We start from the raw sequence: 57,671 nt of genomic DNA on the forward strand, positions 1-57,671 counted from the left end.
ATTTGCACCCGTAATGAGTCGCCAGCGTAGCTCAGTTGGCTAGAGCAGCTGATTTGTAATCAGCAGGTCGTGGGTTCGAGTCCCTCCGCCGGCTCAGCGTAAAACCATCACTTTTTAGTGGTGGTTTTTTTATTTAAAGTAAAGCGTGAATTTATTTTGGAAAATACAAAAAACCACTTTATATTTGCACCCGTAATGAGTCGCCAGCGTAGCTCAGTTGGCTAGAGCAGCTGATTTGTAATCAGCAGGTCGTGGGTTCGAGTCCCTCCGCCGGCTCAACATAAATTAACCATCACTTTTGTGATGGTTTTTTTTTTTTGATCCAAACTTAAATTAAATTCCAAATTCCAATTGAAGTTGCGGTTGGAATTTGGAATTTGAAAATTGAAATTTTACATTGAAATTTCGGATTGGATCAAAAAAACGCCCTGAATTTTCAGGACGTCCTTGTAATTTTATAATGTTCAGAAAGCTATTTCTGTTCTTCTTTTTTAATATCACTAACATACTTTGTTAGTTTTTTACCGTAAAGGGATTGTGCTACTTTTGGTGTCATTGATTTTTGAATGGTATCCAGAAATTTAATATTGATGTCATAAATCTCAGCCAAAGCGATATAAGGCGCTATTTCGTGATCTTTATGGTTGATAGCAAAGTTGGTAGCGAATAAGTACTTTCTTTTGATATTAGACTGTTGTTTGGCATCAATACTGTCAACCGCTTTTTGATCCTGTCTTTTGATCGCATTAAATTTGGATTCAACCATATTAAGGTTTTCATCATTAAAACGGGAATTTATTTTTTTATATTCTTCGAATAATTCCTGATTCTTAGATCCGGTAATTTTAGCACCATATATAAAATTGTCCAGGTTTGTTTCGATGTTAACATTTCCCGGCTCAGCAAAAAATAGAATATTATTGTCCAGTGAATTTGTTACGCCACGATCCAGGAATAAATAAAGCATTTCCGGTGAGTCTAATTTTATATCTCTTTCAAAACTTGAATTTCCGTCGATTTTAACCGAGTCAATAGCAACAAGAGAAGTGTCAACCACTCTTTGAATGTATAAAGTTCCTTTTTTTAATCCTTTTATGTTTCCAGTAAGATGTAAACCGTCAGTAGTTTCTTTTTTGCTGCAGGATGCCAGTAGAGCAATTGCAGCAAAGGCAATAATTGATTTTTTCATTGGTTTTTTAGATTTTGCTGCAAAATAAAGAAAATAGTTTGAATGTAAGGAAGTAGCGTTTAAATTTTACTTAAAATAAATCCCAATCTATTTCTAAATTGGGATTTTTCATTTTTAGCAAACTTGTTTAGTTACATAAGTAAGTTAAATACAGCGCCGTTTTCATTTGTATAAGTGTATTTGCTATCGCAATCATTGTTTCCGTAATCGACAATTCCATTAAGTAAACCGCCCTGAATTTTTAGTTTTCCTTTAGAAATAAACTCACAAGAATATTTTTTTATTAAGGCTTCCTGAACAGTTAGTGTTAAGGTTGCTCCGTTTGATGAAGTTACAGTATGTGTTCCTTCAGTCATTTCGTAGACATTATCCTCTAAGACAAAAGGAGTGTCAACACCAGCGGTTTGTTTTAGCGTAAAGATTCCGGTATTAAGGAAAACTTTACCGGCTAAATCTGTAAATTTTCCATTGGTTACTTTTCTGCTAAATTGTGGTACAGTTGCAATAGTTGTAGTATTCGTATATTCAATTGTTCCTTCTAATTTTATTCCGTTAATAGAATAATCAATTCTTTCAATGGTCATTTTGCTTCCCGTTGTAGTTATCGGACCGGAAAGAGTGACTTTTAGTTTTCCTTTTCTCATCAATTGATTGTCTGAACAGCCGGCTGTTCCGTAATCTACTGTAAATATTTTTGGGTAAGATTCGGCACTTTGCTGCGTAATTGTAACTGTTCCGCAAATTCCGGGAGAAGTTTCTGCCGCTTTTCCTGTTGCAGCCGTTTTTGACGAAATAAATAATCCGGTTTTTAGGTCCATTTCGTTTGTGGCATCAATTGCAATTGATGCTCCAACCGAAGATACATCTGTCTGATTAGTGGTAGTGGTCTCTTTATCGCTGGAACAAGAAATATTGATTAGCCCTGTGGCACAAAAGGTTAGTAGTAAAATAAGGTTTTTTTTCATAGTAGTTTTGTTTTTTAATTAGGTTAAAAAGGCACTCAAATGTAATAAAAAAATGAACGACAATAAAAAAACCTGTACGCTCAGTTACAGGATTTTAAAACGTTTTCTTGTGGAATAATGTTGTATAAATTTCTAATTAATTTTTTAAACCTTTCAATCGGAATGAACTGGTATAAGTTAAGTGAATAAAAAAAGCCTGCAAATATAAACTTGCAGGCTTTTAAGTAAAATATCAGAGATACTCTTATTTGATCATTTCAAAACTTCTTTTCACAAAAGCGGTTAGAGCTTCTCCTTTTAAAAGGTTTTGTGATAGTTTAGCCAGGTCTAAAGCTTGTTTTACCAAATGCTCCTGATGTGTTTTGTCTTCTGTATTTAAAATACTGGCAGCCAAATCAGAATTAGTATTGACAACCAGATTGTACATTTCCGGCATATTTCCCATTCCGAACATTCCACCGCCACCAGACTGGCTCATTTCTTTCATTCTGCGCATAAATTCCGGCTGCGTGATAATAAACGGAGCCGCCTGACTGTCCATAGCTTCCAATTGTACAGAATACGCTTTTGGAATGTAAGACTCCAATGAAGTTTTTAGAGTCTCTTTTTCTTCATCAGATAATTTAGAAATCGTGTTTTCGTCTTTTTTGATCAGATTATCAATATGATCAGAATCGACACGAACGAAAGTTAAACCGCTGTTATCACCTTCAATTTTCTGAATTAAATGCGAAATAATAGGAGAGTCCAAAAGTAATACTTCATATCCTTTTTCTTTCGCAGTTTCAATATAAGAGTGCTGAGCATCTTTATTTCCGGCATATAAAACAATCAGTTTTCCGTCTTTATCGGTTTGGTTGTCTTTCAGTTTTTCTTTTAATTCTTCAAGAGTAAAGTACGTATCGTCAACCGTAGGGTATAGGACGAAGGCACCTGCTTTTTCGTAGAATTTGTCTTCAGAAAGCATTCCGTATTCCAAAACGATTTTAATATCGTTCCATTTTTGTTCAAAATCAGCACGGTTTTCAGTAAATAATGCTTTCAGTTTATCTGCTACTTTACGAGTGATATAGTTGGAGATTTTCTTAACTGCACCATCAGCCTGTAATCCTGAACGGGAAACGTTCAAAGGAATATCCGGAGAATCGATAACCCCTTTTAACATCGTTAAAAATTCAGGTACAATCCCTTCTACGTTATCGGTAACGTAAACCTGGTTTTGGTACAATTGAATTTTATCTTTTTGAATCTGCATATCCGAACCTAATTTCGGGAAATACAAAATTCCGGTTAAGTTAAACGGATAATCAACATTTAAATGAATATTGAATAAAGGCTCTTCGAATTGCATTGGATACAACTCTCTGTAGAAATTTTTATAATCTTCATCCGATAATTCAGTTGGCTGTTTGGTCCACGCCGGGTTTGGGTTATTGATGATATTGTCTGTTTCAACAGTTTCATTTACGTAATCTTCAGGAGCATCTTCCGGTTTTGGAAGTGTTTCTGTTCTTGTTCCGAATTTAATCGGAATAGGCATAAACTTATTGTATTTATTCAATAAACCGCTGATTTTTGAATCTTCTAAAAATTCAAGGGAATCTTCTGCAACATGAAGGATGATTTCCGTTCCGCGTGAAGTTTTGTCAGCTGGCTCTAAAGTAAATTCAGGGCTTCCGTCACAGGTCCAGTGCGCTGCAGGTTCGTCTTTGTAAGATTTAGTAATAATTTCTACTTTCTCTGCAACCATAAAGGCAGAATAGAAACCAAGACCGAAATGACCAATAATTCCGGAATCTTTAGCAGAATCTTTGTATTTGTCCAGGAATTCTTCAGCTCCTGAAAAAGCAACCTGATTGATGTATTTTTCTACTTCATCGGCTGTCATTCCTAAACCCTGATCGATAATGTGGATTTTTTTACCTTCTTTATCAATCTTAATTTCAATCACCGGATTCCCGTATTCTACTTTTGCCTCACCAATACTTATTAGGTGTTTTAATTTTAAAGTAGCATCGGTTCCGTTTGAAACCAGCTCACGTAAAAAGATTTCGTGGTCGCTGTACAAGAATTTTTTGATTAAGGGAAAGATGTTTTCTACTGAAACATTAATTTTACCTGTTGTCATATTTTTTAATTTTTAGTTTAATGTGATGACTTTCATTTAGTCAAATAGAATACCAATTGTTTTTCGAATGACAAAATGTCGTAAGTGTTAATTTTGAAAGAAAATAATCAGATTCTAAAACGAAAGATGTTCAATGAATTGTATATTTGTGCTATAATAATTGTTAAACGTGTAAGTATTAACTTAAATAAATGTACAAAATGAAGAAAATTATTTTCATTTGCTTGATTGCCACGATGTTATTTGCGTGTAAATCAGCTTCGTCAACAGCTTCAACTGAAGCAACGCCGCTTTCGACTAAACTTGACAAATCTACTCAGGTAGCTATTAAAGGAAATTGGGTTCTTACCAATGTTTCCTATCCCGGTTCTGAGTACATAAAAGTGAACTCATTTGATCTTGCCGATTCAAAATGCTTTATTGGCAGTACCTGGAATTTTATTTCAAACAACAATAAAGGAACAATGACTCTTACAGCACCAAGCTGTACAGCATTTACTTCTCCAATTGTCTGGAGTATCAATAATCAGGGACTTTTTGTTCTTAAAATTGTTGAGCCCGGTACAAAATCAAAAAATGTAAAATCAGGTTATTTGCTTAAAGTAGCAGGCTTAACGGATACTTCATTCCAGTTAATCGACAACATCAATGTTGGAGGTCAGGCAAAAGAGGTAACGTACCAATTTCAAAGAGCTAATTAATATTAAAAAGGATAAAAATGAGAAAGATAACAGTTTTAGGTTTGAGCAGTTTACTTATATTAACTAGTTTTTTTATAAGTTGTGATTCAGTAAAAAATGCAAATAATACACAAAAAGGAGCCGGAATCGGAGTTGTTGCAGGTGGTATTATTGGCGGTATATTAGGAAATAATTTAGGTAAAGGTGGAAACGCCGCTTTAGGAGCTGCTATTGGAGCTGCTGTAGGTGGTGGAACAGGAGCACTTATCGGAAATAAAATGGATAAGCAGGCTCGTGAAATCGATCAGGCTTTACCAGGAGCTGATGTTGAAAGAGTAGGTGAAGGAATTCACTTAACGTTGAATGAAAATGCAGTTCGTTTTGATACTAATAAATCAACTCTTACCGCTCAGGCAAAAGCAAATTTAGATAAATTAGTTCCTGTATTTAATGAATACGGAGATACTAATATTGAAATTTTTGGTTATACCGATAATACCGGAAAACCAGAATACAATATGACACTTTCAGGACAAAGAGCTGCGGCTGTGCAGTCTTATTTAGTGGCTAAAGGATTAAAATCAAGCCGTTTTAAAACTTCAGGTTTAGGAATTGCTGATCCTATTGCCACCAATGATACTCCGGAAGGAAGAACTCAAAACCGTCGTGTTGAATTTGCGATTACTGCAAATGACAAAATGGTTAATGATGCAAAGACAGAAGCTGGAAAATAGTTTCTATACAATATAATTTGAAAAAAGCTGTTCGTAATGAACAGCTTTTTTTTTGTAATTACTCTTTTCGTTTATTTAAATACATAAATATTGCTGGCTTCACAGTCATGTTCATTTCCATAGATATAAAATGGTCTATGAATGTTAATTCCTTCAAATATTTTTGATTCGAGTTGTTGAAACGTTTTGTTTAATAGTAAAAAGACTTTGTATATATAGACTTGAGTTAGAGATTCATAAAATGTACTATCCAGTAGATAATTATCTAATTCTAATTCTTCTAAAATTGAATTGAATTTTAAATATTCTTTCCAAACAGGCGAGTAATCTATTTTACAATCTTCGCTAAGCAATTCGTTATTATAATCAAAATTAAGGTAAGAGGGTTTTTTGTTTATTGAGAATTGTCCTTTTCCGTAAATTCTAATATAACCTAACGGGAAAAAATCATGTTCGATAAACATGGATTGGTAAATAGTACTCTTTTCATCTTTTTTTATGATTTTTGTTAATTTTCGGATAGCATTAATAATGTCGTTTTTGAAACTTTCAATAATTTCAGCTTCATTAATGTTTAATTTCTTTACTTCTAAAAATGAGTTGATTAATTTTTGATTGTCTTTTATTTTCGTTAATTCTTTTACTTCCTCATCTTCCATATAATTGTTAATGCCTAATGAAAGATAATAATTATTGTTTTCTGTAATGTATTCGTTTATGACAGCATTCAAGGAAAAACTATTTATAATTTCAAAATGATGATTAAAATATTTTTCAAGATTTTGTTTTATTTGTTCCATTTTTTTCTATTCTACGATATTAGGAATTCAATAGGCTGAACTATATTGATTTGTTAGGTTTTAGTAATCATTCCTTGATAATCAAAAAAGGCTTTAAAACTTTTTGAAAACCAAAAGTGATACACTGCTATGGAGTAAACAAGAATCATCACAATAAGTGGAGTTTTATTAACTGGGGCTGTTTTGATGGTAATTAAACCAATAATTGCACCCAGAATTCCAAGAGAAAATAATATTACGGAAAGGATTCTGGCCCAATTTTTCCCTCTATACACCAGTATCAATAATCCAATTGTTAAAAGGAATCGTATTGTCTGTTGAATAATTTTTTTTAATTCAATTTCCGGCATAGTAGAATTGTAAAAATATATCGTATGGAGTGATACCATTAATATGCTAATTGAAATAAAAATTGTTTTTATCTTTCCTGTTTTCTCTAAATGATTCATTTCCATTTTTATGATGTGATTTGTAATTTTTGTTTATTAAGCTTTACCATATACTTTTTCTCTTTCTTCGTGAAGCCATTCATTTAAGGATAATTCTACTGGCTTAAATTCAATACCAGTGCAGTCAGATTCTTCAATTTCAATTTTTAGTTTTTCAGAAACAATATATTTTGATCCACCTTCTATATTTTGAATTAAGAAAAAATCTTGTTTTAAATCATCTAAAAAGTTGAATTTTGTGATATGGATTCCGAATGGATATCCTTTTTTATCTATTCCAGATTTTTCTGTAATAAATTCTGCATAGGATTTAATTTTTAATTTTTCAATAAGATTAAATGTATTTTCAGTCAGATAAACTTCCGATTTTTTAAAATCAATAAAACTCATGTCAACTTCATACATGTTTAAAACATAATAAGTATCAATGATTTTATCTTGATGTATAACGGGAGACTTAAAAAATTGCAATCCCGTTTTCCTATTTTTTTCTAATATGGTTTTTAGTTTTTCACTTATTAAAGGTTTCAATGTAAAACCCATTCCTGTTACGCTTATAAGATCAGTAATATTCGATTTGGCATATAAAACTGCGTTGGCAGTAATAGGTTCAAAATTAATTTTAGTAAAATGTGTATGTTCAATAAATTTAGGTTCATCCCAAACATGACAATTGAATTTAATATTCTTTACCTGCGGATAATTCCCTAATACTTTTGCATTTAAAGCCGGTTCTATAGAATAATATTTCATAGGTTAAAAATTTAACTGGTTTATTGGTATATTTGGATTATTTTGAATAGCGGTCTTAATTTTAGTTATTAAGATTGATAGCTCATTGTAAGCTTGTTCTGGAGTTAAGTTTGATGGAATTCTGTCCAAATAGTTTTGAACTAAATTATCATAATGTGCATGACTACCATTATGAATAGCTGTACTTAAAGGAATACCATTTAAAGCTTCATTCATATGGAATTTCCCTGATTTAGCAGCTTTTTGAATTGCAGGATGTATACTTTTTGCCCAGGGGATAATATGATGTGCCTGAATTCCTGATGCTGTTATGTTTAATACTTTTCTTAATTGTGAACGAGAACCAAAGGTAAATACTCCATTGGTAATTTTCAAAAATAATGTTGTTTTTCCAGTTGCTGTTGTAATTACTTTTAATCCAATTTTAGTTCCTGCTGTCGCCCAACCAACTATTGGTATGGCACTTGCGTAGCTTAAAGTTGCATTTACTCCGTCACCTTCAATTGTATATAAACCTCCATTAATTAAATCAGCAGCCTCTCCGAACAGAGGAACTAAGCCAAATACATCAAGTGTTATGTGTACAAATCCTTTTGAAGCTTCCCAATGTATTTTAGTATCACTCCAATCTGGATGATTTGCTCGTAAAACGGCACATTCAATCGTAAATTGTATCCATAAAAGCCCTCCCGGGTCGGCTGTTAAATAGCTTGCAACGTCCAAATCCATATATTGGTCTACAGACAATAAAAAATTATTATCTAAATCTGTCTGGATTTTAGTATCAGCTTGCGCGCTTAAAACGAAACTAAAGGCTTTTGAATCTACTGCTGCATCATTTTTTACAACATCTATAATTTGTTTTACAAAACTCTTATCAGCAGCAGTATTATTCTGGCCTAAAAAACTTTTAAGGGAAGCGGCAACATCATCATGATGCGACAGAAACTCCAACTGTGAATAATCAAGTGTGCTTCCTAATAAATCATTTATTTCATTAGCAAGTATTGGTACACCACAATCTGCAGATTGACAGGGAGGAGGTAGTGATATTCCGGTATCTACAGCAGGCCCACCGCCACCGCCACTTCCTGAACCGCCACCTCCGCCTGGACCACTTGGTCCTCCATCAGTACTTCCCCCGGTGGTACCCTCTCCACAAGAGTTTGTTAAGTAAGCCACAACCTGATAAGTTGAATAAGGTGGAGCACCATTTCCATCACACTGACCTGCCTGCGACTCTCCTGAATGAGCACCACTATAACATTTATGTGCGGTTTCTATTATATTGAACTCATAAGTGTTCTCGCAGTTTTTTTTAGAGGTTATATTCTGAATCGAAAAAGTTTCGCTATTGATTTCTTTAAATTCGGTTATCTTAAAGTTATTATGCTGGCTCGCTATTCCATCAGGAAAATAATAGGTAATGATGTAAGCTTTGAACTTTTCATCACCTAAATTTCTGGCTAAAATCAGATTGTCTATTGTTTTATTTGAAGCATAGTTTAGCTTTTCTATATAAAACGTGTAAGATTCACGTAATTTATCAGGCCTTTTAGTATAGGTAATATTATCTGTGAAAATTTTAAAATCCTCTGTTTGGATATTTTTACTTGTGACATTAGATTTTAGATTGTCTAAATTTTTAAGCCTGTTGAAAAGGGAAGTATTTGATTTAAAGTAATCATAATTTTTATGCAGGATTATAAAGTTTTCTTTTTCCTGGTTTGGTATTTCAGATTTGTCAATTTCCGCACTGCATCCGTATAAAATTAGAAAAATGGCTAAAGCCAGAAGTTTTACAATAAATATTTTTTTTGTTTTACCCATTATTTGATTACTTAAAATATACAATTAATATTATGCGAGTCCAAATACATACAAAAAGTACTACAAAATAAAAATATTTTTTTTATGAATTATCTAATTGCTTTTTTTTGACTTTCGGTTTTAAAGGTTGTAAATTTGAATCCTCAATTAGAATTCAATGCTTGATATAAAAAATATCTCCTTTTCGTATACGGATGCGCCGGTTATTAAAAATGTGACTTTTTCAATAGAAAAAGGGCAGAATATTGCTATTATAGGGGAAAGTGGCTGCGGAAAAAGTACGCTCCTTAAGCTTATGTATGGATTGTATGATTTAGATGAAGGTCAGATTTTTTATAATGAAAAACCTGTTTTGGGTCCAAAACACAATTTGATTCCCGGAATGCCCTTTATGAAATATCTGGCACAGGATTTTGACCTGTCTCCCTATGAAACTGTAGCAGAGAATGTCGGGAAGTTTCTTTCGAATGGTTTTGCCAATATGAAAAAACTGCGCGTTCAGGAATTACTGGAAATGGTAGAAATGGATCAGTTTGCACATGTGAAAGCTAAATTTTTGAGTGGAGGACAACAGCAAAGAGTTGCTTTGGTCAGAGTTTTGGCTTTAGAACCAGAAGTTATTTTACTTGATGAACCCTTCAGCCAGATAGATGCCTTTCGTAAAAATGCGTTGCGACGAAATTTATTTCGCTATTTAAAACAAAAAGGAATTACCTGTATCATTGCCACCCACGATAGTACAGACGCTTTGTCATTTGCTGATGAAGCTATTGTAATGAGAAGCGGTGAAATCATTGTAAAAGACAATCCGACAAAAATCTATGAAGATCCTGAAACGAAATATGTAGCGTCACTTTTCGGAGAAGTAAATGAAATCGCAACACATTTATTACTCGACTATGAAGATCAAGCACATAAAACATTAGTGTACCCGCATCAGTTTAAAATGGTTTCGGAATCTAATTTGCCGGTTAAAATCAGAAGAACTTATTTTAGAGGAAATCATTATCTGATAGAATCGGTATATAAACGACAATTGGTTTTCTTTGAGAGTGAAATTGATTTACCGGTTGAAGAAAGTGTTTTTCTGGCCTTAAATTATTTATAAGAAAAAATTATTTGATACTTAATACAAAACCCGACAGGTTTTTAAAACCTGTCGGGTTTATTATTTAAAAAAAACTTAGCATCTCAGTAATTCAGAAACTTAGCGACTAAGAAAGAAAACCTTTGCCACTTTGCGACTATGAACCTTTGTACCCTAAAAAAAGACTAGTTTTTCAAATACTTTTCTAAAAACTGATCCTGTTCCCAAAGCAAATGCAATATGTTCTCTTTTGCAACATATCCATGAGCTTCTTTAGGTAAAATCACCATTCTTGCCGGAGCTCCCAATCCTTTTAAAGCCTGGAAATAACGTTCTGTCTGTAAGGTAAAAGTTCCCGGATTATTATCTGCTTCACCATGCACCAGCAAAAGCGGAGTTTTCATTTTATCAGCATTCATAAAAGGAGACATTGTATTGTAAACTTCTGGGGCTTCCCAGTAATTGCGCTGCTCGCTTTGAAATCCGAATGGTGTCAAAGTTCTGTTATAAGCACCACTTCTGGCAATTCCACAGGCAAAAAGATTAGAATGCGTCAATAAGTTAGCCGTCATAAAAGCACCATACGAATGCCCGCCAATAGCTACTTTCTTTCTGTTTATATAGCCTAAGGCATCTACTGCATTGATGGCTGCTTCGGCATTATCGACTAATTGTGAAATGAAATTGTCATTCGGTTCTGTTGTACCTTCACCAATGATCGGGAAAGCCGCATCGTCTAAAACGACATATCCTTTAGTAACCCAGTAGACAAATGATCCGTAATACGGAAAAGTAAATTCATTTGGATTTTGTGTCGATTGCCCCGCGCTGTTTTTGTCTTTATATTCAGCCGGATACGCCCAGATTAACAAGGGCAGTTTTTCCTTTTTCGCCTTGTCGTAACCAGCAGGCAGGTATAATGTGCCTGAAAGTTCAACACCGTCCTTACGTTTGTATTTGATTACTTCCTTGCTGACATTTTTAATGCTTTCGAAAGGGTTCTTGAAAGCTGTAATAGGGGTCAGGCTATTTTGTTTTTTGATGTTTCTGAAATAATAATTCGGATAGTCATTTTTGGACTGGATTTGTACCAAAACTTTTCCGGTTTTAAAATCTTCAATCTCTATCAAATCTTCTTTTTTGTCTTTATAGGAAGAAGTATAAAGGCGTTTGTTTTTTAAGGTTTTAAAATTGAATTCATCTATAAACGGAAACTGGCCTTCTTTTGTATAACCTTCCCCAATACGGTAAGCATTGTCTTTTTCAAGGGCTAAGACATATTTGTTATACTCGTTTTTTCTGGTTTCAAAAGTACCCGGATCAGAATAGACATCTTGTGAGTTCCTGTCTGTAATTAGTTTTGGCTCTTGTCCCGGAGTGGATGGATTAATTAAATAGGTCTTTACATTACGGGTATCATACCATTCATCAGAAACAATGGCAATATTATCGTTCCCCCAGGTTATACCCGAAAAACGCTGCGGTAATTTTACCAGGGTAATCGGATCGTTTGTAAAAGGAGCATCCCAAAGAAAAACTTCATCTCTGAAGTCTGCCTTATTTGCAGGATTTCCTTCGTCTAAAGCAGTCACATAGGCCAAAGTAGCAGGTTTGTCATTTCTCCAGCTCATTTCTCTTTTCCCTTTTCGTACCGCCATAAATCCTTTAGGAATAATTTCGTTTAAAGGAACTTCATTAACGGTTTTAATTTCTTTTCCTCTAATGTCATAAACAATGGTTTTAGAAGGGAATCTGTTTAAGGGAACTACATAAGAAAATGGCTTCTGAATCGTGGTCAGCATGATATAATTGCCATCAGGCGAAATTCTTTCTCCGGCAAACATAGAAGCTTCTTTAAATAAGGTAGCGGTTCCGTTAAGGTTTACTTTGTATAATTCTGAAGTCACGCTATTTTCAAAATTAATTTCATCATTTTTGTTTTTCAACATATCCGGATACGTCCTGTTTTGGGATTTCTCTCCTGAAGTATTCGAAACAATTGGTCCCGTTGGCAGGTCTTTTTTGGAATCCAGTAAAGGCTGTCTGTTTTTAGGAAGCATTTTTACCAATATAGTTTCATTATCTAAAAACCAGCTAAACGGATTACCAAGATTGGCATTGACAGTTGCCTCGGTAAGCCTGGTCGCTTTTGCAGTAGCAACATCTAAAACCCAAAGTTCAACCCCTGACTTGGTCGTGTGTGAAAACAGAATTTTTTTATCGTTTGGCGACCAGAGCACATTGCTTATTTTAGGATTATCCGGCAAACCTGTAACCTGTATTTCATCTGTGCTGCTTATTTTTCGGACTTTCAGGTTGTTAATATAAGTTACTGTACTTGAAATGTTAGTGACAGGATTGATTCGTAAACCCGCAAGGCGAAGCTCTTCCTGATTTAAATCATCTAATGTCTTATAGGTGTTTCTGTAAGACAGCAGCATATATTCTTTTTTAGTATCCATAGATACAGAAGGAGCCCTTTCGTAATCCGCTAAATCTAAAATTGATTTGGAAGGTTTCTGATAGGTTAGATTTTCTTGTGCAAAGCCAAAAAAACCAAAATTTAGAAGTAGTAATAGTGTAACCTTTAATTTCATAATTTGAATTTTAGGGGTTTAAAAAATGATACCGATAAATGTTTGTCTAAAGTACTTTAGTCTTGTTACATTTTAAGTTCTAAATTTAACTTTTTTTAGGTTTTATAGGAATTAATTGATTTATCGGAATTTAAAACGAATCAATATAAACTATTATTGAAGTATATTAAATTGTCAATTACGAAAAAAATAGTAATTTGTACGCTTATGTTTTAAAGTATACTTAGATTTGCAATCCAATTTTTTAACAAATAATAAAAAGAATATGTATCATTCAAAAATAGCGGGCTTAGGATATTATGTTCCTTCAAATGTTGTAACCAACGATGATTTGTCCAAGATTATTGATACCAATGACGAATGGATTCAGGAAAGAACAGGAATTCAGGAGCGCAGACATATCATTCGTGGAGAGGATACCACAACTTCTATGGGAGTAAAAGCAGCTAAAATTGCGATCGAACGTTCCGGCATTGCCAAAGAAGATATAGACTTTGTAGTTTTTGCTACATTAAGTCCGGATTACTATTTTCCAGGACCGGGAGTTTTGGTACAACGTGATTTAGGATTAGGAACTGTTGGGGCTTTAGATGTTAGAAATCAATGTTCCGGTTTTATTTACGCAATCTCAGTTGCAGACCAATATATCAAAACAGGAATGTATAAAAACATTCTGGTAATTGGTTCCGAAGTGCATTCAACAGGATTGGACATGACAACCCGCGGACGTGGCGTTTCGGTGATTTTTGGAGATGGAGCGGGAGCGGCAGTTTTAAGTCGTGAAGAAGATTTGACAAAAGGAATTTTATCCACGCATTTACACTCAGAAGGGCAACACGCTGAAGAACTGGCGTTACAGGCACCGGGAATGGGAGCGCGCTGGGTAACCGATATTCTGGCCGATAATGATCCTAATGACGAAAGTTATTATCCGTATATGAACGGACAATTTGTGTTTAAAAATGCAGTAGTTCGTTTTGCTGAGGTCATCAATGAAGGTCTGGAAGCAAATGGTTTACAGGTTTCTGATATTAATATGCTGATTCCACATCAGGCGAATTTGAGAATTTCACAATTCATTCAAAACAAATTCAAGCTGTCGGATGATCAGGTACATAACAACATCCAGAAATACGGAAATACAACGGCTGCCTCTATTCCGATTGCTTTGACAGAAGCCTGGGAACAAGGAAAAATAAAAACAGGAGATACAGTTGTCCTAGCTGCTTTCGGAAGTGGATTCACTTGGGGAAGTGCTATTATTAAATGGTAAAATTTCTGTCTTAATATTATATTAAAACCTGTTCACTTTCTGAACAGGTTTTTTATTTTTGAACTGTTTATTTTTTGATTTCAGAAAACGAGAAATCTTCTTGAAAAAAATTGTTGTAATACAGTAAAAATGAAAAAAAATCAACTCGAAATAGCCTGTTTTAATTTTGAATCTGCTTTGATTGCCCAGGAAAATGGAGCAGACCGAATTGAATTATGTGAGAATATGCAACTCGGAGGAACAACGCCAAATTATATTTTGGGAGTAAGAGTCCGGGAACAATTGTCGATTCCAATGCATGTCATTATCAGGCCCCGCGGTGGAGATTTCGTTTATTCTGATGAAGAGCTGATCGAAATGAAACAAGAAATCAAACAATTTAAAAAATTAGGCGTCAATGGGTTTGTTTTTGGAGTTTTAAACGAAGATGGCGGTGTAAATAAGGTAAGGAATAAAGAATTGGTGAATTTAGCCAGTCCGCTTTCCTGTACTTTTCACCGCGCTTTTGATGTTGTTGAAAACGTAGAACAAGCTTTGGAAGATGTAATAGACTGCGGTTTTAAAACGATTCTGACTTCCGGACAGGGCGTAAATGTTCTGGAGGGAATTTCAGTTTTAGAGAAAATTCAAAAATTGGCAGGCAAACGAATTATGATTATGCCCGGAGGAGGTTTGAGATCTTCAAATATTCAAATCTTACAAGATAAACTGGAACCGACTTTTTATCATTCTTCTGCCATTACGGATCATTCGGAAACAGCGGATCCTGAGGAAATAAAAAAAATAAGAGCTAATTTTCGATAGACGTCGCTCTTGATTGGAAATAAAAAAGGCCTGAAGTTGGCAAACTCCAGGCCTTTTCTCTACAAAAAATTATTAAAAATATAAAAATCTGCTAATACGAACGGGACTAAAACATTCCGCCACCGTCTTTATTAGTGTTGTCTTCTCTTTGTTTACGCTGCAGTTTTTTGATTTTTCCTCCTCCAAAGTTATAGGTTAAACCTAAATATACAGTCTGGCTCTCCCATGTAAACTGTCCTGCCTGAGGATAAGGATACATTGTATCGAAAGCATATTTCATCGTATTGAATACGTCATTGAAACGTACACTGATATTCATCTTGTTGTCTAACAGTGTATAACGTGAACCTATGTCCATTTTGTACATTTCATGACTATTATTTTGAAGTCCGTCGCTTGGCCCTTTGTAAAACCCGAATAACAGGAAGCTTAAACGTTTGTTCACTTTAAAATTGGAGTTCATACGAGCGTTGAAAGCCGATACAGTAATTTTTCTTTCGATCGGATTACTCATTTTGCTCGGTCTGTCATATAAAAACAAAATCCCTTGCTGATTAATACTCGAGAAATCAATAGATGGAGAGATGTCCCACCATTTTGTAATTTTATAATTAAAAGAAGCTTCAAATCCATAAGCGGTGTTGCTGTCGTAGTTGGTAAAAGACATAATCTGTTTTTTACCAGTCAGGTCGGCCACATCAGGATATAAAATTCTGCTGATCTGATCATTGATTTGTCTTACAAATACTCCGGCAGTAAAACTTCCTTTTTCTAATGTTTTGGTATAATTTACTTCAACTGAATTCGTAAACTGAGGTCTCAGTTCAGGATTTCCAAGTGAAGTTACCAAAGGAGTAGAGAATTCACGAATAGGCTTTGTCTGCTCTAAACTTGGTCGATCTACACGACGGCTGTAACTAAGCTGTAAAGTATTTTTCTCATTTAGGTTGTACGTCAAATAAGCAGAAGGATACAGCGTAATGTAATCATCATCAAATTTTTTCTGGCCGTAATTCAGATTGGCAGCCACTTTATAACTTTCAAAACGGGCTCCTACCTGATAACTGAATTTTTTATACTTCTGTCCGAAAGTTACATAAGCAGAGTAAATATCGGTATCATAGGTATAGTTTGATATTTGATCTTTTGCCGCAACAACGGGATTTCCAGTTGCATAATCATTGCCTGTTCTGGTAATTCTGGCTTCGGCACCAGCTTCAAGGGTTGATTTTTCGCTTAATGGATTCACATAATCAATATTCATGGTGCTTAACTGACGATCGCTTTTAATCAAATCGTTGTAAATTATGTTTTTCACTGTATTATCGGGAGCTGTCGTTTTAGTATCAAAATTGGCATTTTGAGTTTCTTTGCTATCGCTGTAGTTTCCTTCAAAATCTAAAGTATGACCCTCTTTTTTGAAAATATGTTTATAAGCTAAATTATACGTTCCTGTTTCTTCAGGTCCTGAATATTTAGATTTTTGAAAGATATTTTTAATGTCCGGATCCCCATTGTTATAATCAATGTCAGTATCTACAAATCCTTTTCCGGTCGATTTATTCTGATTCGTGTAAAAAGACAAAGTATTGTGATCGTTGATCAGGAAATCCATACCAATCTTGTAGAGGTAAGAATCATTCTCATTTTTAATGTCCAGATCCTGTACAATATTCTCATCAAATCTTCGGATCAGACCATCATTAAAATAAGTTCCGAAGTTTTGTCCCAAATTCCCAAAAAAGTTCACTTTTCCGGTTTTATAATTCAAATCCAATGACTGATTGTATTTGGCCGTTTCACCAAAAGTAATACCACCACTATAACTTCCGTTGAAGCCTGTATTAGCATTTTTATGCAAAATGATGTTGATAATTCCGGACATTCCTTCCGGATTGTACTTGGCACTTGGATTGGTAATCAGCTCAATTTTTTTGATAGAAGTTGACGGAATCTGTTTTAATAACTGGGCCGGATCAATATTACTGGGTCTTCCGTCAATTAAGACACGTACATTATCATTTCCGCGAAGCGAAAGTTTTCCGTCCTGGTCAACGTTTACAGAAGGAATATTGTTCATAATGTCAGATGCCGAAGCTCCCGCTGTAGTCAGGTCTTTTCCTACGGTAACCACTTTACGATCAATTTTTTGTTCTATTGTAGAACGTTCATTTACAATGTTTACGCCTTTTAGCTGTGTAGCTTCTTCTTCAAGAGCTACTTTGACAATTGCTTCTTTTTTGTTGTCGCTTAAAATAATCGAACCCACATATTTTCTAAATCCAATGTACTGAATTTCGATGGTATAGTTTTTTAAAGCTAAATTTTTAAAGCTAAAATCACCATTATCATCTGTGTTTAGTCCGGAAACTACCTTTCCGTTGTCTTTGATCGAAACCGTAGCATATGAAATTGGAGCATTGTTCGATTTTTCGGTAATTTTTCCGGAGACTTTCCCCGAATTCTGAGCCTGCGCTGTTGCCATTACACCCAGTAATGCGAACAGAAAGAATTTTAATTTCATAACGTGGTACTTGATTGATTTGATTTGATTGATGATGATTTGTTTTTAGTTTTTTTAGTTTTTTTTTCTTTTGAAATGAATTCAAAGTCCCTATTAAGACTCTTTTGTTATCGATATGTTACAAAAAATAAAAAGAAAATTTGCATTTTTTTAAAGACCCGCTGTTTTATAAGAGATTAAGGTTTTGATTTTTTGATAATTTTAACAATTGAAATAAAGTGTTTTTTGTGAAATTCTGACTCTTTTCAATAATTTTATATGTTTTTGATTTTCTCTAATTGGTGAATAAGCAGTATCTTTGCTCACTTTAAAAATAAGTTTACATGTCATTATCACAAATTCTTACACCTTCTATACAAAAAGCAATACAAGCATTATTTGATGTCAGTGTTGATAAAATTGAGTTTCAGACTACCAGAAAAGAGTTTGAAGGCGATATCACCATGGTACTGTTTCCTTTACTAAAAGTGATTAAAAGTAATCCTGTTGAGTTAGGAAATAAAATCGGAAATTATCTGGTTGAAAATGTTTCCGAAGTGGCGCGTTTCAACGTCGTATCCGGTTTTTTAAACATTGTGATTGCTGATCGTTATTATTTGAATTTCTTTAATGAAATAAAGGACAATGCAAAATTTGGTTATGCAACTCAAAATCCGGAGGAGAAAGCCATTATGGTCGAATATTCTTCGCCAAATACCAATAAACCTCTACACTTAGGTCACGTTCGTAACAATTTGTTAGGATATTCTGTTGCCGAGATTATTAAGGCTTCGGGTAAAAAAGTATATAAAACACAAATCATCAACGATCGTGGAATTCATATCTGTAAATCGATGCTGGCCTGGGAGAAATTAGGAAACGGAGAAACTCCCGAAAGTTCCAATTTAAAAGGAGATAAATTAGTTGGTAAATATTATGTAGAGTTCGATAAAGCGTATAAAGCTGAAATCTTCCAATTGATGGAATCCGGAAAAACAGAGGAAGAAGCAAAAAAACAGGCTCCGATTATCATTGAAGCCCAGGATATGCTTAAGAAATGGGAAGCCGGGGATGAAAAAGTGATTACGCTTTGGAAAATGATGAACCAGTGGGTTTATGATGGTTTTGCTACCACTTACTCTAATCTTGGCGTTGATTTTGACAAATATTATTATGAAAGTAATACCTATTTATTAGGAAAAGATGTAGTTCAGGTGGGACTTGATAAAGGTGTTTTCGAAAAAGATCCGGACGGTTCAGTCTGGATTGATCTGACAGATGAAGGTCTGGATCGTAAAATTGTACTTCGTTCAGACGGAACAGCCGTTTATATGACCCAGGATATCGGAACGGCCATTCAGCGTGTAAAAGATATGCCGGATGTTGGCGGAATGGTTTATACCGTTGGTAACGAGCAGGATTATCACTTTAAAGTTTTATTCTTAATCCTGAAAAAATTAGGTTTTGACTGGGCTTCAAGTTTGTATCATTTATCATACGGAATGGTTGATTTACCTTCCGGAAAAATGAAAAGCCGCGAAGGAACCGTTGTAGATGCCGATGATTTAATGCAGGATATGACAGCTACGGCAAAACAAATTTCTGAGGATTTAGGAAAACTGGACAGTTATTCTGCTGACGAAAAAACCAAATTATACAAAACAATTGGTCTGGGAGCCCTTAAATATTATATTTTAAAGGTAGATCCGAAGAAACGTATTTTGTTTAATCCGGAAGAATCAGTGGACTTTGCCGGAAATACGGGTCCGTTTATTCAATATACTTATGCAAGAATCCAGTCGATTATTCGTAAAGCCGATTTCGATTTTTCAAGTAAAACGGATACTACAGCCTTACACGACAAAGAAAAAGAACTAGTCAAACAAATCGAACTTTTCCCGGAAGTAATTCAAAATGCTGCTCAGAATCACAGCCCGGCGTTAATTGCTAATTACACTTATGATCTGGTAAAAGAATACAATTCGTTTTATCAGTCCGTACATATTTTAGGCGAAGTAGATCTTACAAAAAAAATATTCAGAGTTCAGCTTTCTCAAAAAGTGGCTGAAGTTATAAAAGCTGCTTTTACGTTATTAGGAATTGAAGTTCCGGAGAGAATGTAAATTTCAGTAAACAGATTTAGAAAAGCCGATAGTGTTCACTATCGGCTTTTTTATTGCTTAAACCTTTGAAAAAGTAGGGTTTACGTTTCCTAAAATAGGCATCCGTAGTATGACTTAATTATTGTTTTTAAAATAAAGTAAGATTATATTTGCATATATAAATATATTATATTAATTTTCCTACGTTGTTTAAATGCAAAAGTCAAGAGGTCAGTTTAGGCCAAATTTGTAGCTCAGATACCACAGAAGAGTCATTCTTAAACAATCCATACAAATATCCCACAAATGCTGATTTTTAGAGATTAGAGATATTCTCCTTATTATTCATTTTTAATTATTTTGAATTAGTACGCTTGTAGTTATTAATAGATATAAGGATAAACCGTCTGAATAAATTTTGGACGGTTTTTTATTTTTCTGCAAACCATTTAATGAAATTTCAAATGTGACTTATAGCACTTTTTATTCTGAATTTTTCATTTGCTGTTTTTACTATCCATCAGTCTTGTTAAAACATTGAAATAAATTTAATTATGTAAGATTTTACTCTAAATAATATTTTATAATTGTTTATAAAGTAGTATAAGGTTTACATTTTATAATGTTAAATATGTAATTATTCTTGTTAAAAATATTTTAATTTAAAAAGTTCGGCCCATAATTTTAAAATTAAAAATCATGAAACAAAAATTAAAAGGATTAATGTCCCTGTTTTTCGCGCTTGTTTTGCAATTTACTTTTGCACAGGAAAAAACAGTGACAGGAAAAGTTTCTGACAATGCAGGAATGCCTTTGCTCGGCGTTAGTGTTTTGGTCAAAGGAACGAAAGCAGGAACTCAAACTGATTTTGATGGGAAATATGCTATTCGGGTAGCATTAAATCAGGTGTTGGTATTCAGTTACATCGGAATGAAAACTCAGGAAGTACCAGCAAGTACATCAATAATTAATGTTAAATTAATTGACAATGCACAAGAACTGGAAGGTGTTGTGGTAACGACTGCATTAGGAATTAAAAGAGATCGAAAATCTCTTGGCTATGCGACTCAGGAGGTTAATGGGGAAGATTTGACAAAGGTGAATACAGGAAACGTTTCAAATTCAATTGCAGGAAAAGTCGCCGGTATTGAAATTAAAAGAAGTGGTAACATCGGAGGATCAACAAACGTGGTCATACGCGGTTCTAAATCAATTACCGGAAACAATCAGGCTCTTTGGGTAGTTGATGGTATCCCGTTAAATAATGATAATTCAAATTCAGCTGATCAAAAAATGGGACGTTCCGGTTTTGATTATGGAAATGCTGCATCAGATATTAACCCGGATGACATTGAAACAATAAACGTACTTAAAGGCGCTGCGGCATCTGCTTTGTACGGTTCAAGAGCTGGAAATGGTGTTATAATTGTTACCACTAAAAAAGGGAAAAAAGGAAAAGGGCTTGGGATTTCTTTTAGTTCGGGTATCTCAACGGGTACTGCCGACAAAAAAACGCTTCCTCAGTATCAAAAACAATATGGAGGCGGGGACAGTTCTGTATTCAGTTCAAAAGTAGATTTGGGACAAGGGGAATTTCCAACAATAGTAGCAGAAGATGCATCGTGGGGGCCGGCATTCAATTCCTCTCAGAGAGTCTATAACTGGAATTCCTATTATCCGGAATTAGCTACTTATGGGAAAACATCATCTTGGGTAGCTGCTAAAAATGATCCGATCTCATTTTTTAACCATTCTACTACTTATACAAACAATATTGCGATAAGTAATGGGAATGAAAATGGCACTTTTAGATTTGGTTACACTAATTTCGATCAAACCGGAATCTTGCCTAATAGCTCTATAAAGAAAAACAATTTTAATTTTTCCGGCAGCTATAAAGTAAGCAGCAAAACAGAAATCGCTGCCACTGCAAATTATATTGCTTCCGGTGGAACCGGATTAAACGATACCGGATATTCAGATAATATCATGGGTAGCTTTAGACAATGGTGGCATACTGATGTAGATCTTAAAGAGCAGGAACACGCCTATAAATCAACGGGTAAAAATATTACCTGGAACCCAAGATCTACAACAAATACAACTCCTCTGTATTGGGACAACCCTTACTTTGGCCGTTATGAGAATTACAACAATTTTAGCAGGGATCGTTTCTTTGGTAATTTTACCATTAACACTGAAATTACAAACTGGTTTTCTGTAACAGGAAGAGGAGCAGTAGATACCTATGCAGAAACTCAGGAAGAAAGAGTAGCGGTAGGATCGGGTGTAGACAGCAATATTTCAGGGTATTCCAGATATGATAAGAGATTCAGAGAAATTAATCTTGACTTATTATTAAACTTTAAGGCCAAAATTGCAGAAGACTTTAACTTTAGAGGTTTACTTGGGGCGTCAAGCAGAAGAAGCCGCCTCAGTTCTATACGTGCATCAACAAATGGAGGTTTGTTAATTCCAAAAATGTATGCGCTTTCTAATTCCGTTAGCGGCATAGAAAATCCAAGGGAATTTTTAGATGAACGTGGCGTCAATAGTGCCTATGCAAGTGCCTCTTTCGATTACAAGGAAACTTTTTTCATTGAAGGAACTTTTAGAATTGATGAATCATCTACGTTGCCTGCAAAAGAGTCGAAATACAATTATCCGTCTGTTACAGGAACTTATATTTTCAGTAAACATTTGAATTTACCGTGGTTAGAATTTGGTAAGTTACGGGTTAATTTTGCTCAAACGGGAAATGATGCCGAGGTTCATGTAATTAGTCCGGTTTACACCAAAGGAACTAATTTTAATGATAATCCAATATTTTCCAATGAAAATATTCGTAAAAATCCCAACTTAAAATCGGAAACTATTGAGGGGCAGGAAGCCGGAATTGAATTGCAATTCTTCAAGCGAAGAATTGGTCTTGAAGCTTCTGTTTATAAAAGTACGACTAAAGACCTGATTATGGATATCACTACAGGTTCCGAAACGGGATATAGCGGAACAACAACAAATGCCGGAAAACTTACGAATAAAGGTGTAGAATTGACGCTTACGTTAGTTCCTGTAAAGACACAAAATTTCTCCTGGACTTCAAAAATCAACTGGAATAAAAATGATAGTAAGGTTGTCTCCTTAGCTGATGGCCTTCAGCAAGTAGTTATTGGTACATTTAATCAGGGAACAAGCTTAAATGCTATTCCGGGCCAGCCACTTGGCGTAATCAAAGGTTCCGGGTACAAATATTTAAATGGAGAAAGAGTGGTATTGCCAAATGGAAACTACGATAGAGTGAGTAACGTTGCTATTGGAAATGTAACTCCGGACTGGACAGGTGGTATCAATAATATTTTTAATTACAAAAGATTAACTTTTAGTTTTTTAATTGATATTAAAAAAGGAGGAGATGTCTTCTCATTAGATCAGGCATATGGGCAAGCCAACGGTCTTTATCAAAATACTGTCGGAACAAATGATTTAGGGAATCCAATCCGTAATAAACTTACTGATGCAAGGCCAGGCGGACAAATCTTACCGGCTGTTCAGGCTGATGGTACTCCTAATAATGTGAGAGCGGCGGTTACCACTGATAAAGGGGAATCTAACTTAGGATATAAATCTTTTCCGAATCAGGCCTTTGTATATGATGCTTCCTATGTGAAACTGAGAGAAGTTTCTATTGCCTATCAATTACCACCAAAGCTTTTAGAGGGCACATTTATGAACAATGTGACTTTTGCTGCAAATGGAAGCAACATATGGATTATTCACAAAAACGTACCATACGCAGACCCTGAGGCTGGTTTTAGTTCCGGAAATTTCCAGGGATTCCAAACTGGTGTTATGCCATCAGTAAGAGAAATTAGCTTTAGTGTAAAAGTTCAATTCTAAAAAATCAAAAAAATGAAAAAATTAAAATACTCTATATTTTTTGAAATCCTGGGAGTAAGTTTAAATTCCTGTGATAATCTCGAGGGTTTAAACGAGGATACTAAAGCATATGTTACACCTGTTCCGGAAGCGCTTATGACTTCTGCACAGGAGCAATATGCTATTTTTTTAAACAATGCATCTGCCAATAGAAATAATTTCAGATTGTATGTACAGCAATGGTCAGCGATTGCTTACCCGGATGAATCCAGATATGAGATGGCTGCCCGCTCGTTAGGAAATTCAAACTGGCAATTACTTTACAGGGATGTGCTGAAAGACTTAATCGATGCCCAGAATAAAATCGCCAACGCCCCCGTATTAGATGCTAAGGCAATTGCAGTAAAACAAAACAAAATTGCAATTCTTGAAATTCAGATTGTTCAGGTATTTCAGACTCTGGTGGATCTTTACGGTAATGTGCCTTATTTTGAAGCGGTAAAGCCAGATAACTGGCTGCCAAAATACGATGATGGACTTACCATTTACAAAGATTTGGCAACACGCTTAACTAATGCTATAAGCAAATTAAACACTACTCACGAGAGCTTTGGTAAAGCGGATTTAATTTACGGAGGAGATGTTGCCAAGTGGAAGAAATACGGAAATTCTATTCAAATTAGATTAGGAATGCAATTATCAGATGTAGATGCGGTTCTTGCTAAAACTTTGGTTGAAAGTGCTTACAATTCGGGTGCAATGACAAGCAATGCTGACAATGCTATTTTTCAATACACGTCTGCTAAACCACATTTCAATCCAAACTACGAAGATTTTAAAAGTAGGGCAGATTTTGCTATATCGGGCTTATTCGCAGATGTCTTAAATGATCTTAAGGATCCCAGAAGAGATTTCTACTTTGATCCAGCTTCTAAAAAAGGAGGTGTATACGTGGGTGCACCGTATGGTTTTAAAGCTGATATTGAAACGATCTCTTTATTCAATACGACCTTAAAAGAAATCAATTTCAAAGGAGATCTTTTTGATTATGCAGAAACATCTTTTTTGTTAGCCGATGCAGCTAACAGAGGATGGGCTGTTGGTCCTACTGCCACGCATTACAATAATGGTATTACTGCAAGCATGAAATATTGGGGTGTCGCAGATGCAAACGTTGCAGCTTATCTTGCACAACCTAATGTCGCTTTCACTACTGCAATAGGAAGTAATGCTAAAGAAAGAATCGCATATCAAATGTGGATTGCATATTACAACAGAGGATTTGAGGCCTGGACAGCATATAGAAGACTTGATTTTCCAAAACTTCAGGCACCATCTACTGCTGTAGATGCTGCTGAGAAAAAAGTCCCTGTGAGAATGGTTTATTCCCACCTGGCTTCCTCTACAAACGGAGTGAATTATACTGCTGCTTCAGCTGCAATTGGAGGCGATAAAATGACAACCAAATTATTTTGGGATAAGTATTAGAATCAAAATAGATTCTAATCATACAATAAACCCTTTATTCATTTTTAACTATTTTGAATTAGTAAGCTTTTAGTATAACTGAAAAAGGGGAAACCGTTTAAATTAATTTTTAAACGGTTTTTTGTTTATAAAAAAAGCCAATAGTCCTGAAACTATCGGCTTTTTACAACTAACACAAACATTTTTATTTTACGAACTTGTCGATTATAGCATCACTTTCTGCTTTTGTAGCGTTTGGTTTTAAATCAAATAATAAAGAGTAAAGGGCTTTTCTATCCACTTTTGCTTCTAAGTTTAAGTCTTTATGTCTGTCAAAAAGAGTCTGCCATTTATCACGAACATTTTTCCACAAGGCATTATTTTCTTTCCACCATTTCTGACCGGCAATACATTTGCTATCCGGAACTTTTGTGTAAACGTCAAATCCTTTTTCCTCTGCTAACAAAACGTCTTTCCCGTTATCATCTCTGATTAGTTTAGCATTGTCCTGTTCATGGTTCCATCCGGTAGCAGTGATTTCGTGAATGTTTCTTCTTTTTAAAACATTATAATCATTACGTTTGGTCTGCTCTCTTCTGGGAAGAGGTGCATCAGCCACATTTGACCAGTAGTTTTCTCCGTCCACGTGAACCCACGTTGAAGATCCTTCATATCTTGGACTATCGTCTACCTGAAATACTTTTTGAGTCCATTGTCCTTTTACGGCTTTTGGATCCAGCTTTTTATATTTCCAGGAATTGTTTTTATCAAATGAATACAGCTCTGTATTTTCATACAACCAGTCTTGTCTCCAGTGTTTGATAATCATATCATCACTTACAATTAATAAGTGTTGCATCACGATTTTGTTTGGAGTGTCTTCTAAAAGTTCAACCCATTCTAAAGCAGATTCATGTTTAGTCTGAGAAGGTTTGTAAGTTGCTGAATCCTTAGCATATTGAAAAGTTTCTGCAAAATTAAACTTCACTTCATAACAACCACACATAGATTTAATTGACTTGATGTCTTGTTGTTTTTTGTCCTGACTGAAACCAAGGCTGCAAGTCAAAGCCATAACGGCTGAAAAATAGAGGCTTTTTGTAATCATAACTTATTATTTTGGTTTTAAATTTTTTGGCAAATATATGTTTTTTATTTAGAATAAATAAAAATAGTTTCTATATTTGCGTCATTATTAAGACTCAATAAAAATAATGAAAATAAAAATTACCCTTTTTGCGATAGTTGCATTTGCAGTTCATATTTCAGCGCAGGAAACGCAAAAAGACACCGTTAATTCGAAAGAAGAATTATCTGAATTGGTTATTACAGGGACAAGAACAGAAAGACGGCTTTCGACTTTACCATTGCCGATGACGGTCATCACAGCGGAGACAATTGCAAAAACAGGGGTTACAAGACTAAACGAAATTCTAAACGAGCAAACGGGAATTATTTTAATACCGGATCAGAGTGGTTTCGAAGGTATTCAGATGCAGGGTTTAGATGCAGCCTATACCATGATCCTTATTGACGGCGTTCCGCTTGTTGGAAGAAGTTCAGGAGTTTTAGATTTATCAAGGGTTTCTGTTGGAAATATAGAGCGAATTGAAATAGTAAAAGGAGCATCATCAGCTTTATATGGTTCAGAAGCGATGGGGGGAGTAATAAATGTTATCACAAAAAGACCCACAAAAGATATGTTAGGAGGTAGCCTCTCTTACAGATATGCAACCTTCAACACAAATGATGCAAATGCCAACCTGCTTTGGAAAAAGAAGAAATTTGCAGCCAATATATTTGCCAATTTCTTTTCCTCTGATGGATATGATTTAGACAAAAGCACTCCATTGAAGAATGTTGAAAGCTACTATAATACCACAATTCAGCCAAAACTGTATTATGATTTTTCTGATAATGTTAAATTAACAGTGAGTAACCGTTTTTACAATCAAAAAATGGATAACAGAGCAATCATTGATTCTGAAGGTTATAAAGGTGATGCAAAAGAAAATGAGTGGAATTCTCAAATTAAACTGCAGCATACATGGAATAGATTGTATACAGAATATGAATTGTACGCTACCAATTATAAAAATGATGCTTTTTTAAAAGATGAAAATAACGTGCTCTTTGAAAATTCATATTACGATCAATGGCTTTTTCGACCTGAAATAAGGACAACTTTATCCTTAAAAAAGGATAAAATAACAGGAGGAGTCGGGGTTAATTATGAATCTCTGGACCGAACTTATTTTGATAAAAATGTAAAGTTTAATTCGCAATATGTCTTTCTGCAATACGATTACAATCCAACCGAAAAAATAAATATCCTGGCAGGATTCAGATTTGATAATCATAGTGAATATGCATCTCAGTTAAGTCCTAAATTGGCAATAAACTATAAATTTAATAGTGACTTTTCTCTAAAAGGTTCTGTAGGATATGGTTATAAAGCACCTGATTTCCGTCAATTGTTTTTTGATTTTACGAATCCTTCTGTCGGATATACGGTTTTGGGTTATAATGTTGCAGAAGCCCGTTTAAATCAATTTGAAGAGCAAGGTCAGCTTTTGTCCAGAATACCGGGAGTCGATTTTGATAAACCACTTGAAGCGGAAAGCTCTGTTAATTTTAATTTTGGAACATATTTCAGAAAAAACAAATTTAGATTAGAAGTAAATGTTTTTTATAATTCAATTCATAACCTGATTGAAACTGGTGTTGTAGCGCAAAAAACCAATGGTCAGAATATTTTCAGCTACTTTAATATTGATGAAATTTTTACTTACGGTCTGGAATATAATTCAAGCTATAATTTCACCAAGGAATTTACAGTATCATTGGGATATCAATACCTGATAGCTAAGAATAAATCTGTAGTTGATAATTTTGAAGACTATCAATACATCCGAAATTCAGATTTGCAAACGGTTCAAATTCAAAAATCAGAGTATTTCGGATTATACAATCGATCCAAACATACTGCCAATATTAAAATTGCTTACACAATTCCGAAAATAAAAACCGATATCAATTTACGGGTTTTTTATCGAAGCAAATACGGAATGTCTGATACGAACGGTAATAATATACTGGATAAGTACGACAATTTTATTGGGGATTATTTTACAGCAAATTTATCCATTTCAAAGAACATTGCAGACAAGTTCATGCTTCAGGCTGGTGCTACTAATTTATTTGATTATACAAATCCTGCTCAAATTACCAATCTGGCCGGAAGACAACTTTTTGCACGAATTCAATACAATTTTTAATTAATAATTTTTAAACACCTTTAACAAAATGAAAACAAAATTCTTAAAACTATCGCTTTTGGCATTATTTATTTTTACGGCATCTTGCAGTAGTGATGATGATAAAACTGAAGAAACTCCAGTAGTAACTACAAAAGTATCGAATATCTATGCTCCACAAACGGGAGGTCAGGGGCAGCCTGTTGGGGGCGAATTCACAAAATTCAGTTTTTCTCAAAATAAAACTGTAACTGATGACAGTTGGGATATCGCTTTCCGTGGTACTACTATTATTGTTAATGGTGGAGCTAAAATCAGTACTACAGATACTGGAGAACCTGAGAGAAAAGGACAAGGAGCTGTAAGTATCGTTTCTGGTACATTTGCAAGTGTAACTGCTTTTCCTGCAGCTGCTACTTTTGTTCAGGACAAAGATAAAGTTTCTGCTATCACTACTGGAAGCGGAAATGGCTGGTATAACTACAATTCAACAACTCACATAGTTTCACCTATTGCAGGAAAAGTATTTGTTGTAAAAACACATGATGGTAAATATGCAAAATTCGAAATCTTAAGTTATTATAAAGATGCACCAGCAGCACCATCAGAAACTTCTGTGTCGCCATATTATACTTTCAATTTCGCATACCAGGCTAACAGTACAACAACATTTTAAATGTAATCCATCCTTAAAGAATTCATTTTTTGAGTTTATTTTCAGGATTGCTGAAGAGGAATTTATTTATATAAAATTAAAATCCTTTCGGGAAATAAAGAAGTAAAACGGGTAAAATAATGGTTCAATAACCGCAAATCAAGATCGTTTTCTCTTTAAAATTCAATGAATCATTAGCTTTGTTTTTTTTATTTTTTTTGAAGGAGGTTAGATTTATCTGGCCTCTTTTTTTGTTTTATTTTAATCGTTAAAAAAAATTATAAATTAACGTTTAATCCTATCTTTGCGGATGTTTTTTATTGGAATTAACAGAAATTTTAAAAATCAGGGTTTAAAAACCGCTCTTCAAAATTTATAAGTACTAAGTGAATACAAAATCTTATTTTTTTCAGTCTTTTGCAATTGTAGCATTAGCATTCATAGCTTTCATTGGATTTAAACAAATCTTGCCGGATAAAATTTTTTCGGAAGGTAAACTGGATTCCAAAAACATACTTATCGACAGTCTGCTCTTAGAGTCGGTTGCGAATGATTCATTAGCGCAGGAAGAAGACAGTATTTCTGAAGACGAAAGAAAAGAAGCAGGAGAAAAAATTGTCTTTGATGCTTCTGAAGGAATCGAATTCCCGCCTGAAACTTTCGATAATTATAAAGGATATCAATACCTGATTTCTTTTTATGAGAAATTGTACCAGTTAGAGAAGAATCCGCAGTCTAAAGTTCGAATCGCCTATTATGGAGATTCTATGACCGATGGTGACTTAATCGTGCAGGACGTGCGAATGAATTATCAGCAACGGTTTGGAGGAAACGGAGTGGGTTTTGTTTCGATAATTTCTGAATCTTCAGCCTCAAGAGGTTCTGTAAAAACACTTTTTTCCAAAAACTGGAAAACACAATCCTATTTAAATGTAAAAAGACCAACAAGTCCTTTCGGAGTAAACGGACATGTGTTTTTTGCAAACGATAAAGCAAATACTACCTGGGTACAATACGAGGCAGGACTGACCAAATTTTCTACGACTTTAGATAATCCGACCTTGTTTTATGGGAAATCCTCTAAAAAAGGAAATGTGAATTTTATTATCGGCAAAGACACCTTACGAAAAAGTCTTTCTCCAAATAACCTCGTTAATACGTTAAAAGTAACTTCAGGAAGTATAAAATCATTCAAAGCAAATTTTATGCAGGCGGATTCTATTCCGATTTACGGGTTTAATTTTGATAATGGCAGCGGGGTTCACGTAGACAACTTTTCGCAAAGGGGAAATTCAGGATTGCCCATTTCAATGTTTAATGCAGGCGTAATCCAGGCCTTTAATAACAATCTGAAATACGATCTGATTATTCTGCATTACGGAACCAATGTTTTGAATTACGGAACCAAAAATTATTCATGGTACCAGAGAGGTATGAAAAAGACAGTAAATAAAATAAAAGAATCTTTTCCGGGCGTTTCTATCTTGATTGTTTCAACGGCTGATAAATCGACGAAATATGATCTTGAAATGAAAACAGACTCGGCTGTAGTTCCTTTAATGAAAGCCCAAAAAAGATATGCACTCGATACCGAATCAGGTTTTGTGAACTTGTATACCTTAATGGGCGGCGACGGATCAATGGTAAAATGGGTTGATGAAGCTCCTTCCAGAGCCAATAAAGACTACACACACTTTAATCAGCGTGGAGCAAAGGCCATTGGGAATTTATTATACAGTCAGCTCAATAAAGGTTACGAAGAATATAAAGTACTGCGTGAAAAACGGGAAACAGGGGAGCGACCAAAACCCGTTAGAAAAACTAAAGCAGATTCCGTATCTGTGATAAAAGATAGTGTAAATGAATAAACTTATTATTTTCTTTTGCTGTCTTTTATGGTCGGCAACCAGTAAAGCGCAAAAGTCAGTCTCACTTCCAATACTTAAAAATATGATTGGTAAAATCGATACCGCTACGATTGAAACTTATACAGGGAATCACATTTATAATGCTGAGGTATTAGAAAGTGTTTTCGAAAAATTAAAAGAAAATGAGATTGGTAAAAACCAGAAAATAAATATTGTTCATATTGGGGATTCTCATATTCAGGGGGATTTAATGACCAATAAAATTAGAAAAATTTTACAGCAGCAGTTCGGAAATGCGGGTCGTGGTTTTGTTTTTCCGTATCAATTGGCAAAAACGAATGGCTCTTATAACGAACGATTTTATTCGAACAAAACATGGGAAAGTTATCGAAATATACATCCGGTAAAAAATAAACCGGTTGGTTTAAGCGGCATTGGACTTTGGAGAGATAGTGGAGGTTTTGCAGTACAATTAAATATAAAAGATCCGGCTTATAAATTCAACTCGATTCATATTATTACGCCAAAAAACCAGAATATGTTCGATTTGGCTATTGCATCCAAAACCAATATTGTTCAGACTACAGAACCTAAAATAATAAAGCATAAAATTAAAAAAGGAGAAGCGATATCTGTAATTGCAGATAAGTACAATGTTTCCGTTACTGAAATAAAAAGAATAAACGGTTTAAAGTCCAATAATATTCGTGCCGGAAGAACATTAAAAATTCCAAGTAAGGAAACAAGGTCAAAAAATATTAAAACGTCTGAATTTGTTCCGCTGGATCTTACGACTGACTCTTTTTCACATTATTACAACTCAGAAAAAGCATTAGATAAAATTTACCTTATCCCTAATAAAAGTGCATCAGAATTTGAGCTCAGCGGATTGGTTCTCGAGAAAGATACTCCGGGTATAACCTACAGCGGAATCGGCGTAAATGGTGCTAAATTTTCAGACTATAATAAATATCCTTTATTTTTTGAACAATTAAAAGCTCTGAAACCTGATTTGTTAATTTTTTCGCTCGGAACAAATGAAAGTTACGACAACATGGAAGCTTCGGCATATATCAGAGAATTACGGGAATTTATAAGTAATCTTAAGGAACAGAAAATTGACGTTCCCATTATTGTCATGACGCCGCCGCCTTCGCTACACAGAGGAAGGAAACCAAATATTTACGTTAAAGAATATGCAGAACGTATTAATAACGTTGCAGAAAAAAATGATTTTGCAGTGTGGGATTTATACGATGAATTTGGAGGTTTAAACGGAGTCAGGGCATTAAGAGCAGAAGGATTAATTGGTCCGGACTTCGTTCATTATTCTAAAAAAGGATACGAAAAACAAGGAAAACTCTTTACAGAGGCATTTTTAAGAGCATACGATAATTTTAAATTTAAAAAGTAAGTTGATAACAGGTAATAGCATAAATGATTGGTTTGTTCATCATTTTGGTGAAATAACAATCGAGCAGGTTAAAAGTTGGTTTATATATAATCCCGAAGAAAAGTTGTTATTCAATACAGGTTTGTTCCTTGGATTGTTTCTGGTTTTCTATTTTGTTTACGCGTTTTTGCGTAAAACATTCTATTTGCGATTAACATACGTTATTCTGTTTTCACTTTTCTTTTATTATAAGTCAAGCGGAATTTACTTTTTATTATTACTGCTTTCCTCTGTAGTTGATTATGGCCTTAGCCAGATTATTTACAGGGAAAAAAAAGACACTGTAAAGAAAATTTACCTTATCATAAGCGTTATTTTAAACTTGGGATTACTGGGTTATTTTAAGTACATGAATTTTATGATTGTTACGTACAATGATATGTTCAGTGGTCATTTCGAGCTTCATAATGTTTTCCTTCCGGTCGGAATTTCTTTTTACACGTTTCAGTCAATGAGTTATATCATCGAAATTTACCGTGAAGAAATCAAGCCGACAAAAAATTACATCGAATATTTATTCTTCGTTTCCTTCTTTCCACAATTAGTGGCGGGACCAATCGTACGGGCCAAAGATTTTCTTCCGCAGATTTATCAAAAGCTGAATCTTACGAAACAAGATGTAAATAATGCTTTGTTCCTTATTATTGGCGGATTAATCAAGAAAACCGTTATTTCCAATTATATCTCGGTAAACTTCGTAGATCGGGTTTTTGACACTCCGATGACCTATACGTCATTCGAAAATTTAATGGCTTCCTACGGATATGCCATTCAGATTTACTGCGACTTTTCAGGATATTCAGATATGGCAATCGGAATCGCTTTATTATTGGGATTCAAATTACCGACCAACTTTAGAACTCCGTATAAATCAACCTCAATTACTGATTTTTGGAGAAGATGGCACATTTCGTTATCAACCTGGTTAAAGGATTTCCTGTATATTTCAATAGGAGGAAACCGCGAAGGGTCTTTCGCAGGTTATTTATTCCCGAGTTTATTTTTCTTCGGATTATTACTTTGGGGAATTACAAATATCAACGTTAGTATAATTCCGTTAATTATTGCCGGCAGTTCCATCGTTGTTTTTGGTTTGACATTTTTACTTTCGAAAAAACGAAATCAGACCACCGTAACCAATTTCAACTTGTTTACGACAATGCTTTTAGGAGGATTGTGGCATGGCGCCGGAGCCCAGTTTATTATTTGGGGAGCTTTACACGGATTGGCATTAGCGATTCATAAAATATTTTTAGAGTTTTTTCCATCCAAAAAAGAAGGCAAAACGTCTGTTTTATGGACTTTCTTCTCTATTGTGATTACATTTCATTTCGTGGTTTTCTGCTGGATCTTTTTCCGTGCAAGAGATTTCGATACAGCATTACAGGTGATCAATAATATTGGTCAGTTAACGTTCGAACCGGAACAATGGAAAGCAATCGTCTTAGGATATAAAAATGTGTTTTTATTGATGCTTTTCGGTTATGTTTGGCATTTCTTACCTGAAATATTCACCACAAAATTAAAATGGACTTTTGACAGAACTCCTTTATTGTTAAAAGCGATAATTTTAGGTTTCGTTTACTGGATTGTTTATGCAACAGCAGTCGCAGGTTCTCAGCCTTTTATTTATTTTCAGTTCTAATCGAAAAAGGTTTAAAGGTTCAAAGGAGCAAAGTTACAAAGGCGCAAAGGTTTTTCCTTTGCGTTTTTTTTGTTTCTCGCAGATTTAGCAGATTAGGCAGATTATTTTTTAAAGTAAGGATAGAAAAATCAGCTATATCTGCGGGAAACAATAAAGCTTTGCGAGCAAAAAAACATAGCGAACTTTGCGCAATTCCGATAGCTATCGGGATTGCGTGCCTTGCAGTTAAATGCAACTAAATAAAAATTGCCTGAAATATCTAATTAGATTATCTTTGCACTTCAAATAAAGAAAATAATATGTTTGATAATTTAAGTGATAAGTTAGATAAAGCGTTCCATATACTAAAAGGACACGGGAAAATTACAGAAGTAAACGTTGCCGATACCTTAAAAGAAGTTCGTCGTGCCTTATTGGATGCCGATGTTAACTTTAAAATTGCGAAAGATTTTACGACCAAAGTAAAAGAAAAAGCAATAGGTCAGGACGTTTTAACCACACTTCAGCCAGGTCAGTTATTAGTAAAGTTAGTGAAAGATGAACTAACGGAATTAATGGGTGGCGATGTTGCCGGAATTAATCTTTCCGGGAATCCGAGTATTATTTTAATGTCAGGTTTACAAGGTTCCGGTAAAACGACTTTCTCCGGAAAACTGGCTAACTTTTTAAAGACAAAGAAAAACAAAAAACCACTTTTAGTAGCCTGTGATATCTACCGTCCTGCCGCGATCAACCAGTTGCACGTTGTGGGAGACCAAATAGGGGTTGAGGTATACTCAGAACCGGAAAATAAAAATCCTGTCGAAATTGCCCAAAATGCAATTAAACATGCTAAGGCAAACGGTTTTAACGTAGTTATTGTCGATACAGCCGGACGTTTGGCAGTAGATAAGGAAATGATGGATGAAATTGCCCGCGTTCATAAAGCAATTGAGCCTCAGGAAACCTTGTTTGTTGTGGATGCTATGACAGGACAAGATGCTGTAAACACGGCAAAAGCTTTCAATGATATCCTGAACTTTGACGGAGTTATTTTAACAAAATTAGATGGTGATACCCGTGGTGGAGCTGCAATTTCGATTAAATCGGTTGTAAACAAACCAATCAAATTTGTAGGTACGGGAGAGAAAATGGAAGCAATTGATGTTTTCTATCCGGATCGTATGGCCGAACGTATCTTAGGTATGGGTGACGTGGTGTCGCTTGTTGAAAGAGCACAGGAACAATTTGACGAAGAGGAAGCCAGAAAACTTCAAAAGAAAATCGCTAAAAACGAATTTGGTTTTGATGATTTCCTGACACAGATTCAGCAAGTTAAAAAAATGGGTAACATGAAAGACCTGGTTGGAATGATTCCGGGAGCTTCAAAAGCCATGAAAGATGTTGAAATCGAAGACGATGCTTTCAAACATATTGAAGCGATCATTCATTCGATGACTCCAATAGAAAGAACGAAACCTTCCATAATCGATGTGAAAAGAAAAGCCAGAATCGCAAAAGGTTCCGGAACGAAAGTCGAGCAGGTAAATCAGTTGATGAAACAGTTTGACCAAATGAGCAAGATGATGAAAATGATGCAGGGCCCGGGCGGAAAAAACCTGATGAAAATGATGGGAGGCATGAAAGGAATGCCAGGCGGAATGCCGAGATAAATAAAATAAAATAAAAGTTTCAAGTTTCAGGTTTCAGGTTTTGAGACTGAAATTTGGAACTTTTTTAATTCAATAAATATTAAGTTTCGTTTAACTTGAAACTTTAAACCTGAAACAAAAAAATAACAAAAACAATGCAACTACTAGACGGTAAAAAAACAGCTGAAGACATCAAAAACGAAATTGCAGCCGAAGTTCAATCGATTAAAGATGCCGGAGGAAAAGTACCCCATTTGGCAGCAGTAATCGTAGGAAGTAACGGAGCAAGTTTGACGTACGTGGGAAGTAAAGTAAAATCCTGTCAGCAAATTGGCTTTGATTCTACTTTAGTAGCTTTACCTGAGGATATTACCGAAGCAGATTTATTGGCGAAAATTGCAGCCTTGAATGAAGATGATAACCTTGACGGATATATCGTTCAGCTGCCTTTACCAAAACATATCGACGAGCAAAAAATCCTACTGGCAATTGATCCCGATAAAGATGTAGACGGATTTCACCCGACAAACTTTGGCAGAATGGCGCTTGAAATGGAAAGCTTTATTCCGGCAACGCCATTTGGAATTATGGAATTGTTAGAGCGTTACAAAGTAGAAACTGCAGGAAAACATACAGTAGTGATTGGAAGAAGTCATATCGTAGGACGCCCGATGAGCATCTTAATGAGCCGTAAAGGAAATCCTGGTGATTCAACCGTGACACTGACACACAGCCGAACTAAAAACTTAGCAGAATTCACTAAAAATGCAGATATTATCATTACAGCTTTAGGAGTTCCTGAATTTTTAAAAGGCGATATGGTAAAAGACGGAGTGGTAATCATTGATGTGGGAATTACCCGTGTAGAGGATGCATCAAATGCAAAAGGTTATGTCATAAAAGGCGATGTTGATTTTGATGAAGTAAGCAAAAAGGCATCCTTTATTACACCTGTTCCGGGTGGAGTAGGACCAATGACTATTGCAATGTTGTTGAAAAATACACTTTTAGCACGCAAAATGAGAAGCGCAAAAAACAAGTAATTCTTTCGAAATATAATACAAAGCCCGTTCCCTGAGCGGGCTTTGTCGTTTTTAATATATAATTAATACTTTAAAGTTTCGGGTCTGAAAAATAAAAGATACTTTTGCACCACTTAAAAAACACTTCTCCAAATGGACGATTATGATTCGTTAGTATTAAATTAAAACAGCTTTTGAAAATTTCAAAATGCTGTGATAACACCCTGTATTTTTGAAATGAAAGCCTTTTACACAAACAAAAACGGATTAGTAGAAATCCCAAAATGGAATTCAAACTGCTGGATTAAGATCGAAGCTCCCACAGCAGCGGAAAAAGAATATTTATTAAAAGAGCTTCAGATTCCCGAAGCCTTTTACAACGATATTGAAGATATTGACGAAAGACCACGTATCGAAATCGAAGACGGCTGGACCTTAATCATTATGCGCGTTCCCATCAAAAGCGATGATGTTAAACTCCCTTTTCAGACCATCCCGCTGGGTATCATTTTTAAAGACGATATCTGTGTTATAATCACATTTTACAGAACAGAAGTCATCTCTGATTTTGCGCTTTATTCGCAGCGTAAAAATATTGAAGTCAAAGATAATCCGGACCTGGTTTTGCGATTGTTACTGTCGTCAAGTGTCTGGTACTTAAAATATTTGAAACAGATAAATCAGAAAATTAAATTAGCAGAAGATAACTTGGAGAAATCCATTAAAAATGAAGAATTACAGGCCTTGCTGCAAATTGAAAAGTGCTTAGTATTCTTTATCACATCATTAAAAGCAAACGATGTTTTATTCCATCGAATAAAAAACTTAAAAGCTTACAAAGCAAACTATGATTTGGATTTGCTGGAAGATGTCGAAATCGAACTAAGTCAGGCACAGGATACCGCCAATATTTACAGTAACATTCTGACCGGAATGATGGATGCCTACGCCTCGGTGATTTCAAACAATATGAATAATATAATGAAACAGATGACCTCTATTTCTATTATCTTAATGATTCCTACGCTAATCGCCAGTTTGTATGGAATGAATGTCCCGAATGGCCTCGAAGAAAGCAAATACGGAATCTGGATTCTTCTTTTTGTTTCGATTATCTTATCTGTTTTTGGTGTGTTTTTATTCAAACGCAGAAGATGGTTCTGATCAATATTTTCGCAATTTCACAACAAAGCCCGTTCAACAGAATGGGCTTTTGTGTTTATATTTGGGCGTGACCGTATTGACTAAAGGCGCTCCATTGGTGCCGGATATAAGCGCCTTTAGTCAATACGGTCGGGCTATCCGCTCCGCCGCGGTGGATTGCTGCTATCCCTCACGCAACTTCAGGTTCCGGATGACTCCCTCTTCAGAAAAGCTTACAATTTTCAGGGGGTCAATTTTCGCGATGGAAAATAAAAACACATTTTGTTTGTCAATTCAAAATAAAACATAACTTTGCAGTACAAAGTACTTTAGCCATGAATCAGAAGCACCAAGAAGACTTATCACATATTCGTTCCATGATGGAGCGTTCTTCCAGATTTATATCCCTAAGCGGACTCTCAGGAGTATTTGCCGGATTGTCAGCTTTAATTGGCGGATTGTATGTTTATCAGTTATTCAAAATAAACGGAATAAATTATCTTGACGGAGAACATATTCTGCTGGATGGTAATTTAGTTTCAGAACTAATTACCAGTGGATTGATCATTTTACTCTTTGCTTTTATTTTCGGAATCTTTTTTACAATACGAAAAAGTAAAAAATACAATTTACCTATCTGGACAACCGCAACAAAAAAAATGCTTTTCAACCTGGCTATTCCTCTTGTGATTGGCGGGATATTCTGCCTAGCTTTGATTTACCATAAAATTTTTATTTTAGTCGCTCCAACCACTTTAATTTTCTATGGACTAGCCTTGATAAATGCCGAAAAATATACTTTTTCAGATGTGAAATATTTAGGTTTCAGCCAGCTTATTTTAGGATGTATTTCGTTGTTTTTCATTGGCTATGGTTTGATTTTCTGGATTATTGGTTTTGGAATTTTACATATCCTGTACGGACTAATCATGTTCAAAAAATACAAATAAACCAATGGGAATCATTGATAAATTAAATAAAGATTTCGAAAGCCGCGTCAGATTAGGTATTATGTCTATTCTGATTGTGAACGAGTGGATTGACTTCACTGAAATGAAAACGCTTTTGAACATCACCGATGGTAATTTGGCAAGTCATTCCTCCGCGCTTGAGAAAGCACAATATATTGAAGTTAAAAAAGAATTTGTCGGTAAAAAGCCCAAAACCTCTTATAGGGTGACAGATCTTGGCCGCGCTGCTTTTAAGGAGCATTTAAACAGTCTTGAAAAATTAATGAAATTCTAATAACGCTATTTTTTATCTAATTGCTTTGAAATACAAAGTACTTTTAAATTTTTAAATCATGAAAAAAATCCATTTTATCTTAGTCTGCAGTATTCTTTTTATACCGCTTTTTTACAATGAGTCAGTAGGAGTCAATCTCGCTATTTTTGGTTTGGTGCTAACCGGTTTAATCTGTTATTACTTTCAGGATCGGTTTACAGACCGTTCCCATTTGGTTTTGGTGGTTACATCGGTGCTTTCCTGTCTTGCTTTTGCCTGGTACGGGGATTTTGCTTCTTTTTTAGCCTTGGCTATGTCTGTCCTTTTTTTGCAGTTTAAAACGCAGGAAACAAAACTAAAAATGATTCAGGTTTTTCCGATTGTGTTTTTAAACGCATTTACTTCATTAGGGCGTGTTTTCATGTTTAGCCAATGGCTTCCTCAAAGGGAAATCAATAATAACTTTGCTAAAAAACTTGTTGCTTACGTGATGATACCGGCAGTATTTCTAATGCTGTTTTTTGTAGTGTATTCTTTTGGAAGCGACCATTTTTCTTCACTTTTCACCGATTACCGATTAGATATTGATATGGTGCAGATCCTTCTGATTAGTATACTGGGATTTTATATTTCCTTTTCTTTCTGGAATTATTGGGTTCCCGATGTATGTTACGATAAAAATCCGATGTTAGATAATGATTTTGATACTGAAGCCCCGGTCAGCAATCAAAATACATTCTCCTTTCTTGACTTGGATTTCGAAAGAAAAAGCGGGGAAATCACCTTGTTACTTTTAAATGTTATGCTTTTAATTTTTATCGCGACCTATAATTACGAACAGTTTTTTGAAGTAATTAAAACCTCTCAGTTAAGTGCCGCAACGCACGAGAGAGTAAATTCGGTTATTTTCTCTATACTGATGGCTGTTGGAGTAATCTTATTCTATTTTAAAGGAGGATTTAATTTTGATGAAAAAGCACTAAACCTGAAAAGACTGGCTAAATTATGGCTGCTGTTAAACGGAGTTTTGATCGTAAGTACCATTATTAAAAACTCAGAATATGTTTCATTTTTCGGGTTGACTTATAAAAGACTGGGCGTATATGCTTTTCTGATCCTGGCGATCATTGGATTAGTGTATGCCTTTTTAAAAATCAAAAATCAAAAAACCAATGCGTATCTTTTCAACCAGATGGTCTGGTATTTTTACGGAACCGTTCTTTTGTGCAGTTTTGTCAATTGGGGAAATTTGATTATGACCTATAATATTTCGGTAAACAAAGGAGTAGAGCCAAGGTTCTTGAGTGATTTAAATTTTAATGATGAAGCCCGAAGAGCCTATTTTTCACTCCACCATCTGGATACCTTATTTGTTGATGATCCCAGAGAAGGAGAAATTCAGAGGTATCAGGAAGCACCTTTTTTATCTAAGGCCTTGTACTATGAATTTATAAGTACGAAAAAATAATTTTTAGAAATCCCATTCTGCTTTTGAATGGGATTTTTTTTGATGTAAAAATGAAGTGTAATTCTTCTAATAGATTGTATTTACTGCGTTTTTTATAAAAGTGACTAATAAGTAATTGTTAATTAATATACTTATTATAAGGGCATAAAAGTTATTAAGAAAATCTTTACTATATTTGATTTCTGAAAAAAAGACCTTTTTATGTTTATTAATTCAATTATTTCTTAAAAACATAAAAAAACAATAAAATTTAACCCAAAAACAAATACCATGGAAAAAATTACCCTAGTTGAACCTGGCCAAGAAATTGATCCGCCAGGAGTACTTATCAAAAAACCGGCAGAATATCTTAAAAGAGGAAAAGTTTCATTTCCTCAAAAATTTACAAAAGATCTTTTTTCTCCAGTTGTGGAAGCCTACTATCTGAATAATAAATTGAGTGTTAGAGCCGTTATTTTTGTAACTCACGAAGAATCAAGAAATTTGGAACTTAGTGTTTACCAAAATTGTTACATTAGTATAGATGGGAAAGCACAACTTCAATTTTTTGTTGCCTACGATTTAAAAGGGACTGTAGGACATGATTTTTACATCTATGAAGTTAGTTTTGATGCTGATGAAATTCCATATGAAGGAGGACTGGAAAGCATAAGAACAATTCAGACTTTTCTCTGGGATATTGACCCAATAACCTCCAGAGGAACAGAAACTGTAGTTTTACCAGGAACCGGAACCGGGGTTGGTCATCCTTAAATGTAATTTTTGAAACTGAAAAAATCCTATAAATATTTTTTATTTATAGGATTTAACTCTTATTTATTTACCTCAATTTACACTTTGAAATATAATTTTTTAGAAAATATAATGACTAAAATCAAATTATACATTGTTTCAATATTATTTCTAAATTCTTTTTTTCTCTTCTCTCAGGATAGATTACACAATGATAAATTATTTGCTATTGAAATAAAAGCAATAGCTGCAAAATTTAAGGAAGAGCATAATTTTAATAAAGCGCAAAAATTTTTTACAGAAAAAAATTGGGATTCAACCTTGGTTTATTCCATGAAAGAGTTAAGTCTTACTAAAAACGCTGAACTTAAAAATTATTGCTATTATTTCAGAGGAGTTAGTTTTAAACAAAAAAAGTTATTTAAGGAAGCAAAAAAAGAATTTAATCTGGTGCCTGCTAATTTTCGGCATTCTTATAAGGTTAAAATTAATTTAGGCGAAATTGCGCTGGAGCAAAGTGATTTTAAAATGGCTTTACACTATTTTCAGGAAATTGAAAAGCTTCCTGTAAGCACATCTTACAATATTTACAGAAGCAGCCTTTTGCATAACATAGGATTGTGTTATTTACATCTTGCAAAATTTGATAAATCGGAAGAATATTTGTTTAAAGGTTCAAAATTGCTGGAAAAGGAAAAAGATACTTTGATGCTTATAGGCTCTTATATAGACATCGCTAATTTGTACTATACACAATTTAAAGATAATCAGGCAATTCCTTATTTTGAAAAAGCATATCAGTTATCCAAAAAAGTAAGCTCTTTCAATCTAAAAAGGACCGCAGCCCTGAATATGGCAGTAGTAGAGGAAAACAGAAAAAACTTTCCTTTAGCCTTAACGTACAGAAAAGAATTCGAAACCTGGAAAGATTCCTTAAACGACCAGAATAAAGTTTGGGCAATAGCCGATTTAGAGAAGAAGTTTGCCGTAAAACAAAAACAGAAAGAAGTAAATGTTCTTGCAGCCGAGAATAAACTAAAAGTAGCAGAAAGAAACGGGTTCCTTATTTCATCTGTTTTATTGTTGATTTTGTTTGGAACCGGAGTTTATTTTTACAGGCAAAAAATCAAAAACAACAAAATAATCTTAAAGCAGAAAAATGAACTGGATGAGTTAAATGCGACAAAAGATAAATTGTTTTCTATCGTGAGTCACGATTTGAGATCTTCAGTAAATGCCCTAAAAACCAGTAATGGTAAATTAATGGAGAATCTGGAAAATAAAAATTTCACGGAACTCGATGTCCTGCTTCACAATAATAGTACAATTGCCAATGGCGCCTACAATCTATTGGACAATCTCCTTAACTGGGCTTTATTGCAAACCCAGCAAGCCTATTTTTATAAGGAATCATTGCATCTGGCTACGATTGTACAACATGTGGAGTATAATTATAAGCCGTTAATGCTAAATAAAAATATCGATTTTAAAAATGAAGTGGCTGCTTCAGATTATGTATTTGCCGATCTGGATTCGCTCAAAATAATCATTCGGAATTTTCTGGATAATGCAATTAAATTCTCTAATGAAAATGGAACGATTTCGATTTATTCCCGCGCTTCATCAGAAGACTTTTGTTATTTAGTGATTGAAGACACCGGATTAGGAATGAGCACAGCAACGAAAGAAGAATTACTCAAAGAGACTATTTTGCTTTCCAAAAAGAAAAATGACGATATTATTGGAACAGGTCTGGGGATGCAGTTGTGCAAAAGCATGATTCATAAAAACGGTGGAAAACTGGATATAGAAAGCGAAGAAAATAATGGGACTAAAATAATCATTGCCTTACAAAAGTTTAAAAATCATGAATAATATTAACGTACTTATTATCGAGGACACTGCTGCCGAAAGCGATGCACTTGTAAAAGTACTTACCGAAAATAATTATACGATTGTTGGCATTGCAACCAATTACAATGAAGCGCTGACATTGTTTTATAATAATGTAATTGATATTGTCGTGATTGATGTTTTTCTGGATGGAAAGCCGGACGGAATTACTTTTGCAGAAACCATAACGATTGTTCCCAATGGACTGAAACCTTTTGTTTTTTTAACCAGTTCTAAAGATCGTCAGATTTTTGAAAGGGCTAAACTGACCAAACCTTTTAGTTTCCTTTTAAAACCGTTTAATGAACTCGAAATTTTGTATGCGCTGGAAATGGCAGTCGAGAAATTCTACGGGCAAACCAATGTTTTTCACAGTGAGGATCAGAATGCCGTAATCAGTAATGATTCTCTTTTTATCAAAAAAAATAAAGCTTTAAAGAAAGTCCGAATCGAGGATATCGTTTACATTGAAGTGGAAGACCGATACTGTAACATCATAACCGATGTTGAGAAATTTGTAATTCTGATTTCGTTAACTAAAATTATCCAGCTTTTAGATTCTACCAAATTTTTTCAGACCCACCGTAACTACATCGTAAACGCGACGAAAATCGAAGAAATAATTGTAAATGACAATCTGGTTATTTTAAAAGGGAATCATAAAGTAACCCTGAGTGATAAATACAAAGACTTTGTGAAAAACTTCAGGATTTTGAAATAACTATTTTTATAAAAAGAAAAAAGGAGATTACTAATAATCTCCTTTTTTCTTAAATCTTGGATCGTGTTCTGAAATAAATTCAGTTCTTCGTTTTGGCGCTTCCGCTTTCGGTAAGCTTGCTTCTTCCGTTTTACTGGAGGGCTCAATTAAAAGATTTAATTCCGTAATCTCTTCATCAGTCAGATCACGATAGCGGCCAACAGGCACATCCAGTGAAATATTGATAATTCGGATACGTTTCAAAGCTGTTACATCATAACCCAAATATTCTGTCATTCTACGAATCTGACGGTTTAAACCTTGTGTCAGAATGATTTTGAACGTGTATTTACTAATTTGTTCTACTTTACACTTTCGGGTAACCGTATCCAGAATCGGAACACCATTTCCCATTCGTTCTATGAACCGGTCCGTAATAGGTTTGTTTACCGTTACCGTATACTCTTTTTCGTGGTTGTTTCTGGCGCGTAAAATCTTATTAACGATATCACCATCATTTGTCATAAAAATTAATCCTTCACTGGCTTTATCCAATCTTCCGATTGGAAAAATACGTTTCGGGTAATTGATATAATCTACAATATTGTTTCTTACTTCTAAATTAGTAGTGCACTCGATTCCAACCGGTTTGTTGAAAGCCAGATACACTAATTTTTCGTGTTTTTCAACGATTAATTTTCCGTCTATACGTACTTCATCATGCGATGAAACTTTCGTTCCCATTTCAGGTACAACTCCATTTATTGTGACACGCCCTTCTTCGATAAGTTTATCGGCTTCACGACGGGAGCAATAACCGGTTTCCCCAATAAATTTATTAAGACGTTTTAAATTCTCTTCCATACTGCAAAAGTAGTCAAAATTTAGATTTGTTAGATCTTTAGACTTCTTAGATCTTTAGATTTTTGGACTTCCTAGATTTTAGCTCAAAACAGAATCTTTGTCCCTCCGCACCTTTGTCTCTTTGCACCTTACTTAATCATGAAAATCAGAACTGTCTTTCGGCACTTCTTTGCGATCGAACATCCCATAATCGCGAACAACCGTAGCGATCCTCAAATGATACTCTTTGAACACTTTCTCACGTCCTTTGGCTTGTGCCGATCGGTGCAGTTCAAGATTTCGCCATTGTAAGATGCTTTCCTCATCTTTCCAGAATGATAAAGACAGTACTTTTTCAGGATCGTTAAAAACTCTGAAATCAAAATTTAGATTTGTTAGATCTTTAGACTTCTTAGATCTTTAGATTTTGGACTTCTTAGATTTTAGCTCAAAACAGAATCTTTGTCCCTCTGCACCTTTGTCTCTTTGCACCTTACTTAATCATGAAAATCAGAACTGTCTTTCGGCACTTCTTTGCGATCGAACATCCCATAATCGCGAACAACCGTAGCGATCCTCAAATGATACTCTTTGAACACTTTCTCACGTCCTTTGGCTTGTGCCGATCGGTGCAGTTCAAGATTTCGCCATTGTAAGATGCTTTCCTCATCTTTCCAGAATGATAAAGACAGGACTTTTTCAGGATCGTTAAAACTCTGAAATCTTTCAATAGAAATAAACCCGTCTATGTGATCTAGTTCAGGTCTTAGATTCGCTGCAAGGTCAAGATATTCTTCTTTTTTTCCTTCGTTTGGGATGACTTCAAAAATTACGGCTATCATATTGTTTGGTTTAAATTATAAAGTGAAATCCAGATTGCTTTGGGTAATCGGGCATTTATCAGCGGTTCGTGTGCTATTTCATTCCCCGAAAGTACAATATTGAAGCTGCTGAACAAATAGTACAAAGCTTCGGTTGTAATATTAACAGAGAGATGTTTGGCCAAACACGTATGTCCGCCGGTTCCGAAAGTCAGATGTTCGTGATTGTTATTTCTTTCGATATCAAAATTTACGGCATTTGTAAAATGCTGCGGATCACGATTTGCTGCCGCAAGCACAATTAAAATTGGATCGTTCTTTTTGATGATGATCTTATTTAGTTGAATGTCTTCCGTTGCCACACGTCTGGTATTGTGAATGGGCGGATCAAATCGTAAGGTTTCCAGAACCATTTTTTGTATCAGGTCTTTATCCATTTTATTTTTAGAAGGATTTTCTCTTGAAAGTATTTGTATTAGTGAATTACTTAAAAGTCCTCTTCCCGCATCATAACTCTGGATAAACAATCCGATTAGATTGCTTACGCCAATGGAAATCGTCTCTTCCGCTGAAATAGTGTAAGAGACCGAAATTTTATCAATTAGTGTTTTATAAAAAGGAAGCGTTGAAAGTTGTCTTTCTGTAATCAAATAGATTTCTTCGGACACTTTATTGATTAATCCGATTTCTTCTGCTGTTTTATGGGGTTGCATTATTTTTACAAGCTGCGCTATTTTTTCACAGATAAAATGAGTGTCTTTTTTATTAAAATCAAAACTTTTTAAAATAGTCAAAATGGGTAATTTTTTGCAGACCAAATCCACCCAGTTTATTTGATTCTGAATTACTTCTTTTGGAAGCAATTCTTCTAAAATAGTGTTGATTCCAACCGTTTTCATGGATGAAAAAAGTACGACGGCAGTTTCTCTTGCGATTTCATGCTGAATTCCGTTGGACAATCGGGCGAGATTATTGCTGATTATCGAAGCATATTTATTAAGAGCATTGTTGGACAGAAAGGCTGGAATATGCGCAGCGGGATGATTTAATATTTCCGTACAGGCTTCATAAGAATAAAGGGCCCAGATTTTATTGGTTTCATCCCAGTAAACAGGATTTTCTGCTATCATTTTCTGATAAAGAGAATAGGGATTTTTGACTTCGGACTGTAGAAATAAAGTGGACATGGTGCAATTGTTTTTGACAAAGTTATTTAACTTTACGATGTAATACTTCAGTACAGATTTAACTATGATTGCATAAGATGGAAGATCAGTTTATAAAGATAGCTTCGCTAATTGGAGACCCGGTCAGGGCAATCATTATGTGGACTTTACTTGATGGTAAAGCTTTTACGGCGACTGAACTGGCGATTGCCGTTTCTACCTCACCGCAAAATATCAGCATGCATCTGGCTAAACTACTGGATGCGGGTTTGCTCTGTGTAGAAAAACAAGGGCGTCATAAATATTACAGATTTTCGAATAAGGAAGTGGCGTATGCGATTGAAGCAATGGCAAGTTTGATTCCGCCCGAAACTCCGCAAAAGAAGAATCCTGAAAAACATTCGCCCATAAAAAACTGCCGGACTTGTTACGATCATCTGGCGGGAAAAATTGGTGTTGCAGTTACCGAAAGTTTACTGAAACAAAATATTATCCTGGATTCTGATGCTAAATTTGAATTAAGTCCGGAAGGCGTAAAGTGGTTTTCTGATTTCGGAATTAATCTCGAAGATTTAAAAAAGCAAAGGCGATTATTCCTCAAGCCCTGTTTGGACTGGAGCGAAAGAAAAAATCACATTGCCGGTTCAATCGGCGCTTCCTTATTAGATAAAATGATTGCTGATGACTGGCTAAGAAGAACAAAGGATTCGAGAGCCATACAAATTACCGGAAAAGGAGAAAAAGAGCTTTTCAGGTATTTTAAAATTGTTGTTTGAAATGAGAAAATGAGAGATGTGCGGTTCAGTGAGAAACCTTTGTTCCTTTGAACCTTTATATCTCTGAAACTAAGAAGCCTGTTTAGAAAACAAGAACTCCATCACTTTCTGATACAATTCATCATCGTGCATTCCGTGTCCTAAACCTTTGGTTTCTATAAACTGACTGTTTTTCCAATTACTGACGATTTTTTTTCCTTCTTCAAAAGCAACTATCTTGTCTGTAGTATCGTGGGCCACTAATCCCGGGATATTAAATTCCGAAGCAAATTTCTTTCCTGAAAAATCTTCCAGTTTAAAGTTGAAACGATCTGCAAAACGGCTTTCCAAAAGAGAAAACATTCTGGTATTTAAACTCAGCATTGAAATGTAATTATCGATAAGAGTCTTCAGATCGGAAGGCGCACCCAGAATTACCATTTTGGTAATGCTTGTGTTTGGAAATAAATACTGATGGTAAACGCATGCAGCGCCACCAATAGAATGGCCAATGATTATGGTCGGCTGGTATTTTTCTACTGCTTTATTAATGAATTCAGCATAAAGGGGAACATTAAATTCTTTACCGCTGCTTTGCCCGTGAGCGGGAGCATCAATAGCAATAATCGTGCTTCCTGATTGCTGAAGATGAGGCAGGGTTTTCTTCCAGCGTGATGCATTGCTTTCCCATCCGTGAACGAGTAAGATTTTAGTTTCATTTCCCTTCCAGATATAGGTTTGAAAATGATGCTCGTTATGGTGAAACGTTTCTGTTTCCGTGTTCTTTAATATTTTGGGTAATTTTTCTTTGTCTAATCGTCCAATCCTTGGCTGGCTAAATAAGGCGTAAGAAAGTGCAAGAGCTTTTTGCGGGCGAACATAACTCAGGAAGTTAATGTATGATCCGACCGATTTTAATGTAATAAAACGAATTCCTTTTTTAAGTCCCAAAACGTATTTTTTTTTAAAGGTAAAAAAATGATTGGTAAACCGGGTAAAAAATGTTTTGCCACAGATTAAAAAGATTAGCGCAGATTGAAAATCACTTATGTTGTGAGATGTAAATCTTTTATAATCTTTTAATCCGTGGCAAAAATAAGTTGCAAAAAAAAGTCCCGATCAGATCGGGACAGTTATTTAGAATTTAGAGAACAATTGTTCCATTTTTTCTTTTTCTTCTTCAGCCAGTGCGCTGTCAACTAAAATTCTTCCGGAGTGCTCATCAGTGATGATTTTCTTTCTGGAAGCAATTTCTACCTGAGTTTGTGGAGGAATAGTGAAGAATGACCCTGCAGATGCACCTCTTTCGATAGATACAACAGCTAAACCATTACGAACACTAGTTCTGATTCTTGTATAAGCAGCTAATAAACGGTCTTCAATTAATGCTGAAAACTCTGCAGATTTCTCAGATAAGAAGATTTCTTCTTTTTGAGTTTCTGCCATAATTGCATCCAGTTCTGATTTTTTATGTTTTAAATGAGAACTTTTTGAATCTAGTTTTTCTTTTAAAGTAGCAATAACTTCTTTTTTGTGCTCTATAGAAGCTTTCATTTCTTTGATTTGCTTTTCAGCCAATTGAATTTCTAATTCCTGAAACTCAACCTCTTTAGTCAAAGAATTAAATTCTCTATTATTACGAACTGATTCTTGTTGTTTTGTGTATTTTTTGATAACCTCTTTGTGCTCATCAATTGCATTTTTTCTTGCTTTGATAAGATCCTCAACTACTTCAAGTTCACTTTTCAATTTCTCTGAACGCGTGCTTAAGCCTGCAACTTCATCTTCTAAATCTTCAACTTCTAACGGAAGTTCTCCTCTTACGTTTCTGATTTCGTCAATTCGGGTGTCAATAAGCTGTAAATCGTATATTGCTCTTAACTTGTCCTCAACACTTAATTCTTTCGTATTCGCCATATTCTATAAGTACTTAACTGGATTTGTATTTTCTTCTGCTAAAATGATGGCAAAATTAAGGATTTTTTTTTGAAGATAATCAACAATATAGTTTTTTGTATAGCGTTCACTCTCAAAATGACCAATATCGGCTAAAAGTAATCGGTTTTCGGCTTCGTAAAATTGATGGTATTTTAAATCTGCGGTTAAAAAAGCATCTGCTCCGGCCTGAATGGCATTTTTTATGGCAAAACTTCCAGAACCTCCCAAAACGGCTACTTTTTTTATTCTTTTTCCGGTAAAAGCAGAATGACGAATTCCATTGGCAATCATTTTATCTTTTACAAAATATAAAAAGTCTTTCTCCTCCATTTCAGTTTCAAACTCACCAATCATTCCTAACCCGATATTCTGATGCGAATTTTGCAGGGTATAAATTTCATATGCGACTTCTTCGTACAGATGATTGGCAAAAAGGGCTTTCAGGATTTTAGATTGTAAATGTTTTTCGAAAACAACTTCAATTTTTATTTCGGTTCCGGTATGTAATTTTCCTCTTTCTCCTATAACAGGATTACTGTCTTCATTTCCTTTAAAAGTAAAAAAACCTTCCGTATTAAAACTGCAATTATCATAATTTCCTATAGTCCCTGCACCAGCCTCAAACAGGGCATTTCGAACTTTTTCAGAATTATCAGGAGTGGTATAAGTTACTAATTTCTGAATGAAGTTCTCTTTTGGAATCAATATTTTCGTGTTTACTAAACCCAATGCATCACAGAATATTTTATTAACGCCTGCCGAATGATTGTCTAAAGCAGTATGAATGGCATAAATGGCAATATCGTTTTTGATCGCTTTCAGGATCGCACGCTCCACATAATTCTTGCCTGTTATCTTTTTAATTCCGGAGAATAAAATCGGGTGAAAACAAACCACCAAATTGCAATTCTTAGCAATAGCTTCGTCTATAATAGCTTCTAAAGCATCATGACAAACTAAAACGCCAGTACTTTCCGCTTCATCATCGCCAACAAGAAGTCCTACGTTATCAAAATCTTCGGCATAAGCCAAAGGAGCCATTTCCTCCAGAACTGTTACTATTTCTTTGATTTTCATTGAATTTTGTTTCAGATTTTAGTTTTCAAGATTTATATAGTAATTGAAAACTGCAACAAATTAACGAAAAAAATATACATTAATAAATCAATATTTGTCTGAAAGGACGGTTGTTTAATTTGTATTATATATACCAATCATATGATTTTAGTATATTTGTAATTCTAACCCTAAAGTTCTAACTACGATAAAAATCAACGAGCGTACCAAAACAGGAAAAGCATTTATGGCTATGTTTGAAGCTTTTTTTAAAGATGTTGAAGGAATAGAAATTATAGATACAGATTCTAAAAAGGCGAATGAAGAACAAAGTCCGTACAATTCTGAGTTTGTAGAAATGGTTTTCAAATCAGCTAATAGTAAAAAAAGTGTAGAAGTAAATCCTAATGATGTATGTGAAGTTTAGGATTGAAATAAAGGAAATTGCAAAAAAAAGCATATTATTCAACATTACAAATCTGGAGAAAAAAAAGCATTAAAAATATTGAAAAAATTCTATTAGAACTTTCTGAAACTCCTTTTGAAGGAATAGGAAATCCTGAGCCTTTAAAATATGAACTTACTTCGAAAAATACTTTTTCCGTTTGCCATTTTATACGGATTCATTACCTCAATTAGGAATTATCTTTTTGATAAAGGGATTCTGAAATCAACTTCATTTGATCTGCCTGTTATTGCTGTCGGAAATCTAAGTGTTGGCGGAACCGGAAAAACACCTCAGATCGAATATCTGATTCGATTATTGTCGGATAATTATAAAGTCGCAACCTTAAGCCGCGGCTATAAAAGAAAATCGGAAGGTTTCATTTTAGCCGACGCGGGCTCAAACGCTGAAATTTTAGGAGATGAACCCTTTCAGTTTTATCAAAAATTTCCAAATATTCAGGTAGCTGTCGATGCAGACAGAACAAATGGAATTACACAATTGCTTTCCGGCAATGAAAAACCACAAGTTGTTTTATTAGATGACGCCTATCAACACCGAAAAGTAAAAGCAGGTTTTTATATTTTGCTAAGTTCTTACGATGATTTATATGCAGACGATTTTATGCTGCCAACCGGAAATCTTCGCGAAAGCAGGAGTGGAGCAAATCGTGCAAATATTGTAATCATAACAAAATGCCCGGGGAATTTATCTGTTGAAAGACAAGAACAAATTCGCCTGAAATTGAAACTGACCTATTCGCAGCAAATCTATTTTACTTTTATAGATTATGATGATTTTATTTATAGTAAAGAGCAGAAAACAGCTGTAAATGAGCTTAAAAATGAATCAAAACTGCTTTTGGCCGGAATCGCAAAACCAACGCCATTTTTCAATTATTTAAAAAATGAAAAAGATCAATGCCTGACTTTTCCGGATCATCATCACTTCTCTGATGCTGATTTAGATGCGATTCAGGGTAAAGCCGGAAGCCAGAAAATCATTACTACAGAGAAAGATTATGTTCGTTTAAAAGATTCTAAACTGGCTTCGCAATTGTATTACCTGCCCATAAAAACTACGTTTATCAACAACCATAAAAATTTTGAGGCAACGGTACTCGAATATGTTAAATCAAACTTAGAACCTTAACGACTGAATTCCTGGGATTTAGTTTTTATCAAAAAATTTCGCAATAATACTATAAAATTCATCGGGAGCGAAAGGTTTTGTAATCACATCATTCATTCCGAAAGATAAAAGCATATCCCTGTTTTCATCCAGCGAAATAGCTGTTAAGGCGATAATCGGAGTAGTTTTGTCAAATTCCCGGATTTGTTTTGTAGCAGTCGTTCCATTGATTCCGGGTAAGTGGACATCCATTAGAATCATATCGAATTTTTTTACTTTCAACAGCTCAACTGCATCTTCGCCATTATCGATTATTTCGCAGGTTATAGCTTTGTTTTCGAGCATTTTTCGGGTAATCATCTGATTGATTTTGTTGTCTTCAATCAATAAAATAGATTTGTGCTGGAACTGCCTGTCGTTGTATGATTTGGCTTCTTCCTTTATTTCAAGGGGCTCTTTGTTGATTCTGAAATCTAGTCTGAAGGTGAAAGCAGAACCTTTGCCGACCTCGCTTTTTAGTTTGATTTCACCGCCCAGAAGTTCAATTAATTTTTTTACAATTGTAAGACCTAAACCTGTTCCGCCGTATTTGCGATTAACTTCTACAGATCCCTGAGAAAAACTTTCAAAAACAGTTTGTAATTTGTCTTCCGGAATTCCAATTCCGGTATCCACAATTTCAAAATAAACGATTGCACTTTCATCTTCAATCGCATATAATTTCGCAATGACGCTTACATGTCCGTTTTGTGTAAATTTTAGAGCATTGTTGATTAAGTTGAGTATAATTTGGGATAATTTGGTTGGGTCGCCAATTAAATTGTCCGGAATAGTCTCGTCTATTTCAAGATTGAAATAATTCTTATTGGCGGCTGCTAATTCTTTTAAGGAACTTTGAATGTTGAATAACAACTCTTTAAGGTTAAAAGAAATATTTTCAATTTCTATTTTTGTAGAATCTATTTTATTGATCTCAAGAATCTCGTTGATAAAAGTGGTAAGGTAATTTCCTGAGAATTTTAAAGATTCCAGGTATTTTAACTGCGTTTTTTTAGGACTGTCTTCCAGCAGTAAATGTGTAATTCCGTTAATGGCATTTAAGGGAGTGCGGAGTTCATGACTTACAGTTGATAAAAATTCTGATCTGGCTCTTGATGCTTTTTCAGCCTTGTTTTTAGCCAGGATAAGTTCCTTGTTTTTCTCTCTCAAAAGTAAATTATTCTGATTTCGAATAATATTGTTTTTGTATAAAGCCAGACTCAAAAGGGATAAAATAGAAATTAAGGCAATGGCTAAAATGCTAACCAGCTTAGAGTAACGATACGTTTTTAACTGAATCTTTTCTTCACTCTCGCGTTTTAAACTAGTACTGATTGATTGGTTTTTTTTAAACTTTTCAAATTCGTTTAGATCTAATTTGGCATTTTTTATTTTTAAGATATAGTTCTCAATCTGATAATGTTCATCAAGATAAGAGTAGGCCAGATCAAAATTCCTGTTCTTTTTGTAATAGCGACTGATGCCCAGAACGATTTTTGACTTTTGTGCTAAATCGTTGTTTTTGGCACTCATTTCTAAAGCATTATCGAAATAAAAGAGAGCAGAATCATTTTGTTGAAGCTGGGTTTCCAGCAGACCAAGCTGATAATAGGCGTCGGTTTTTGCTTTTAAAATGGAGCTGTTATCCGGTTTTTTAATTATGCTTTGAAAAGTTTGTATGGCTAAGGGAAAGTTTTTATTTGCCTTGAATGCCATCGCTTTTTGATAGCTTAAAATTTCGGCGCTATCAGCAATATTTAATTTTTTTAGAAGATTCTCCGCTCTTGTGTAATAGATATCGGCGGTTTTGTAATTTCCTTTCGCAGTATTCGTGACACCAATGTAATGCAGTGCAAGGGCTTTGGTACAGGTTGGTTTTACTTTGCTGAATAAAGAAACACTTCTGTGAAAGTTTTTTAAGGCATCTTCATAATTTCCAAGGTTGTAATAAATTTTACCAAGCTTAAAAGTCTGATTGGCTAAATTCTCCGATTTGTTATTGGAAGCACAAAAAGCAATCGATTTTTCTGTAAAAAAAACGGCCTGATCGTACTTTTTATTCTGAAGATTGGTGTTGGCCAGTTTATTATAATAGATAATGCTATCTGTACTCTTTTTGGCCTGAGAATACAAAAACGGATTAAAAAAACTTATAAGAATTAAAAGGTAGTGTTTCATGTATCGCAATGCTTCTTACAATGAATCTTATGCTTTTTTCATCAGCAGAATCAAATCAATCAATCTTGATGAATAGCCAATTTCATTATCGTACCAGCCTACAACTTTTACCATTTTATCAATAACGGAAGTTAGCTGGGCGTCAAACAGACACGAATTTCTATTGCCAATTACATCAACCGATACGATCGGATCTTCTGTGTAATCTAATATTCCTTTTAAACTTGTATTTGAGGCGTTTTCAAAAGCGGTGTTGATTTCTTCGATAGTAACAGCACGTTTTACATTAAACGTAATATCGGTCAATGAACCATCCGGAACAGGAACCCGAATTCCACAACCACCTATTTTCTCATGCAATTTAGGAAAAATTTTTGTTAGAGCCTTAGCTGCACCAGTAGTTGTCGGAACAATTGACTGACTCGCACCTCTGGCACGGCGTAAGTCCTTATGTGGCTGGTCGTGAAGGCTTTGGTCGGTAGTGTAAGAATGTATTGTTGTAATGTATGCCTGCTCGATTCCGCATAATTCATCAATGATTTTGATCATCGGGGCAGCATTGTTTGTGGTACAACTCGCATTCGAAACTATGGTTTCAGTTCCATCCAGAATGTTCTCATTAACGCCAAGAACGACTGTTTTTATCGTGTCAACTTCAGAAGGAGCAGAAAGGATTACTTTTTTTGCCCCAACTTCAATGTGAGCGTTTAATTCTTCATGCGTTTTGTATTTTCCGGTACATTCTATCACAAAATCAATAGAATGGCTTTTCCAGTCCAAATTTGAAATACTTTTTTCATGAAAAAATAAAAAATGTTTTCCATCAACAATAATACTTTTTTCATCGTGACTTACTTGGACAGGCAGGACACCGTGAATACTGTCGTATTTTATCAAATGCGACATGGTTTTGTTATCTGCGATATCGTTGATAGCAACGACTTCAATTTCAGGATGGTTTAAAAGTAAACGGAATAGATTTCTTCCAATTCTCCCAAAACCATTTACAGCAATTCTTGTTTTCAATCTTTTTGTTTATTTGTTTAATCTTTTAGCCGGTTAATCGCTTAATTGTCAGTACGATTAAACAATTAATCAGTTAAACGAATAACTTTTTTCTATAAAATATGTTTTTGTGCTTTGTAGGAAGAACGAACCAATGGTCCGCTTTCGACATGACGGAAACCTAATTCAAGTCCGAATTTCTCGTATTTCGCAAACTGATCAGGCGTTATGAATTCTTTTACCGGTAAATGTTTTTTACTCGGCTGCAGGTACTGACCGATGGTCACCACATCTACATTTGCATTTCGTAAATCTGTCATCGTCTGGAAAACCTCTTCTTCCGTTTCGCCAAGTCCCAGCATAATTCCGGATTTGGTTCTGTTGATTCCTTTTTCTTTTAAATAACGTAAAACTTCAAGACTGCGGTCGTATTTGGCCTGAATACGTACTTCACGTGTCAAACGACGAACCGTTTCAACATTATGTGAAACTACTTCAGGATTTGCTTCCACAATTCGGTCAAGGTTTCTTTCAATTCCCTGAAAGTCCGGAATTAAAGTCTCAAGAGTCGTATTAGGATTCATTCTGCGAATTGCTTTCACCGTTTCAATCCAGATGATAGAACCGCCATCTTTCAGATCATCTCTGTCAACGCTTGTAATTACGGCATGTTTAATATTCATGATTTTTATAGAGCGGGCTACTTTTTCAGGTTCATCCCAGTCTACGGTTTCCGGCCTTCCGGTTTTTACGCCGCAAAATCCGCAGGAACGGGTACAAACGTTTCCAAGAATCATAAAAGTGGCTGTTCCTTCGCCCCAGCATTCTCCCATATTAGGGCAGCTTCCTGAGGTACAAATCGTATTTAAGCTGTATTTATCCACCAAACCACGAAGTTCAGTATATTTTTGCCCAATCGGAAGTTTTACTTTTAACCATTTAGGTTTTCCGGTTGGTATATTTTCAATGACTGTTTCCATATATCAAAATTCAAAGCACAAAGATACGGAATGTTGTTTATTTGGAGATTTGTTTAAGGGTTAATTTGCTATTGCATTGCTTTGGGATTAAGAAAACTCGTATTGCATATAATTTAGGCTTACTGTTAAAATTTTGATTTAAAAAAGGCAAGCCTCCTGAACTGTTTTGTTTTTTATTAATTAATTGATTTAGGATGAATAATAGTGACAGCGGTTTGATTTTTACCAGTTTAAAATTTATATCTTTATTTGTTATAAAATTACTCGAAAAGAGATAAAATAGAATTTTGTTAATAGTACATTTGTTGTTAAATTGTAATAATATAAAAACATGAAAAAGAAATTTATAATATCAGGTGCTTTGTTTGCAGCCTTTAGTTTCACCAGTATGAATGCGCAGATTAATTTTGGTGAAAAAGCTCTTGGAGCTGTTCAAAAAGGAGTCGCTGGCTTTACACTAAGTAATGCCGATGCTGCAGCGTTGTCTAAAGAAGCAGTTGTTAAGTTAGATGCAGAAAATGTAGTTGCGCCTGCAACAGATGGATATGCAATACGATTGAACAGGGTCTTTGGTAAACATACTGCTGGTGAGGGATATACTTTAAACTTTAAAGTATATAAAGTAAAAGAAGTAAATGCATTTGCCACAGCTGACGGAAGTGTTCGTGTATATTCTGGTCTGATGGATATTATGGATGATAATGAATTATTGGCTGTAATCGGACATGAGATTGGTCACGTTGCGAATAATGATTCACGAGATGCAATGCGTGCAGCTTACCAAAAAGAAGCATTAATTGATGGGGTTTCTTCCCAATCGGCAACTATTACATCAGTAACAGATAGCCAGTTAGGTAAAATAGGAAGTGCTTTAATTGATAGCAAACACAGTAGAAAACAGGAAACAGAGGCTGATTTATTTTCGTATAACTTTTTGAAGAAAAACGGATATAACATCAATGCCGAAGAATCTGCCTTTAGAATTTTAGCAAAAATGAGTGAAGGAACTGAAGCTTCCTTTATCGATCAGATGATGAGCTCGCACCCGGACTCTAAAAAGAGAGCTGATGATGCCAAGGCAAGAGCGGAAAAAGATGGTTTGTATAAACCTTATGTGCAGCAAAAAATTGTAAACACAGTTCCCGCACCGGCTAAAAAAACGAAGACAACAAAAAAAGCAACTAAAAAGAAATAACCACTATTGATTATCATAAAAAAGAAAACCCGACAATTTAATTTGTCGGGTTTTTTTATTATCCTAAAACGTGATGTGCCAGAACTTTTTGTACATCATACACATTTACCGATTTGTTAAATTGTTTTACGATGCTTGGTTGTAATTCACTCGAAACCCAGATTTTTAATTCAGCATCAAGGTCAAAAGTA

The 57,671-nt window shown here is 34.8% G+C and carries 47 protein-coding genes, 2 tRNA genes and 1 pseudogene (1 of these 50 running past the window's edge); 29 read left to right on the plus strand and 21 right to left on the minus strand.

From position 1 onward, the window contains the following. Positions 1-20: 20 nt before the first annotated feature. Together EV142_RS13750 and EV142_RS13755 are read left to right on the plus strand one after the other, a co-directional pair. Positions 21-94: transfer RNA gene (locus EV142_RS13750), tRNA-Thr, on the plus strand. Positions 95-202: 108 nt separating this feature from the next. Beyond that, positions 203-276: transfer RNA gene (locus tag EV142_RS13755), tRNA-Thr, on the plus strand. 196 nt (positions 277-472) lie between these two features. Here the strand turns inward: EV142_RS13755 and EV142_RS13760 are convergent. The 3 genes from EV142_RS13760 to htpG all read right to left on the minus strand — a co-directional run bounded on the left by EV142_RS13760 (position 473) and on the right by htpG (position 4,282). Beyond that, a complete protein-coding gene (locus EV142_RS13760) occupies positions 473-1,189 on the minus strand; it encodes a DUF4369 domain-containing protein (protein WP_132036442.1) in 717 nt (238 codons plus the stop codon). A 131-nt stretch (positions 1,190-1,320) separates the two neighbouring features. Continuing rightward, a complete protein-coding gene (locus tag EV142_RS13765) occupies positions 1,321-2,154 on the minus strand; it encodes a hypothetical protein (RefSeq protein WP_132036443.1) in 834 nt (277 codons plus the stop codon). A gap of 244 nt (positions 2,155-2,398) precedes the next feature. After that, positions 2,399-4,282, minus strand: a complete 1,884-nt coding sequence (gene htpG / locus EV142_RS13770) for a molecular chaperone HtpG (protein ID WP_132036444.1) — start codon at positions 4,280-4,282, stop codon at positions 2,399-2,401. Positions 4,283-4,482: 200 nt separating this feature from the next. Here htpG and EV142_RS13775 point away from each other — a divergent pair, with 200 nt between their 5' ends. Both EV142_RS13775 and EV142_RS13780 read left to right on the plus strand, forming a co-directional pair. Beyond that, positions 4,483-4,983, plus strand: a complete 501-nt coding sequence (locus EV142_RS13775; RefSeq protein WP_132036445.1) for a lipocalin family protein — start codon at positions 4,483-4,485, stop codon at positions 4,981-4,983. A gap of 17 nt (positions 4,984-5,000) precedes the next feature. Then, positions 5,001-5,696, plus strand: coding sequence for an OmpA family protein (locus tag EV142_RS13780; RefSeq protein WP_132036446.1), 696 nt, complete (start codon positions 5,001-5,003; stop codon positions 5,694-5,696). 71 nt (positions 5,697-5,767) lie between these two features. On the opposite strand, the gene EV142_RS13785 is transcribed toward EV142_RS13780, so the two are convergent. The 4 genes from EV142_RS13785 to EV142_RS13800 are packed head-to-tail and all read right to left on the minus strand — an operon-like array spanning position 5,768 to position 9,528. Beyond that, positions 5,768-6,496, minus strand: coding sequence for a hypothetical protein (locus tag EV142_RS13785; protein WP_132036447.1), 729 nt, complete (start codon positions 6,494-6,496; stop codon positions 5,768-5,770). A gap of 53 nt (positions 6,497-6,549) precedes the next feature. After that, positions 6,550-6,951: a hypothetical protein gene (locus tag EV142_RS13790; protein WP_134092224.1), complete on the minus strand. Its 402-nt coding sequence runs from the start codon at positions 6,949-6,951 to the stop codon at positions 6,550-6,552. Positions 6,952-6,981: 30 nt separating this feature from the next. Beyond that, positions 6,982-7,698, minus strand: a complete 717-nt coding sequence (locus EV142_RS13795; RefSeq protein WP_132036449.1) for an imm11 family protein — start codon at positions 7,696-7,698, stop codon at positions 6,982-6,984. A 3-nt stretch (positions 7,699-7,701) separates the two neighbouring features. Beyond that, positions 7,702-9,528: an AHH domain-containing protein gene (locus EV142_RS13800; RefSeq protein WP_132036450.1), complete on the minus strand. Its 1,827-nt coding sequence runs from the start codon at positions 9,526-9,528 to the stop codon at positions 7,702-7,704. Between the two features lie 157 nt (positions 9,529-9,685). Between EV142_RS13800 and EV142_RS13805 the strand changes: the two genes are divergently transcribed. Next, complete coding sequence (locus tag EV142_RS13805; RefSeq protein ID WP_132036451.1) at positions 9,686-10,636, plus strand: ABC transporter ATP-binding protein; 951 nt, start codon at positions 9,686-9,688, stop codon at positions 10,634-10,636. A gap of 164 nt (positions 10,637-10,800) precedes the next feature. On the opposite strand, the gene EV142_RS13810 is transcribed toward EV142_RS13805, so the two are convergent. Further along, positions 10,801-13,212, minus strand: a complete 2,412-nt coding sequence (locus EV142_RS13810; protein WP_132036452.1) for a S9 family peptidase — start codon at positions 13,210-13,212, stop codon at positions 10,801-10,803. A gap of 265 nt (positions 13,213-13,477) precedes the next feature. Between EV142_RS13810 and EV142_RS13815 the strand changes: the two genes are divergently transcribed. Continuing rightward, positions 13,478-14,485: a 3-oxoacyl-ACP synthase III family protein gene (locus tag EV142_RS13815; protein ID WP_132036453.1), complete on the plus strand. Its 1,008-nt coding sequence runs from the start codon at positions 13,478-13,480 to the stop codon at positions 14,483-14,485. 129 nt (positions 14,486-14,614) lie between these two features. Continuing rightward, positions 14,615-15,289, plus strand: a complete 675-nt coding sequence (locus EV142_RS13820) for a copper homeostasis protein CutC (RefSeq protein WP_132036454.1) — start codon at positions 14,615-14,617, stop codon at positions 15,287-15,289. A gap of 106 nt (positions 15,290-15,395) precedes the next feature. On the opposite strand, the gene EV142_RS13825 is transcribed toward EV142_RS13820, so the two are convergent. Next, complete coding sequence (locus EV142_RS13825) at positions 15,396-17,813, minus strand: TonB-dependent receptor domain-containing protein (protein ID WP_132036455.1); 2,418 nt, start codon at positions 17,811-17,813, stop codon at positions 15,396-15,398. Positions 17,814-18,136: 323 nt separating this feature from the next. On the opposite strand from EV142_RS13825, the gene argS reads away from it, so the two are divergent. From argS to EV142_RS13840, 3 genes are all read left to right on the plus strand, one after another. Further along, entirely contained in the window at positions 18,137-19,915 is a 1,779-nt protein-coding gene (argS, locus tag EV142_RS13830; RefSeq protein WP_132036456.1) for an arginine--tRNA ligase, read from the plus strand. Positions 19,916-20,593: 678 nt separating this feature from the next. Next, positions 20,594-23,791, plus strand: coding sequence for a SusC/RagA family TonB-linked outer membrane protein (locus EV142_RS13835; RefSeq protein ID WP_132036457.1), 3,198 nt, complete (start codon positions 20,594-20,596; stop codon positions 23,789-23,791). 12 nt (positions 23,792-23,803) lie between these two features. Next, a complete protein-coding gene (locus EV142_RS13840; protein ID WP_132036458.1) occupies positions 23,804-25,258 on the plus strand; it encodes a SusD/RagB family nutrient-binding outer membrane lipoprotein in 1,455 nt (484 codons plus the stop codon). A 184-nt stretch (positions 25,259-25,442) separates the two neighbouring features. Here the strand turns inward: EV142_RS13840 and EV142_RS13845 are convergent, their stop codons facing one another. Beyond that, entirely contained in the window at positions 25,443-26,345 is a 903-nt protein-coding gene (locus EV142_RS13845) for a DUF6607 family protein (RefSeq protein WP_132036459.1), read from the minus strand. Positions 26,346-26,451: 106 nt separating this feature from the next. Here EV142_RS13845 and EV142_RS13850 point away from each other — a divergent pair, with 106 nt between their 5' ends. From EV142_RS13850 to EV142_RS13915, 14 genes are all read left to right on the plus strand, one after another. Beyond that, entirely contained in the window at positions 26,452-28,515 is a 2,064-nt protein-coding gene (locus EV142_RS13850) for a TonB-dependent receptor plug domain-containing protein (RefSeq protein ID WP_132036460.1), read from the plus strand. Positions 28,516-28,543: 28 nt separating this feature from the next. Next, entirely contained in the window at positions 28,544-29,170 is a 627-nt protein-coding gene (locus tag EV142_RS13855; RefSeq protein ID WP_132036461.1) for an HmuY family protein, read from the plus strand. 365 nt (positions 29,171-29,535) lie between these two features. Then, on the plus strand, positions 29,536-31,017 hold the full coding sequence (locus tag EV142_RS13860) for an SGNH/GDSL hydrolase family protein (protein ID WP_132036462.1): 1,482 nt from the start codon (positions 29,536-29,538) through the stop codon (positions 31,015-31,017). Beyond that, a complete protein-coding gene (locus EV142_RS13865; protein ID WP_132036463.1) occupies positions 31,010-32,431 on the plus strand; it encodes a GDSL-type esterase/lipase family protein in 1,422 nt (473 codons plus the stop codon). The genes EV142_RS13860 and EV142_RS13865 overlap by 8 nt, the downstream gene beginning before the upstream one ends. Before the next feature lies 1 nt (position 32,432). Further along, on the plus strand, positions 32,433-34,115 hold the full coding sequence (locus EV142_RS13870) for an MBOAT family O-acyltransferase (RefSeq protein WP_132036464.1): 1,683 nt from the start codon (positions 32,433-32,435) through the stop codon (positions 34,113-34,115). 299 nt (positions 34,116-34,414) lie between these two features. Continuing rightward, positions 34,415-35,767 carry a signal recognition particle protein gene (gene ffh, locus EV142_RS13875; RefSeq protein ID WP_132036465.1) on the plus strand — a complete coding sequence of 451 codons (1,353 nt, stop codon included), beginning with the start codon at positions 34,415-34,417 and terminating at the stop codon, positions 35,765-35,767. Between the two features lie 134 nt (positions 35,768-35,901). Continuing rightward, the gene (locus tag EV142_RS13880; protein WP_132036466.1) at positions 35,902-36,789 is read left to right on the plus strand and encodes a bifunctional 5,10-methylenetetrahydrofolate dehydrogenase/5,10-methenyltetrahydrofolate cyclohydrolase; all 888 of its coding nucleotides are present in this window, start codon (positions 35,902-35,904) and stop codon (positions 36,787-36,789) included. A 192-nt stretch (positions 36,790-36,981) separates the two neighbouring features. Continuing rightward, positions 36,982-37,932, plus strand: a complete 951-nt coding sequence (locus EV142_RS13885; RefSeq protein ID WP_244606816.1) for a magnesium transporter CorA family protein — start codon at positions 36,982-36,984, stop codon at positions 37,930-37,932. Positions 37,933-38,246: 314 nt separating this feature from the next. After that, a complete protein-coding gene (locus EV142_RS13890) occupies positions 38,247-38,861 on the plus strand; it encodes a hypothetical protein (RefSeq protein ID WP_132036467.1) in 615 nt (204 codons plus the stop codon). Between the two features lie 4 nt (positions 38,862-38,865). After that, a complete protein-coding gene (locus EV142_RS13895) occupies positions 38,866-39,156 on the plus strand; it encodes a winged helix-turn-helix domain-containing protein (RefSeq protein ID WP_127338408.1) in 291 nt (96 codons plus the stop codon). Between the two features lie 58 nt (positions 39,157-39,214). Further along, complete coding sequence (locus EV142_RS13900) at positions 39,215-40,603, plus strand: DUF4153 domain-containing protein (RefSeq protein ID WP_132036468.1); 1,389 nt, start codon at positions 39,215-39,217, stop codon at positions 40,601-40,603. A gap of 270 nt (positions 40,604-40,873) precedes the next feature. Next, positions 40,874-41,356 carry a hypothetical protein gene (locus tag EV142_RS13905; RefSeq protein WP_132036469.1) on the plus strand — a complete coding sequence of 161 codons (483 nt, stop codon included), beginning with the start codon at positions 40,874-40,876 and terminating at the stop codon, positions 41,354-41,356. A 111-nt stretch (positions 41,357-41,467) separates the two neighbouring features. Next, positions 41,468-43,210: a tetratricopeptide repeat-containing sensor histidine kinase gene (locus tag EV142_RS13910; RefSeq protein WP_132036470.1), complete on the plus strand. Its 1,743-nt coding sequence runs from the start codon at positions 41,468-41,470 to the stop codon at positions 43,208-43,210. Continuing rightward, positions 43,203-43,949 carry a LytR/AlgR family response regulator transcription factor gene (locus EV142_RS13915; protein ID WP_132036471.1) on the plus strand — a complete coding sequence of 249 codons (747 nt, stop codon included), beginning with the start codon at positions 43,203-43,205 and terminating at the stop codon, positions 43,947-43,949. The genes EV142_RS13910 and EV142_RS13915 overlap by 8 nt, the downstream gene beginning before the upstream one ends. Before the next feature lie 30 nt (positions 43,950-43,979). Here the strand turns inward: EV142_RS13915 and rluF are convergent, their stop codons facing one another. From rluF to EV142_RS13935, 4 genes and pseudogenes are all read right to left on the minus strand, one after another. After that, positions 43,980-44,792, minus strand: coding sequence for a 23S rRNA pseudouridine(2604) synthase RluF (gene rluF, locus EV142_RS13920; protein ID WP_132036472.1), 813 nt, complete (start codon positions 44,790-44,792; stop codon positions 43,980-43,982). A gap of 132 nt (positions 44,793-44,924) precedes the next feature. After that, a pseudogene (locus EV142_RS24690) lies at positions 44,925-45,125 on the minus strand (antibiotic biosynthesis monooxygenase family protein); the annotation flags it as partial. A 143-nt stretch (positions 45,126-45,268) separates the two neighbouring features. Further along, complete coding sequence (locus tag EV142_RS13930) at positions 45,269-45,613, minus strand: antibiotic biosynthesis monooxygenase family protein (protein ID WP_132036473.1); 345 nt, start codon at positions 45,611-45,613, stop codon at positions 45,269-45,271. Continuing rightward, positions 45,610-46,779, minus strand: a complete 1,170-nt coding sequence (locus EV142_RS13935) for a cytochrome P450 (RefSeq protein WP_132036474.1) — start codon at positions 46,777-46,779, stop codon at positions 45,610-45,612. The genes EV142_RS13930 and EV142_RS13935 overlap by 4 nt, the downstream gene beginning before the upstream one ends. A gap of 77 nt (positions 46,780-46,856) precedes the next feature. Here EV142_RS13935 and EV142_RS13940 point away from each other — a divergent pair, with 77 nt between their 5' ends. Next, on the plus strand, positions 46,857-47,534 hold the full coding sequence (locus tag EV142_RS13940) for an ArsR/SmtB family transcription factor (RefSeq protein WP_132036475.1): 678 nt from the start codon (positions 46,857-46,859) through the stop codon (positions 47,532-47,534). Positions 47,535-47,603: 69 nt separating this feature from the next. Here the strand turns inward: EV142_RS13940 and EV142_RS13945 are convergent, their stop codons facing one another. The 3 genes from EV142_RS13945 to EV142_RS13955 form a co-directional block, all read right to left on the minus strand. Then, positions 47,604-48,464 (minus strand): alpha/beta fold hydrolase, encoded by an 861-nt coding sequence (locus tag EV142_RS13945; protein ID WP_132036476.1) that lies wholly within the window; start codon positions 48,462-48,464, stop codon positions 47,604-47,606. A 186-nt stretch (positions 48,465-48,650) separates the two neighbouring features. After that, positions 48,651-49,430: a zinc ribbon domain-containing protein gene (locus tag EV142_RS13950; protein ID WP_132036477.1), complete on the minus strand. Its 780-nt coding sequence runs from the start codon at positions 49,428-49,430 to the stop codon at positions 48,651-48,653. Between the two features lie 3 nt (positions 49,431-49,433). Next, a complete protein-coding gene (locus EV142_RS13955; protein ID WP_132036478.1) occupies positions 49,434-50,528 on the minus strand; it encodes a Nif3-like dinuclear metal center hexameric protein in 1,095 nt (364 codons plus the stop codon). A 226-nt stretch (positions 50,529-50,754) separates the two neighbouring features. Here EV142_RS13955 and EV142_RS13960 point away from each other — a divergent pair, with 226 nt between their 5' ends. From EV142_RS13960 to lpxK, 3 genes are read left to right on the plus strand one after another with little or no spacing between them, the layout of a single operon-like run. Further along, positions 50,755-50,934 carry a hypothetical protein gene (locus EV142_RS13960; protein ID WP_132036479.1) on the plus strand — a complete coding sequence of 60 codons (180 nt, stop codon included), beginning with the start codon at positions 50,755-50,757 and terminating at the stop codon, positions 50,932-50,934. 17 nt (positions 50,935-50,951) lie between these two features. Continuing rightward, positions 50,952-51,146 carry a type II toxin-antitoxin system YoeB family toxin gene (locus tag EV142_RS24695; protein WP_132036480.1) on the plus strand — a complete coding sequence of 65 codons (195 nt, stop codon included), beginning with the start codon at positions 50,952-50,954 and terminating at the stop codon, positions 51,144-51,146. Further along, positions 51,082-52,104 carry a tetraacyldisaccharide 4'-kinase gene (gene lpxK, locus EV142_RS13970; protein ID WP_132036481.1) on the plus strand — a complete coding sequence of 341 codons (1,023 nt, stop codon included), beginning with the start codon at positions 51,082-51,084 and terminating at the stop codon, positions 52,102-52,104. Before EV142_RS24695 ends, lpxK begins: the two co-directional genes overlap by 65 nt. Positions 52,105-52,122: 18 nt before the next feature. Here the strand turns inward: lpxK and EV142_RS13975 are convergent, their stop codons facing one another. The 3 genes from EV142_RS13975 to lipA all read right to left on the minus strand — a co-directional run bounded on the left by EV142_RS13975 (position 52,123) and on the right by lipA (position 56,285). Further along, entirely contained in the window at positions 52,123-54,300 is a 2,178-nt protein-coding gene (locus EV142_RS13975) for a tetratricopeptide repeat-containing hybrid sensor histidine kinase/response regulator (protein ID WP_132036482.1), read from the minus strand. Between the two features lie 27 nt (positions 54,301-54,327). Further along, complete coding sequence (gene gap, locus EV142_RS13980; protein ID WP_132036483.1) at positions 54,328-55,326, minus strand: type I glyceraldehyde-3-phosphate dehydrogenase; 999 nt, start codon at positions 55,324-55,326, stop codon at positions 54,328-54,330. A 92-nt stretch (positions 55,327-55,418) separates the two neighbouring features. After that, on the minus strand, positions 55,419-56,285 hold the full coding sequence (gene lipA / locus EV142_RS13985; RefSeq protein ID WP_029272210.1) for a lipoyl synthase: 867 nt from the start codon (positions 56,283-56,285) through the stop codon (positions 55,419-55,421). A gap of 331 nt (positions 56,286-56,616) precedes the next feature. On the opposite strand from lipA, the gene EV142_RS13990 reads away from it, so the two are divergent. Next, complete coding sequence (locus EV142_RS13990; protein ID WP_132036484.1) at positions 56,617-57,480, plus strand: M48 family metalloprotease; 864 nt, start codon at positions 56,617-56,619, stop codon at positions 57,478-57,480. Positions 57,481-57,538: 58 nt separating this feature from the next. Here the strand turns inward: EV142_RS13990 and EV142_RS13995 are convergent, their stop codons facing one another. Then, a protein-coding gene (locus EV142_RS13995; RefSeq protein WP_132036485.1) for a PH domain-containing protein crosses the window boundary here: on the minus strand, positions 57,539-57,671 show its final stretch. It continues 248 nt past the right edge of the window; 133 of the gene's 381 nt are visible here — the last part of the coding sequence; its start codon lies off the right edge, out of view; its stop codon occupies positions 57,539-57,541.

It is taken from the genome of Flavobacterium circumlabens (assembly GCF_004345565.1).
Taxonomy (GTDB): domain Bacteria; phylum Bacteroidota; class Bacteroidia; order Flavobacteriales; family Flavobacteriaceae; genus Flavobacterium; species Flavobacterium circumlabens.

What these genes read in the sequence shown, in the direction of transcription:
- EV142_RS13760 (WP_132036442.1), bottom strand. Translation starts at nt 1,189, where the DNA reads ATGAAAAAATCAATTATTGCCTTTGCTGCAATTGCTCTACTGGCATCC.
- EV142_RS13765 (WP_132036443.1), bottom strand. Translation starts at nt 2,154, where the DNA reads ATGAAAAAAAACCTTATTTTACTACTAACCTTTTGTGCCACAGGGCTA.
- htpG (WP_132036444.1), bottom strand. Translation starts at nt 4,282, where the DNA reads ATGACAACAGGTAAAATTAATGTTTCAGTAGAAAACATCTTTCCCTTA.
- EV142_RS13775 (WP_132036445.1), top strand. Translation starts at nt 4,483, where the DNA reads ATGAAGAAAATTATTTTCATTTGCTTGATTGCCACGATGTTATTTGCG.
- EV142_RS13780 (WP_132036446.1), top strand. Translation starts at nt 5,001, where the DNA reads ATGAGAAAGATAACAGTTTTAGGTTTGAGCAGTTTACTTATATTAACT.
- EV142_RS13785 (WP_132036447.1), bottom strand. Translation starts at nt 6,496, where the DNA reads ATGGAACAAATAAAACAAAATCTTGAAAAATATTTTAATCATCATTTT.
- EV142_RS13790 (WP_134092224.1), bottom strand. Translation starts at nt 6,951, where the DNA reads ATGGAAATGAATCATTTAGAGAAAACAGGAAAGATAAAAACAATTTTT.
- EV142_RS13795 (WP_132036449.1), bottom strand. Translation starts at nt 7,698, where the DNA reads ATGAAATATTATTCTATAGAACCGGCTTTAAATGCAAAAGTATTAGGG.
- EV142_RS13800 (WP_132036450.1), bottom strand. Translation starts at nt 9,528, where the DNA reads ATGGGTAAAACAAAAAAAATATTTATTGTAAAACTTCTGGCTTTAGCC.
- EV142_RS13805 (WP_132036451.1), top strand. Translation starts at nt 9,686, where the DNA reads ATGCTTGATATAAAAAATATCTCCTTTTCGTATACGGATGCGCCGGTT.
- EV142_RS13810 (WP_132036452.1), bottom strand. Translation starts at nt 13,212, where the DNA reads ATGAAATTAAAGGTTACACTATTACTACTTCTAAATTTTGGTTTTTTT.
- EV142_RS13815 (WP_132036453.1), top strand. Translation starts at nt 13,478, where the DNA reads ATGTATCATTCAAAAATAGCGGGCTTAGGATATTATGTTCCTTCAAAT.
- EV142_RS13820 (WP_132036454.1), top strand. Translation starts at nt 14,615, where the DNA reads ATGAAAAAAAATCAACTCGAAATAGCCTGTTTTAATTTTGAATCTGCT.
- EV142_RS13825 (WP_132036455.1), bottom strand. Translation starts at nt 17,813, where the DNA reads ATGAAATTAAAATTCTTTCTGTTCGCATTACTGGGTGTAATGGCAACA.
- argS (WP_132036456.1), top strand. Translation starts at nt 18,137, where the DNA reads ATGTCATTATCACAAATTCTTACACCTTCTATACAAAAAGCAATACAA.
- EV142_RS13835 (WP_132036457.1), top strand. Translation starts at nt 20,594, where the DNA reads ATGAAACAAAAATTAAAAGGATTAATGTCCCTGTTTTTCGCGCTTGTT.
- EV142_RS13840 (WP_132036458.1), top strand. Translation starts at nt 23,804, where the DNA reads ATGAAAAAATTAAAATACTCTATATTTTTTGAAATCCTGGGAGTAAGT.
- EV142_RS13845 (WP_132036459.1), bottom strand. Translation starts at nt 26,345, where the DNA reads ATGATTACAAAAAGCCTCTATTTTTCAGCCGTTATGGCTTTGACTTGC.
- EV142_RS13850 (WP_132036460.1), top strand. Translation starts at nt 26,452, where the DNA reads ATGAAAATAAAAATTACCCTTTTTGCGATAGTTGCATTTGCAGTTCAT.
- EV142_RS13855 (WP_132036461.1), top strand. Translation starts at nt 28,544, where the DNA reads ATGAAAACAAAATTCTTAAAACTATCGCTTTTGGCATTATTTATTTTT.
- EV142_RS13865 (WP_132036463.1), top strand. Translation starts at nt 31,010, where the DNA reads ATGAATAAACTTATTATTTTCTTTTGCTGTCTTTTATGGTCGGCAACC.
- ffh (WP_132036465.1), top strand. Translation starts at nt 34,415, where the DNA reads ATGTTTGATAATTTAAGTGATAAGTTAGATAAAGCGTTCCATATACTA.
- EV142_RS13880 (WP_132036466.1), top strand. Translation starts at nt 35,902, where the DNA reads ATGCAACTACTAGACGGTAAAAAAACAGCTGAAGACATCAAAAACGAA.
- EV142_RS13890 (WP_132036467.1), top strand. Translation starts at nt 38,247, where the DNA reads ATGAATCAGAAGCACCAAGAAGACTTATCACATATTCGTTCCATGATG.
- EV142_RS13895 (WP_127338408.1), top strand. Translation starts at nt 38,866, where the DNA reads ATGGGAATCATTGATAAATTAAATAAAGATTTCGAAAGCCGCGTCAGA.
- EV142_RS13900 (WP_132036468.1), top strand. Translation starts at nt 39,215, where the DNA reads ATGAAAAAAATCCATTTTATCTTAGTCTGCAGTATTCTTTTTATACCG.
- EV142_RS13905 (WP_132036469.1), top strand. Translation starts at nt 40,874, where the DNA reads ATGGAAAAAATTACCCTAGTTGAACCTGGCCAAGAAATTGATCCGCCA.
- EV142_RS13910 (WP_132036470.1), top strand. Translation starts at nt 41,468, where the DNA reads ATGACTAAAATCAAATTATACATTGTTTCAATATTATTTCTAAATTCT.
- EV142_RS13915 (WP_132036471.1), top strand. Translation starts at nt 43,203, where the DNA reads ATGAATAATATTAACGTACTTATTATCGAGGACACTGCTGCCGAAAGC.
- rluF (WP_132036472.1), bottom strand. Translation starts at nt 44,792, where the DNA reads ATGGAAGAGAATTTAAAACGTCTTAATAAATTTATTGGGGAAACCGGT.
- EV142_RS13930 (WP_132036473.1), bottom strand. Translation starts at nt 45,613, where the DNA reads ATGATAGCCGTAATTTTTGAAGTCATCCCAAACGAAGGAAAAAAAGAA.
- EV142_RS13935 (WP_132036474.1), bottom strand. Translation starts at nt 46,779, where the DNA reads ATGTCCACTTTATTTCTACAGTCCGAAGTCAAAAATCCCTATTCTCTT.
- EV142_RS13940 (WP_132036475.1), top strand. Translation starts at nt 46,857, where the DNA reads ATGGAAGATCAGTTTATAAAGATAGCTTCGCTAATTGGAGACCCGGTC.
- EV142_RS13950 (WP_132036477.1), bottom strand. Translation starts at nt 49,430, where the DNA reads ATGGCGAATACGAAAGAATTAAGTGTTGAGGACAAGTTAAGAGCAATA.
- EV142_RS13955 (WP_132036478.1), bottom strand. Translation starts at nt 50,528, where the DNA reads ATGAAAATCAAAGAAATAGTAACAGTTCTGGAGGAAATGGCTCCTTTG.
- EV142_RS13960 (WP_132036479.1), top strand. Translation starts at nt 50,755, where the DNA reads ATGGCTATGTTTGAAGCTTTTTTTAAAGATGTTGAAGGAATAGAAATT.
- lpxK (WP_132036481.1), top strand. Translation starts at nt 51,082, where the DNA reads ATGAACTTACTTCGAAAAATACTTTTTCCGTTTGCCATTTTATACGGA.
- EV142_RS13975 (WP_132036482.1), bottom strand. Translation starts at nt 54,300, where the DNA reads ATGAAACACTACCTTTTAATTCTTATAAGTTTTTTTAATCCGTTTTTG.
- lipA (WP_029272210.1), bottom strand. Translation starts at nt 56,285, where the DNA reads ATGGAAACAGTCATTGAAAATATACCAACCGGAAAACCTAAATGGTTA.
- EV142_RS13990 (WP_132036484.1), top strand. Translation starts at nt 56,617, where the DNA reads ATGAAAAAGAAATTTATAATATCAGGTGCTTTGTTTGCAGCCTTTAGT.